The following is a 41,644-nucleotide window of genomic DNA, read 5'->3' as shown; positions in this document are numbered from 1 at the left end:
CCTGCTCGACCTCGGCACCAAGCCGCTCGCCGGCATCGTCGACGGCTTCACGAACGTGGAGAAGCTCGGCCTCGCCGGCACTCCCTACTCCGGTGTCCCCGCCCTCCTGACCGACTGCCTGCGTGCGGTCGTGGTCGACGCGGTCGACGCGGCCGGACCGATCCGCACCCGTCAGGAGTACGACGACCTGCTGGCCCCGTTGCGCACGGCCGCCGCACCCGCAGTGCGCCAGGTGCTGGCCGAGCTGCTGCGCGTCCTGGAGACCTGGCGCGAGGTCGAGCGGCTGCTCAGCGGCCGGGCCGACATGCTGATGCTGCCGGCGCTGACCGACCTCAAGGCCCAGCTCGGCCGACTGGTCCACGACGGCTTCGTCGGTGAGGCGGGTGCCGCGCGCCTGCGTCGCTACCGCCCGTGGCTGGCCGCGATGCGCGAACGCCGGCAGGCCCTGGAGACCGGGGGACCGGCGGCCCTGGGCCGCGACCGCCAGCGACTCGATCTCGTCCAGCCGTTGCAGGAGGCCTGGCTGGCGCGGGTCGCCGCTCTTCCCGAGGGTCGCCCCGCGGGCGCCGGTCTGCGCGCCATCGGCTGGATGCTCGAGGAGTACCGCGTGTCCCTGTGGGCCCAGCACCTCGGCACCGACGGCCCCGTCTCCGACGTGCGGCTGCGCAAGGCATTCGACGCACTCTGACGCCCTTCCGACCGCGACGGGCCTACGCTGTCCGGGTGTCCGAGTCCCGTCCGCACCATCGCCCCGTCCCGCGGGAGGCTGCGTTCTTCGAGGACCACGCCGATGGCGTCGATCCGGCGCTCGTGACCGAAGCGGCCGAGCGCGCCGCCGTACTCCTGGTGCGCGGAGCGCACGACAGCGACGACGCGAATGTCGCCGAACGCCTCGTCCACCTCGCCGACACCGAGGGCATCGAGGCGATCGCCCAGGTCTGGTCGCACGCGTCGGCCGACTCGCTGTCGGGCTGCCTCTGGCGGCTCTACCTCCTCCGTTCGTGGGTGTACGCCGACCCGGCCGGTGTGGCGCGGCAGTTCGAGGCCGGACGGGCGCGTGCGGAGTTCGCCCGGGTGGTCGCCGGGGTCGCCGATCCGCCGGGTCCGGATGAGTTGCGCCACATGATCGACGAGGTGCTGCGCGGGATCGCGGCCGGTGAGTTCGCCGACGTCCTCTTCCGTGCCTCGGCCTTCGCCCGGGTCGTCGCGGCGGGGCGCGCCGCGCTCACCGAGGTGCCCGACGCCGACGTGCGCAGGATGCTGACGATGGCCGAACAGCTCGAGGCCGCTGGCCACGTCGAACTGGCGCGTGGTCTGGGCTAGGGCCGTTACAATGGGGACTCGAGCACGCCGGGTCGCGGCAGCCCCGGGTCCCAAAAACAAGCCGCCAAGAGCGGCCCTGCGCCGTGAGGCGCTCCCGGCCCGGTGTGCTCGACTTCCGCCGGTAGGCTGAACGCGGTTCCGGTCAACGGTTCCGGGGACACAGTGAGGACGGTAATGACGCGCGTGAGTCGCTTCGACTGGCGAACGGGTGCCGTCGTCGGCGTCGTCGCCGTGGCTGTGCTGATCGGCATGCTGGTCCTGGCCAGCGGCAGCAAGGGCGAGAAGCCGGAGCACCCCGTGTCGACCAAGCCCACGATGACGAACCTCGAGTTCGCCGTGTGGGGCAACAAGGCCGAGGTCGCTGCCTACCAGGGCGTCGTCGACGACTACAACGCGAGCAGCAAGGACACGAACGTCGCACTGACCTCGTGGCCCGACTCCGCATCGATGCTGTTGGCCATGCGGACCGGTGTGGCGCGCCCCGACCTGTACCTCCTGCCGCGCGGCGACCTCGCCGAGACGATCGCCGAGAAGCGCAACCTGCCGTTGCTCGACCTGCTGAACGAGCGCGAGATCCCGGTCGGCGAGGACTTCTCGCGCGACGCGATCGAGGCCTTCTCCGTCGACGACGACCTGCAGTGCATGCCCTACACGACCTCGCCGATGGTCATGTACTACAACACCGATCTCGTCGACTTCGAGGCGATGGCGGCCGAGGGGCTGCCGACGCCGAAGGACGACCACTCGGGCTGGAACTTCGCCGAGTTCCGCGCCGCCGCGGAGTTCGCGAGCCGCCCGCGGCTGAAGACCCGCGGCGTCTACATCGAGCCCACCCTGCGCGGGCTGGCGCCGTTCATCTACTCGGGTGGCGGGAAGATCTTCGACGGCGACGAGCCGAAGAGCCTGTCCCTCGGCGAGGACGACTCGACGGACGCCCTGCGCCAGACCCTTGAGCTGTTGCGGGATCCCCGGCTCACGCTGACCACGCGGCAGCTCGAGCAGCGTTCGGCCGTCGACTGGTTCAAGCGCGGCCGCCTGGCGATGATCGCCGGCTTCCGCAGCCTGACGCCCGACCTGCGGGCCGTCGAGGGCCTGAACTTCGACGTGATGCCGATGCCGTCACTGGGCGCGAACCACACGGTCGGCGAGCAGAATGGCATCTGCCTGGCCCCGGGGTCGCCGGCGCGCGCCGAGAGCTCGGCGAACTTCCTCAGCTACCTCGTCAGCGACGAGGCCGTGGCCCGGGTCGCCGAGACCGGCTACATCCAGCCGAGCAAGTTGACCGTCGCGCTGTCCAAGGACTTCCTGCAGCCGGACCTGGCCCCGGCGCACGCCGTCGTGTTCAACAACGTGGTGCGCTCGATCGTGCTGCCGCCGCTGATGACCAATGGCGCCGAGTTGCAGGCGCTGATCACCCCGGACATCAAGGGGCTGCTGACGACGCCGGTCCTCACGGACCTGCAGGAGCTGCTGCGCGCGATCGACGAGAAGTCGCGCACGCTGCTGGACCCGGACTACGAGCCGTCGGAGGAACCGTCGGACGACCCATCGTCCACGGCGTCGTCGAGCGCCTCGGGCACGGCGTCGGACGGCGCCACCGACGACCGCTCGCGCAACTGACGCTTCCACTCGTCAGCGTCGAGGACGGCGCTGGAGAGGGCGGGCGCGGTCAGGCCGATCTGCCAGCTGCGGGCGCCCAGGGCGCGGAGCTGGTCGATGACGGCCTCGAGCAGCTCGACGGGTTCGCGCGAGTGCGGCGGGGTCCACATGACCCGGCGCAGGTGGTCCGGGGTGAGCAGGTTCTCCAGGGGGAGGTTCTGCTCCTCGGCGATAGCGCCGATCGCGGCGCGGGCCAGCTCGAGGCGGCGGGCGGCCACGGGGTCCTTGTCGCCCCAGGCGCGCGGTGCAGGCGGTCCGTCGCCATGGGTGACGCGGGTCGGTAGCTCGTCCTCGGGCAGGGCCGCGGCCTTCTGGAGTGCCGCGAGCCATTCGTTGGCGTAGCGCGAGGCCCCGCGTCCGTGGAAGCCCGACGTCGACATCAGGGCGCCACGGTTGGTCGGCATGGCGGTGGCCGCGGCGACGATGGCGGCGTCCGGGATCAGTCGGCCGGGGGTGACGTCGCGCTCCTGGGCCAGCTTGTCGCGGGCCTCCCACAGGGCGCGCACCGCGCCGAGGGTACGACGACCGCGCACCTTGTGCAGTCCGCTGGTCCGGCGCCACGCATCGACCCGCACGGTCGGCGTGAAGCTGAGCAGGTTGTCGAACTCCTGGCGGGCCCAGTCGGCCTTGCCGGTCTCCTCGAGCTCGGCAGCGAGCAGGTTGCGCAGCTCGACCAGCACCTCGACGTCCAGGGCGGCGTACTCGAGCCAGGACTCCGGCAGGGGGCGGGTCGACCAGTCGACGGCGGAGTGCTCCTTGAGCAGCTGCCGGTCGAGCAGGGTCTCGACCAGGGTCGCGAGACCGACGCGGGGGTAGTTGAGCAGTCGACCGGCGAGCTCGGTGTCGAACAGGGCGCTCGGGCGCAGGCCCACCTCGGCCAGGCAGGCGAGGTCCTGGGTGGCGGCGTGCAGGATCCACTCGGCGTCGCCGATCGCGTCGGCGAGCAGGTCGAGGTTCTCGCACGCGATGGGGTCGATCAGGCCGATGCCGGAGCCTTCGCGCTTGACCTGGATCAGGTACGCACGACTGGAGTAGCGGTAGCCGGAGGCGCGCTCGGCGTCGATTGCGACCGGACCGGTCCCGGCGGCGAGGACCGCGCAGTACTCCTCGAGCGCGGGGACAGTGTCGATGACCGGCGGCAGGCCGCCGGCGAGCCGGAGAAGCTCGACCGGCGGTGCCGTCTCCACTTCCTCCTGCGTGCCGTCAGGTGCGTCGGTTGGCTGCTCAGCCATCAGTCGGTGCCGCCCCGCTGGCCACGACGCGACGGCATCACGGCCACCCCGTCCGGCACCGGTTCCAGGCCCCCAGCGGTGCACATCAGCTCGCCCCACGCCTCGGCGTGGGACGCGAGGTCGGTCGGGTCGATCGGCGTCCACGACGCCCGGATCTCGAGCTGGGCGTTGCCCGGCTCGCCGGCCATCCCGCCGTAGCTCTCGGTGGCGACCCGGGTGACCGTGCCGGACTCGGCGACGTGGTCGGCGCCGTGGGCCTCGAGCGCGTCGGTCAGCCACGTCCAGCCGACGTCGGTCAGCAGGGGATCGGTGGCCAGGTCGTGGTCGATCTCGGCGCGGCAGTACGCGACGCAGCGGAAGGTGCCCTCCCAGGCGTCGTTGCCGGCGGGATCGTGCAGCACCACCAGGCGGCCGGTGGCCACCTCTTCGTCGTCGATGGTGACGTCGGCCGAGAGCGCCGTGGCGTACGGCGCGATCCGCTGCGGCGCGGGCATCTCCTCGCAGAACACCTCAGGACGGAAGTTCGCTGACCGAAGGCTGTCGACGGCAGCGGTGAACTCGCGGGGTGTGCCGGCAGCGCCGGACCCCGGGTTCGACTCCTGGCGAGCGACCATGGGGTCAGACTAGGGCGAAGGGTGCCGATCGATGTGCGTCCCACGCCGTCGACCTGAGACGCTGGCCTCGTGACGTCCCTCCATGACTCGGCCTTCCTGAAGGCCGCCCGCGGCGAATCGGTCCCCCACACGCCTGTGTGGTTCATGCGCCAGGCCGGCCGCTCGCTCCCGGAGTACCTCAAGCTCCGCGAGGGAATCGCGATGCTCGACTCCTGTGCGGACCCCGAGCTGATCGTCGAGATCACGCTCCAGCCCGTCCGCCGGTACGGCGTCGACGCCGCGATCTTCTTCTCCGACATCGTGCTGCCGCTCAAGGCCGTGGGCGTCGACCTCGACATCGTGCCCGGCGTCGGTCCGGTCGTGGCCAACCCCGTGCGCACCCTTGCCGACGTCGAGGCGATCCCCGACCTGACGGCCGACCAGATCCCGTACATCACGGCCGCGGTGCAGGGCCTGGTCGCCGAGCTCGCCGGCATCAACGGCGGTACCCCGCTGATCGGGTTCGCGGGCGCGCCGTTCACCGTGGCGTCGTACCTCGTCGAGGGCGGGCCCTCGAAGGAGCACGCGAAGACGAAGGCACTCATGTTCGGCGCCCCCGACGTCTGGGACGCGCTGATGCGCAAGATCTCCGGCATCTCGGCTGCGTTCCTCGAGACCCAGGTCGCGGCCGGTGCCTCGGCCGTGCAGCTGTTCGACTCGTGGGCCGGTGCCCTCACCCCGGGCGACTACGTCCGCCACGTCCAGCCGCACTCGGCCCGTGTCCTCGAGCAGGTCGGCAAGCTGGGTGTCCCGCGCATCCACTTCGGCGTCGGTACGACGAACCTGCTGGACTTGATGGGCGAGGCCGGTGCCGACGTCGTCGGTGTCGACTGGCGCACCCCGCTCGAGCGGGCGATCCCGATGGTCGGGGACCGGGCGGTGCAGGGAAACCTCGACCCGACGCTGGTGTTCGCGCCGACCGAGGTGATGACGGCGCGCGCCGCCGAGGTCATCGAGGCCGGTCGCGCCGCACGCGGCCACATCTTCAACCTCGGCCACGGCGTCATCCCGAGCACCAACCCCGACCAGCTCGCGCGGCTGACCGAGTTCGTGCAGTCCTACCCGCTGGCCTGAGCCTTCTTCGCGGCGGCCTTCTTGGCGGCGGCCTTCTTGGCGGGCGCCTTGCCCTTGAGGCTGACGAGGACACCACTGCCTGAGCCCTTGGTCGTCAGGAAGGGTTGCGCCTGGACCAGTGAGACGAGCTTCGGAAATCCGTAGAGCCGTGGATCGAACGAGGAGTTGGCGGCCCGCAGGTAGCTGCCAATGGCCGAGAGATGTGCCCATCCGTCGTCGTCCGACTTCTTGTTGACTGCTCGGGTCAGCAAGCTGTGGAGATTCGGCCCCGGGGGTGCGGCGGCCTCCACGTGGTCATCGACCGGACCGCTCTGCGGCTCGTCCGGCTCGTCGTCCGCGGGACTCTCGTTGAGGAGCTCGAGATAGATGAAGGTGTCGCAGGCCGCGACCAGTGATTGTGGAGTCTTGCGAAGGCCCAGGCCGTAGACGGTCTTTCCGGACTCGCGCAGGCGTGTGGCGAGGCGAGTGAAGTCGCTGTCGCTGGAGACCAGGGCGAAGGCGTCCACGCTTCCGCCGTAGAGCAGGTCCATGGCGTCGATGATCAGCGCGGAGTCGGTCGAGTTCTTTCCGGTCGTGTACGCGAACTGCTGCTCCGGCGCGATGGCGTGCTGGTTGAGCTGCGCCTTCCAGCCGCCGAGCTGCGGTGTGGTCCAGTCGCCGTACGCGCGCCGCACCGTGGCGACGCCGTACTGCGCCAGCTCCTGCAGGAGCACGCTGGCGTACTTCGGCGAGGTGTTGTCGGCGTCGATGAGGACGGCAAGCCGCGCGGACACGTTCGGTGTGGTGGTCACGTCCTCATCATGTCCCGAGGACCCGATGGCCTCAGGAAGCCGCGCCTGCCGCCGCCTCGTTGGCGGCGCGGTACTCCTTGGCCCGCGCGATCAGGGCGGTCTGCAGCTCGCGCACGGGCAGCGGCTGCTGGAGGGTCTTGCGCTGGCGCAGCTGCAGGGTGACGAAGGTCTTCTCCCCGACGATGGGGCGGGTCTCGATCAGGCCGACCCGGTGCAAGGGGTCGCCGTGCACGGAGTAGTCCGGGAGCACGGTGACGCCGATGCCCTCGGCCACCAGCGCCTTGCCCATCTCCGCGCCGTCGGTGCTGTGGGCCGCGGGCGGGACCTCCGGGCCGAACGCCCGGTGGACGTAGCGGTGCATCACGTAGCCCGCGCGCATCATCACGAAGCGTTCGAGGCGCAGTTCGTCGATGGTCACCTGGGGGCGGACCGTGAGGCGGTGCCCGGCCGGGAGTACGGCGACCGGCCGGCCGACGAGCAGGTCGATCCCGTCGAGGCCGATGGGTGCGTCGTCGCCGTCGAGCACGTTGACCAGCCCGAGGTCCAGGGTGCCCTCGGCCAGCGCCTCGTCGATCTGGGCCTGCTGCATCGTGAGCACTTCGACCGTCGTACCGGGGTGGCGTTCCTGGAACACGCGGACGGCGGGCACCAGAAGGGTCGAGGTGGCGGCGTGCACCGTGCCGACGCGGATGACCCGGGTGTCGGTGCGCTGGTCGCCGGCCGCAACCTTGAGCCGGTCGACCGCGGCGAGCACCTCGTTCATGTAGGGAAGCAGCTCGCGGCCTTCCCGGCTGATGCGGGCGCCCGAGCGCCGTCGGTCGAGGAGGGTGACGCGTAGCTCGCGTTCCAGCTTGGTGAGGGCCTCGCTGAGCGCGGGCTGCGAGAGGTGGAGCTTCTCGCTCGCGCGGCGCAGTGACCCGTGCTGGGTGACGGCGGCGAGGTACTCCAACTGTTCGATGCGCATCTGGTGCTCCTGGTGAGTTCGGTGAGTGCCGCAGCCGATCACCCCCTCGGCGATGCCGAGAGGCTGGACACTTGTCAGACCCTTAAAGTGCAGTAAGTCTGTAGAGAAACAATATCACGCTTTCTCGACACGAGGAGAGATTCGTCCATGACTGCTGACTTGACCGCCCCTCCCGGCACGGCCGCCGGTGGGTGGACCGACCGCCCGACGACTGCGGACGGCTGGCTCGAACGCGCGCGCCAGGTCGCCACCACGCTGGCTGCCGATGCCGTCGAGCGTGACCGCGCCCTCGCGATCCCGACGGCGGAGGTGCAGCTGCTCAAGGACTCGGGCCTGGTCACCCTGCTGGGGCCGGTCGAGCACGGCGGAGGTGGCCAGGACTGGACGACGGCCCTGCGCGTGATCCGCGCGGTCAGCGCCGGCGACGGCTCCATCGGACAGTTGATCGGCTACCACTACCTGTGGTTCTGGGCCGTCCGCCTGGTCGGCACCCCCGACCAGATCGCTGCCGTCGAGCAGCAGGCCACGCAGGACGCCTGGTTCTTCGGGGGCGCGGTCAACCCGCGTGACGCCGACTTGAGGATCACCCTGGAGCAGGGCGACGACGGCGCCGAGGAACTGGTCTACCGCGGAGAGAAGAGCTTCTCGACCGGCGGCCGGATCTCCGACGTGACGGTCCTCGAAGGCATCCTCGAGGGCACTGACCAGCACGTCTTCGCGATCGTCCCCACCGACCAGCCCGCCATCCGGTTCAAGGGTGACTGGGACAGCCTCGGCCAGCGCCTCACCGAGAGCGGCGGCGTCACCATCGACGGCGTCCGGGTGCCGTGGGCGGCAGCCGCCGGCTACGTCGAGACCGAGCAAGGACACGAGTTCGTGCCGCGGGTCTACAACACGCTCAACGTGCCGTTGATCCAGCTCATCTTCGCCAACATCTACGTCGGCATTGCCGAGGGCGCGCTGGCCACCGCAGCCACCTACACCCGCGAGAAGACCCGTCCGTGGCCCTTCACGCCGGACCTCAAGGACTCCGCGAGCGAGGAGTTCTACATCCTCGAGGCGTACGGCGACCTCCGCTCGAAGCTCTGGGCCGCCGAGGCCCTGGTCGAGCGGGCCGCCACCCTCATCGAGGCGATCAACGCCCACGCCGACACCGTGACCGAGCAGGAGCGCGGCGAGGCGGAGGTGGTGATTGCAGCGGCCAAGCAGGTCGCGATCGACACCGGCCTCGAGGTCGGGACGCGGGTGTACGACGTCACGGGAGCTCGCGCCACGGCGAGCAGCGTGGGCCTCGACATCTTCTGGCGCAACATCCGCACGCACAGCCTCCACGACCCGGTGGCCCACAAGCGTGCCGAGGTCGGGCGCTACGCCCTGCTCGGCGAGCTGCCGGCGCCGTCCTGGTACACGTGAGGACGCGGCGATGACCATCACCGACCGCCCTCTTCCCGACATCGCCGCGGATGTGGTCCGCGGGCTCGACCGCCCGACGCTGCGGACCCCGTTGCTCGACGAGCTCCGGGCGTCGTACGGACCGCTCTTCGAGGAGATCGGCAAAGGCGCGCTCCAGCGTGAGGTCGACGACGTGCTGCCGGACCAGGAGGTGGGCCGCCTCAAGGCGGCCGGCTTCGGTGCGCTCCGCGTCCCGACCGCGTACGGCGGCCGCGGGGCCTCGATCCCGGAGCTCACGCAGCTCTGGATCGACCTCGCGGCCGCGGACTCCAACCTGCCGCAGGCGCTCCGGGGACACGGGGCCCTCGTCGAGGACCGGCTCTGGCAGCACGCCCGGGGTCGTGACCAGCGGGTGTGGTTCGAACGCTTCGCCGGGGGCGAGATCGCCGGCAACGCCTGGTCGGAGGTCGGCGCCACGGCCATCGACACCCAGGCCACGGTGCTCACCGGGCAGCCCGACGGCGACTACCTGTTGACCGGCAGCAAGTTCTACACGACCGGAACGGTCTACGCCGAGTGGGCGGATGTCTACGTGAAGCGCGAGGTCCCGGGTCGGCCGACGGACTTCGCGATCGCCCTGGTGGACACCCGGGAACCGAAGGTCACGGTCACCGACGACTGGGACGGATTCGGGCAGCGTGGGTCGGGCAGTGGCACGACCACCTTCGACGGCGTGCTGGTGCCGGCCGAGAACGTGCTGCCGTTCGGCGAGCGGTTCGCCTACCAGACCGCGCTCTACCAGCTGAACCTGCTCTCCGTCCTCAGCGGGATCGGGAAGGCTGCTCTGCGGGAGTTCATCGCGCAGGTGCAGGGTCGCGAGCGCAACTACTCCCACGCCAATGCCGCGCGGGTGCGTGACGACGCGCAGGTGCTGGCCCGGATCGGGGAGGCTGCCGCCGCAGTCCATGCGGCCGAGGCGGTCACGATCCGGACGGCGACGGCGGTGCAGGAGGTGGCCGACCTGCCGCCCGGAGCCGATGTCGAGATCGCGATCGCCAACGAGGTGGCCGAGCTCGAGTCCTCGGCAGCCCAGGTGGCAGTGACCGATCTGATCCTGACGGCGACGACCAACCTGTTCGACACGCTCGGTGCGTCGGGGACATCGCGTGAGCGGGGCCTGGATCGGCATTGGCGCAATGCGCGGACGGTGGCCTCGCACAACCCGCGGATCCTCAAGTCGCGGGTGGTCGGCGGGTATCTCGTGAATGGCTCCCCGCCGCCGTACGCGTGGGCGATCGGACGCACGGCACGGTGACAGGCCCTGCCTTTCGCGGGGTCGCCGGTTCCACGTGCCGGCGACCCTGCGAAGGCTTGCGCGACGGCAACTTTCCGCTAATGTCTATTGAACTACTCGACTTAACCACGGAGACCTCACATGTCCGACCAGCCCTTTGACCGCGAAGCCTTCGCCGAGCCGCTCAAGTTCGCCTACTGGGTCCCCAACGTCAGCGGGGGACTGGTGGTCAGCAAGATCGAACAGCGCACCGACTGGGGCTACGACTACAACGTCAAGCTCGCGCGCCTGGCCGAGAACAACGGCTTCGAGTACGCGCTCTCGCAGGTGCGCTACATCGCGTCGTACGGCGCCGCGAACCAGCACGAGTCGACCAGCTTCAGCCTCGCGCTGCTGCTCGCCACCGAGCGCCTCAAGGTGATCGCCGCGGTCCACCCGGGCCTCTGGCAGCCGGGCGTGCTGGCGAAGTTCATCGCCACGGCCGACCAGATCTCCGGTGGTCGCGCCGCCATCAACGTCGTCAGCGGCTGGTTCAAGGACGAGTTCACCAAGCTCGGCGAGCCGTGGCTCGAGCACGGCGAGCGCTACCGCCGCTCGGAGGAGTTCATTCGCTACGTCCGCGAGATCTGGACGTCGGAGAACGCCGAGTTCAACGGCGACTTCTACCGCCTCCACGACTTCGACCTGAAGCCCAAGCCGCTGGCCAGCGAGGGCCGCCCGCACCCGGAGATCTTCCAGGGAGGCAACTCCACCGACGCGCGCGGCATGGCCGGCCGGGTCTCGGACTGGTACTTCGCCAACGGCAACACCCCCGACGGGATCTCCGAGCAGATCCGCGACGTCACCGACGTGGCCACCGTCCATGGCCGCACCGTGCGGTTCGGCGTCAACGGCTTCTTCATCGGCCGCGACACCGAGGCCGAGGCGCGCGACGTCCTGCGCGAGATCATCGACAAGGCCGACCGCGAGGCGGTCGAAGGGTTCGGCGGCGCCGTACGCCAGGCCGGCCAGAGCACCGGTGACAAGAAGGGCATGTGGCAGGACTCCGAGTTCGCCGACCTGGTCCAGTACAACGACGGCTTCCGCACTGGCCTGATCGGCACGCCCGAGCAGATCGCGACCCGGATCATCGAGTACAAGCGCCGTGGCGTGAACCTGCTGCTCCTCGGCTTCCTGCACTACCTCGAGGACGTCGAGTACTTCGGCCGTGAGGTGCTCCCGATCGTCCGTGAGCTCGAAGCAGCGGAGCTGGAGCGCGTCTGATGACCGCGAGCCCTCCGGTGGTCGAGGTGCGAGGAGCGCCAGCGACGAGCCTCGAAACCCCCGAGGCCCACACGGCCACCTCCGCGATCGCGGCCGCCACGCAGCTGGCCGCCACGTTCGCCGAGGGCTCGGCCCTCCGCGACCGGGAACGGATACTCCCGGTCGCGGAGGTGGAGGCCCTCTCGGCCTCCGGGCTGCTCGCCCTCACTGTTCCGGTCGAGTACGGCGGCCCGGGGCTGGGCGCCGCGGTGCTGGCCGAGGTCGTGCGACTGATCGCCACCGGTGACCCGAACATCGCGCAGATCCCGCACAGCCACTTCGTCTACGTCAACGCGATCCTGGAGCAGGGCACCGAGGAGCAGAAGGCCTTCCTGCTCGGCGAGGTGCTGGCCGGGAAGCGGTTCGGCAACGCCCAGTCCGAGATCGGTTCGAAGCACGTCCGCGACCACGCGACCACACTGCGCCGCGACGCCCTGGTCAACGGCGACTGGGTGCTCGACGGCGAGAAGGGCTACTGCACCGGGGCGTTGTTCGCGCACTGGATCCCGGTCCTCGCGCACCTCGGGGAGGGTGGGCCGTTGCACGTGGCCTGGGTCGAACGGGACGCCGAGGGAGTCACCGTCATCGACGACTGGAACGGCCTCGGCCAGCGCACCACCGCCAGCGGCACCGTCCGGCTGGCCGGGGTCCGCGTCGCATCCGACCGGATCACGCCGTACCACCTGACGTTCGAACGACCCCAGGCCTACGGGTCGTTCGCGCAGCTCCTGCACGCGGCGATCGACGCGGGCATCGCGCGAGCGGCGCTACGGGACGCGGCGGCCTTCGTGACCACGCGGAGCCGGCCCTACCCCGACGCGATCACGCTTTACGACGTCGCGGGCGCCGCGGAGGACCCCCTGGTCGTGCGCGCCTTCGGGGAGATCGAGCTGCAGGTCCGTGGCGCGGAGGCGCTGCTGGCCGAGGCCGGTCGCGCCGTCGACCGGGCCCGCGCCGACCTGACCGACGAGACCGCTGCCGACGCCAGCCTCGCGGTCGCCGCGGCGCGAGCCGCCACCACCGCCGCCTCCCTGGAGGCAGCGAGCCGGCTCTTCGAGGTTGCGGGCACGCGCTCGGCCCTGGCCACGGACAACCTCGACCGGCACTGGCGCAACGCCCGTACCCACACCCTGCACGACCCGGCGGCCTGGAAGGTCCAGCACCTCGGTCGCTTCGCGATCGACGGAACCCTGCCGCCGCGCAACGGCCAGATCTGAGGATCGCGATGTCTTTGAAGTTCCACTGGTTCCTGCCCACCAACGGTGGCGACGGACGCAACGTCGTCGGCGGCGGCCACGGCGTCAACCCCGGACAGGCCGGGCGTCCGGCCGACGTCGCCTACCTCACCCAGGTCGCCCGGGCGGCGGAGGACAACGGCTTCGAAGCGGCGCTCACGCCGACGGGTGCGTGGTGCGAGGACGCCTGGCTGAGCACGGCGATGCTGAGCCAGACCACGGACCGGCTGAAGTTCCTCGTGGCGTTCCGCCCGGGGGTCGTGGCGCCGTACCTCGCCGCCCAGATGGCCGGCACCTTCCAGAACCTCAGTGGTGGCCGCCTGCTGCTCAACGTCGTCACCGGCGGCGAGAGCCACGAGCAGCGGATGTACGGCGACTTCCTCGACAAGGACGCCCGTTACGAACGGTGCGGCGAGTTCCTCGAGATCGTGCGCCGCCTGTGGACTGGTGAGGTCGTCGACTTCGCGGGCGAACACCTCTCGGTCGAGAACGCGCAGCTCGCGCAGATCCCGAACCCGGTCCCGGACATCTACTTCGGCGGGTCCTCACCCGCCGCGGGCAAGGTGGCCGCCGAGCATGCCGACGTCTACCTGACCTGGGGCGAACCACCGCACGCCGTGGCGGAGAAGATCGCCTGGATCCGCGAGCTCGCCGCCGCGGCCGGACGCGGGCCGGACCATCGTCCGATCCGCTTCGGGATCCGGATGCACGTGATCACCCGCGACACCGCCGAGGAGGCGTGGGCGGAGGCCGACCGGTTGTTGCAGGGGATCGATCCGGCGGCCATCACGCGGGTCCAGGACGGCCTGCGCCGCAGCGAGTCCGAGGGCCAGCGGCGGATGCTCGACCTGCACAGTGGCAGCACCGCCGATCTCGAGATCCACCCGAACGTCTGGGCCGGCGTCGGCCTCGTGCGCGGCGGTGCCGGCACCGCGCTGGTGGGCAGTCACGAGGAGGTCGCCGACCGGATCGCCGAGTACGCCGATCTCGGGCTCGACGAGTTCGTGCTCTCTGCCTACCCGCACCTCGAGGGCGCCTACTGGTTCGGCGAAGGGGTGCTGCCGATCCTCGCTGAGCGTGGCCTGTGGAAGTACGACGGCCCGCAGCGCCTGCACAGCAGCGCCGTGCCGTTCGCGTCGGTGGGGGCGGGCCGATGAGCGCGCCGCGCACGGCCGTCGTGGTCGGCAACCCCCGTCCCGCCAGCCGCACCCTCGATGCTGCCCTGCTCCTGCATCGCGAGCTCGTCGGAGCCGAACCCGACCTGGTGGTCGACCTCGCCACCGTCGGTGCCGCGCTGTTCGACTGGAGTGATCCCGCCGTCGGTGACCTGGTGACCGCGGTCGGTGGGGCGGACCTGGTGGTCGTCGCGTGCCCGACCTACAAGGCGACGTACACGGGATTGCTGAAGCTGTTTCTCGACCGGTTCGCCGTCGGGCAGCTGTCCGGGCTCGCCGTCCCCCTGATGCTCGGCGGTGGTCCCGCGCATGCGCTGGCGCCCGACGTGGGCCTGGCCCCGCTCCTGCTGCACCTCGGGGCCGTCGTACCGGGAGGGCTCTACGTCCTCGACAAGCAGTACGACGACCCCGCGGCCTACGAGCAGTGGCTCGAGCGCTCGCGCCCGTTGATCAGGCGGTTGCTCGACCCCGTCGCCTGAGCAGCACGCGGGCGGGGATGCCGATCAGGAGCAGCAGCGCGAGCCAGGGGAGGGCGAATCCGACCACGGTGAGGACGGCGCCGAAACCGGACACGAAGCTGTCCCAGCCGTCGCGCAGGCCGCCGAGGAAGCCGTCTGCCGTGTCGTCGTCGTTGTCGTCGGACTCCGTGTCGGGCTGCTGGATGTAGACGTTGATCGTGGACTGGCTGGTCTGGTCGGCGAGGTAGGTCTGCCGGGCGAGCAGGGCATCGAGCTCGGCCTGGCGTGAGCTCAGCTGGCTCTCGATGGTCACGATCTGCTCGAGGTTCTCGGCGCGCGCCAGCAGCGCCTCGATCCGGGACACGCTCTTGCGCTGGGCGCGGATCCGCGCCTCCACGTCGACCACCTCGGTGGACACGTCCTGGCCCGACGACGTGGAGCTGGTCAGGGTCGCGATCCCTTCGAGATCCAGGGTCGCGTCTGCGAAGCGGGCAGCCGGCACCCGGAAGACCAGCCGGGCCGAGGTGACCTCGCCCTTGTCGCCGGTCGTCGTCTCCTGTTCGGCGAGGGTGCCCTGGTACTTGTCGATGACCTTGCGCACCTCGACCCGGGCATCACCCACGTCCTTGGACTCCAGCGAGATGGTGCCGGTCGAGATCACGGACTGCCCAGGGACCTCGAGCTGCTTCGCAGGATCCGCTGCGACCTCGGCGTCGGGCGCCGCTGCCGCGTCCTGGGCCCTGCCGTCTGCCAGGCCGGCCTGGGGTGCGCCGGGCTCGAGGTCGGCGCCGCCGGCGTCGTCGCGGCTGGAGGCCACGTCGGCCGTGGAGCGCTCGTCGTCGTCCCCGGACCCCGCGCAACCTGCGGTTGCCGCCACGGCGGCCACCGCCGCGATGGCGAGCAGGAGTCGGGTGCGGGGTGTCCTGCGTGAGGCCCTCGGGGGTGTCGTCGTCATGGCGGTACGACGCGGCGCCGCCCCGGACGGTTCCCGATGGCGTCGTGCCGGGCTCTGGCAGGCTGGGCGCATGAGTCGAGCGGTGGTGGTCGGTGCGGGTGTGGCCGGGTTGACGGCCGCGCGCGACCTGGCGATCGCCGGCCACGACGTGCTCCTCCTCGAAGCGACCGACAGGCCGGGCGGCAAGCTGCGCGCGGGCGAGGTCGCGGGAGTGACGGTCGACGTCGGTGCCGAGGCGATGCTGCATCGCCGGCCCGAGGGCACGGCGCTCGCGACGGACCTCGGCCTCCCGCTCGCCCATCCCACCGCGGCGACGTCCCGGGTCTGGACCCGCGATGCGCTGCGCCCGTTGCCTCGCACGCTGATGGGGGCTCCGCTGGACCTTGACCAGCTCGAGGCCTCGGGCATCCTGTCGCCCGAGGGCATGCGCGACGCGCGCCACCAGCACGTCCAGCACCCCACCTGGGACGTGTCGGTGGGCGAGCTCGTCGGCGGCCGCTTCGGCCAGGAGGTCGTCGACCGCCTCGTCGAGCCCCTCCTGGGAGGTGTGTACGCCGGCCAGGCCCGCCACATCTCGGCGCGCGCCGCCGTCCCGCAGCTGGTCGACCTGATCGCGCGCGACGAGTTCACGCTCCCGACCCCGCCCGCCGATGCGCCGCCCGTCTTCGCTGCTGTCGACGGCGGCATGTGGCGGCTGCCCGCCGCGCTCGCGGCGGACCTCCGCGAACGGCCGGGCGTCGAGATCCGCCACGGCGCCACGGTCACCGCTGTTCGTCGTACTGGCTCCGGCTTCGTGGTGACCACCGCTGCCGGCGACGAGTCCGCGGACCTGCTGGTGGTCGCCACCCCGGCTGCGCCGACGGCCCGGCTGCTCGCCGACCTGGCGCCAGCGGCTGCCGACGAGCTGCGGCAGATCGGGTACGCGTCGGTCGCCCTCGTCACGCTGGCCTTCCGAGCCGACGAGGCCGACGTGGCCGAGAGGCTCGACCTCGGTGCTTCGGGGTTCCTGGTCCCGCCGGTCGATGACCGCGCGATCAAGGCGTCGACCTTCTCGTTCGCGAAGTGGGACTGGGTGCGTACGGCTGGGGAGGGCCTGCTGGTGCTGCGCACCTCCCTGGGCCGCTTCGGCGAGGAAGCCTCGCTGCAGGTCGCCGACGAGGACCTGGTCACGGTGTCCCTCAAGGACCTGGCCAGCGCCACCGGCCTCTCGGCGGCACCCGTCGACGCGGTGGTGCAGCGTTGGGGCGGCGGACTCCCGCAGTACTGGGTCGGCCACCTCGATCGCGTCGCCCGCATCCGCGCCGCCGTCGCCGAGGTCCCGGGCCTCGCCCTCTGCGGCGCCGCCTACGACGGCGTCGGCATCCCGGCCACCATCGGCTCCGCCCACCGCGCCATCGCCGACCTGCTCGCCTGACCCACGAAGTGCGGCAGTTGGGGATGCGAAGTGTGGCAATTGGGGGTGCGAAGTGTGGCAGTCGGCGGCGCGGCACAATGGAGCCATGTCCGACCCGCAGGCCCACATCCAGTCCAACGCCGCGAAGATCAACGAGCTCAACGAGCTGATCCGCTACACGATGTGGTCGGTGTTCCGCCTCGACCGCACGATCGGTGACGACGACGTCGCACGCAAGGGCGAGGCCGCTGAGGTCGAGGCCCTCATCGCCGACCTGGCCGAGGAGGACGTCGTCGTCCGGGGCGTGTACGACGTCGCGGGCCTGCGCGCCGACGCCGACGTGATGGTGTGGTGGCATGCCGAGTCGAGCGACGCGCTCCAGGCGGCCTACCACCGACTGCGCCGCACGGCCTTCGGGTCGCGGCTCGCGCCGGTGTGGTCGCAGATGGCCCTGCACCGGCCGGCGGAGTTCAATCGCAGCCACCTGCCGGCGTTCCTCGCCGACGAGCGGGTCCACGACTACGTCGCGGTGTACCCGTTCGTGCGCTCCTACGAGTGGTACCTCCTCGACGATGCCGAGCGCCGCAGCCTGCTCGCCGAGCACGGCAAGATGGCGCGCGGCTACCCCGACGTCCGCGCCAACACGGTGCCCAGCTTCGCCCTCGGCGACTACGAGTGGATCCTCGCCTTCGAGTGCGACGACCTGTCCCGGATCGTCGACCTGATGCGGCACCTGCGCGGCTCCGAGACCCGTCGGCACGTCCGCGAAGAGGTGCCGTTCTACACCGGTCGGCGTGTCGACGTCGTCGACCTGGTGGCCCGCCTGCCGTAACGGCTTGCAAAGTTCATCGACTTAGTACACAATCGGAACATGTCCGACCGCGCCGCAGCCATGTCCGCCACCTCAGGTGGCGCGCTGCGGCGTTGTCGCTGTTGTTGATCGTCCTCATCCCCGATCCCAGCAGTCCGCGTCCGGCCCCCGAGCAAGGTGGCCGGCGCCGTTCCGAGAGACATCCCGATGACCCAGCTTGCTGTGCTTTCCCTGCTCGAGGTCGTGCGTGAGTACGCCGCCGACCCGGACCTGAACTACCTGCTCGACCCCGATCACCCGGAGCGTTCGTGGTTGCGGATCCACGCCGCCGAGGAGTACGAGGTCTGGCTGATCTCGTGGCCGCCGGGCGCCACGACCGACTGGCACGACCACGGCTCGTCGTCCGGCGCCTTCACGGTGCTCCAGGGCTCGCTCGTCGAGCACACCTTCGACGGTGGCCTGAAGCTCAACGACCTCGACGCCGGCGACGCCAAGGCGTTCGGCGCCGGCTATGCCCACGACGTCCGCAACGAGTCGGACCTTCCGGCGTTGTCGCTGCACGTCTACTCGCCCCGCCTCTCCACCATGACCCGTTTCCGCTTCCGTGGCGACCGGCTCGAGGTGCTCGGTGTCGAGCGGGCAGGGCAGGAGTGGTGACTACGCTGGCCCCCGTGCCCGAAGGCTTCGCCGCGCAGCAGTACGACGGCATCGACGCGATGCTCGACGACGCCCGCTCCCGGCTCGACCGGATCAGCGCCCGTGCCGCCTTCCAGGAACTGGTCACCGGGGACGCGCTCCTCGTCGACATCCGCCCTGCGGCACAGCGCGAGGAGGAGGGCGAGGTGGCGGGCTGGCTGCCGCTGCGCGTCATTGAACGCAACGTGCTCGAGTGGCGCTTCGACCCGCGCAGCGAGGCACGCATCCCCGAGGCGTCGTACGACCGCCGGGTGATCGTGTTGTGCCAGGAGGGCTACACGTCCTCGCTGGCGGCCGACGCGCTCCAGCGGCTGGGCATCCGCCATGCCACCGATGTGGTCGGCGGATTCGCGGCCTGGCGCGACGCCGGGATGCCGACTCGCGTGTGACACGGGCATGCACTGGGTAGCCTCGGTGTCATGGCATATGAGGTGGAGAAGACCGACGAGGAGTGGAAGGCCGAACTCACTCCCGAGGAGTACCAGGTGCTGCGCAAGGCCGGCACCGAACGCGCGTTCACAGGTGAGTACACCGACACCGAGACCAAGGGCGTCTACCGCTGCAAGGCGTGCCAGGCGACCCTCTTCGAGTCGGACACCAAGTTCCACTCCGGCTGTGGCTGGCCGAGCTTCTACCAGCCGATCAGCGACACGATCGAGTACGTCGACGACTCGACGCTCGGGATGAAGCGGACCGAGGTGCGGTGCGCCAACTGCGGCTCGCACCTGGGCCACGTGTTCCCCGACGGCTACGGCACTCCGACCGGCGACCGGTACTGCATCAACTCGGTCAGCCTGACCCTGGAGCCGAAGGACGGCTGACCGCGGGGGCCGCGACACGGCGTCGACTTGACGCGCACTGGACTTGAACATGAGAATCATTCTCATGTTGATCAAGTCCAGTGCTCTCGCACTCCTGTCCACCCTCGCCCTTGCCGGCTGCGGCGCCGAGGAATCCGCTCCCAGGTCCGCTGACGCGCCTTCGTCCGATGCCGCGGCGACGGAGGTGCAGACCCCGCAGCCCCGGCTGGCCATGACGTACGACGGCGGCGTGGCCGTCCTCGACGCCGCCACGGGTGAGGTGCTGCTCGACGAGAAGGTCGACGGCTTCGTCCGGCTCAACCCTGCCGGCGACGACCGCCACCTCCTCGTCTCTGCCGCGGGCGGACTGACCGCCCTCGACCTGGGGTCGTGGACCGACGACCACGGCGACCACGGTCACTCGTGGACGACCGACCCGCGACTGACCGACTTCACCATCAGCGCCGAGGAGCCCGGCCACGTCGTGCCGCACCACGGCCGCACGACTGTCTTCGACGACGGCACCGGGGTCATCACGGCGTTCGACCCCGCGGACCTCGCCGAACTGGACGAGGCCGAGCCCTCCCTCGACACGTGGACGCTGGACCAGGCCCACCACGGGGTCGCCGTACAGGACGGGCACGGCAACCTGATCCACACGGTCGGGACCTCCGAAGCCCGCAGCGGCATCCGGATGATCACGGCTGCCGGCAACGAGCTGGCCGCTTCCGACGAGTGCCCGGGTGTCCACGGTGAGGCCTTCGCGGGCGACGTCGCGCTGTTCGGGTGCGAGGACGGCGTGCTCGTCGTGGACGGGCGCCGGATCACCAAGGTCGACTCGCCCGACGCCTACGGCCGGATCGGCAACCAGGCCGGCCACGAGAGCTCGCCGTACGTCCTCGGCGACTACAAGGTCGACGCCGACGCGGAGCTCGAACGGCCGACCCGGGTGTCAGTGATCGACACCCGCAACGCGTCGCTGCGCCTGGTGGACCTCCCGTCCAGCTACAGCTTCCGCTCGCTGGGGCGCACGCCGGCCGGGGAGGCGCTGGTGCTCGGCACGAACGGCAGCGTGCACGTCATCGATCCCGCGGAGGCCGTGCTCACGACCTCGATCCCTGTGACGAAGGCCTGGCAGGAGCCGACCGACTGGCACGAGCCGCGGCCGACCCTGCAGGTCATCGGTGGGTTCGCCTACGTCACCGAGCCGGCGACGAAGCAGATCCACGTGATCGACCTGGCCGATCGCAAGGTCGTGCGCAGCATCGACGTGGCGCACGCGCCGAACGAGTTGAGCGGTGTGTCGGGCTGACCCTCTAGGGTCCAACCATGGCGAAGACCGCGGCAGCCATGGTGCAGGCCGGCGATCGCGAGGTCCGGGTGTCGAGCCCGGACCGCGTGATCTACGAAGCGACCGAACGGACGGGCGAGGTCACCAAGCTGATGGTGGCCGAGTACGTCGTCGCGGTCGGTGACGGCCTGATGCGTGCGTTGCGCGAGCGCCCGACAGCGCTCGAACGGTGGCCATCCGGTGTCCGTGAGGGCTTCCGGCTGGCCACCGGTCCGCGCGACAACGACGCCGAGGGCTTCTACCAGAAGCGCGTCCCCAAGGGCGCTCCCGACTACCTCGAAGCCGTCGAGATCACCTTCCCCTCCGGCAGGACGGCCGAGGAGATCTGCCCGACCGAGCTGGCGGTGCCGGTCTGGTGCGCCCAGATGGGGGCGCTCACCTTCCACCCGTGGCCCGTTCGGCGGGCCGACACCGACCACCCCGACGAGCTGCGGATCGACCTCGACCCCCAGCCGGGTACGACGTTCGGTGACGCCGTGCGGGTCGCGGACCTTTCTCGCGAGCTGTTCGAGGAGCTCGGGCTGCGGGCGTACCCCAAGACCTCGGGCAACCGCGGGGTCCACGTCTACGTCCGGATCGAGCCGCGCTGGGAGTTCACCGACGTGCGGCACGCCGCGATCGCCTTCGGTCGTGAGCTGTCCCGACGCGACGACCAGGTGACGACAGCGTGGTGGAAGGAGGAGCGGGGCGAACGGATCTTCGTCGACTTCAACCAGAACAACCGCGACCGCACCATCGCGTCGGCGTACTCGCTGCGACCGCTGCCGGGCGCCCCGGTCTCGACGCCGATGACCTGGGCCGAGCTGGCCGGGGTCACGGACCCCAGGGACTTCAACCTGTTCACGGTCCCCGAACGGATGGCCGACGGCGACCCGTGGGCGAGCATCGATGACGAGTCGTTCTCGCTCCAGCCGTTGCTGGACCTCTGGGACCAGCAGGTCGCGGACGGTGCCAGTGAGCTCAACTTCCCGCCGGACTATCCGAAGATGCCGGGGGAGCCACCGCGGGTGCAGCCCAGCAAGAAGGTCGCCGAGCACTGGGACGAGCAGGGCAACCGGGTCGAAGGGACCTGACTGCCGCGCAGGTTCAGTCGAGGCCGCGGACGACCGCGACTTCACACAGCCGCGCGAGGTCGCCCCGGACCCGCACGTCCAGTGACGTGGTGAGGTCGTCGAGGAGCAGATGGACGGCGCTGCGGGTGGTCCGGCCCGGATGGGGCAGGTCCAGTTCGGGGATCAACCCGACGACGTACTCGCACAGGTCGATGACCTGGTCACGCTCGGCGGCCGGCAGGCGTGCACCCGCCAGCACCTCGTAGAGGCGGACGTCGAGGGTGTGCAGGGCCGACATGACTGATCAACGAGCGGACGGCGGGCACTGTTACGCCCCGAGTCAGCGCGGTCTGCGCGCCCTAACCGGCGTCGTGCTCGAGCAGGTGCAGCACGGGGACGCCGAGCTTGCGGCGCGCCCGCGAGGTCCAGTCGACGTGGAAGAACTCGGCGATCACGTGGGAGCGGGTGAGGATGATGGCCTCGCGCCCGTTGACCTCCTTGACCTTGGCGATCAGGGCGTCGACGGCCGAATCGGTCACCACGGTCCCCTCGCCGACGGTCCCACCGGTGGCGGTGAGGGCGGACGTGGTGGTGGCGAGGTCGCGCTCGGCCTGGTTCTTGTACTCCTCGCGGAGGTGCTCGATCTCGTCGGGCGACGGCGTCATCGGTGCGGCCATCAGGTCCGCGCCGCCCATCACGCCGAGGGAGGCCTCGACCGCTGCGGCTGCATCGGCCATCGGCAGCAGGACGTGGTAGATCACGTCGGCGTCGAGCGACTCGTGGAGCGCACGGACCTCGGCCGCATCCACGGCGGTCAGCGCCTGCTCCACGAGGAGGACGACGTCGTACTGCTCAAGGGCGGGTGTGGCGTCGGTGCTCATGGCTCCATCCTGCACCCGCGCCGGTCGCAGCGTCAGCCCCCGAGCACGTCCGCGAGGTCATACTTCACCGGTTGCTCGAGCTGCTCGTAGCCGCACGACTCCGGGTCGCGGTCCTCGCGCCACCGCTTGAAGTGGGCCGTGTGCCGGAAACGACGGCCCTCCATGGCGTCGTACTTGACCTCGATGACGCGCTCGGGGCGCAGGGGAGTGAACGACAGGTCCTTCCCGCTGCTCCACCGGCTCTGCGTGCCCGGCTGGCGGCCGGGGTTGGCGACGAGGAACTCCTGCCAGCGCCCCCAGGGGTGGTCCTCGATGGCGCAGACGAGGGGCTGCAGCTCCTGCCAGAGCTCGGCGCGCCGTGCGGCCGTGAAGCTGGCGCTGACGCCGATGTGCTGCAGCTCGCCGTCCTCGTAGAGGCCGAGCAGGAGGCTCCCGATCAGGGGCTGCTCGGGCGTGCTGGTCTTGTGCTCGCGGTAGCCCGCGAGCACGACGTCGGCGGTCCGCTCGTGCTTGATCTTCAGCATCGTCCGGGCATTCGGTGCGTACGGCGCACTGAGCGGCTTCGCCACGACGCCGTCGAGGCCAGCGCCCTCGAACTGGTGGAACCACTCCTGCGCCACGGCCGGGTCGGTGCTGGTGCGGGTCAGGTGGCACCGGGCATCGGGCTTGTCGGCGAGGCCGCCCAGTGCCTCCTCGAGAGCCTTGCGTCGTTCGACGAAGGGTCGGTCGAGGTACGACGCGTCGCCCAGTGCCAACAGGTCGAATGCCACGAACGCGGCCGGCGTCTTCTCGGCGAGCATGCCGATCCGCGAGGCAGCGGGGTGGATCCGCTCCTGCAACACCTCGAACTGCAGGCGGCCCTTGCCGTCCTCGCTGTCGAGGGCCACGAAGATCTCGCCGTCCAGCACGCACCGCTCGGGCAGCTCGGCCCGCGCCGCCTCGACGAGCTCGGGGAAGTACCGGGTCAGCGGCTTGGTGTTGCGGCTGGCCAGCTCGACCTCGTCGCCGTCCTTGAACAGGATGCAGCGGAAGCCGTCCCACTTGGGCTCGAAGAGCAGGCCGATGGGGTCGTACTTGGCCGGGTCGGGCACGCCCGACACCGCCTTCGCGAGCATCGGCTGGACGGGCGGCATCACGGGGAGGTCCACAGCACCTGAGACTAGTCAGGACTCCGACATTCATCGGAACGTCCGGATCTCGACGTAGGACGTCCGAAAACCGCGTGCCGCTGGACGGCCCCGCACCCTAGGTTCGACGAGTGACGTCGACGCCCGCGCAGGCCGCCCCTGAGATTCCTGTCGTGTCGGGACCTCCCGCCTGGCAGCCGGTCGCAGCGATCGGGGTCACCCTGGTCCTCTGGGCCTCTGCGTTCGTGGCGATCCGTCACCTCGGCCGCGAGGTCACGCCCGGCGCCCTCTCCCTGGGCCGGCTGCTGATCGCGGCGGTCGTGCTGTCCGCGCTGCTGGCGCGGGCGCCGCGGAGCCGCTTCACGCGCAACGAGGTGATGCTGCTGGTCGGCTGCGGAGTCGCGTGGTTCGGGATCTACAACCTCGCCCTCAACGACAGCGAGCGACGGATCGACGCCGCGACGGCCGCCATGGTCGTGCAGGTCGGGCCGATCCTGATCGCCCTGTTCGCCGCGCTCTTCCTCGGCGAGCGGCTCACGGGCTGGTTGCTGGTCGGCATGGCCGTCGCCTTCGGTGGCGTCGTCGTGATCGGCAGCGCGATGCGGGGCGAGGGCGGCTCCGACCTCGACGGTGTCCTGCTCGCACTGCTCGCCGCGGCGACGTACGCGATCGGGGTGGTGTGCCAGAAGGTGCTGCTCCGGCGGCTCTCCGGCCTCGAAGTGACGTGTTACGCCTGCTGGATCGGCGCGGTCGTCTGCCTGCCCTGGATCGGCGACCTGGGTGACGTGATCCGGGACGGCAGCACGGGGACCCTGCTGTGGATCGCCTACCTGGGCGTCTTCCCGACGGCGATCGCCTTCAGCACCTGGGCCTTCGCACTGCGCCACACCGACGCCGGCAAGCAGGCGTTGACCACGTTCCTCGTGCCGGCCATCGCGACCGTGATGGCGTGGGTCCTGCTCGACGAGGTGCCGCCGCCCCTGGCGTTCGCGGGTGGTGCGCTCTGTGTCGTCGGGGTGCTGGTGACGCGCCGGAAGCCGCGGTCGGGCGGAGAGCAACGCACCTGACGAACCTGCTGCGAATTCGCCGCGTGGACGACAGGTTCGTCAGGTACGACGGTGGTTGGTGCAGTGGGGCCGCCTGTCGGAATCGAACCGACGACCCTCCGCTTACAAGGCGGACGCTCTGGCCAACTGAGCTAAGGCGGCACGTGCCCATTGCTGAGCACCGGAGCATCCTAGTCAGCGCAGTCGGCGCACCTCGAACCGCTCCGGGGGAGTGGGGATTCCGTCCCGGCGGAGCCGGAGCGCAACCGGCCCTGCGTACCGTTCGCCCATGACCGAACGGCCACCTCGCAGGGTCCTCGCGACTCTTTGCGTGACCGTCACGGTCAGCTACGGCACCCTGTACTACGCCTTCGCGGTGCTGGCGCCCACGATCTCGTCCGACACCGGGTGGTCCCTGGCTGCGATCACCGCCGCGTTCTCTGCCGGGAGCCTCGCCACCGGGGTGGCCGGCATCCCTGCGGGGCGGGCGATCCAGGCCCGCGGCCCGCGAAGGGTCATGGTCGCCGGTGGATGTGTCGGTTCGACCGGACTGCTGCTCGTCGCGATCGCGCCGACGTACCCGCTCTTCCTGCTGGCCATGGTGGTCTGCGGAACGGGCGCAGCCGGCCTCTTCTACGCGCCCGCGTTCGCTGCCATCACGCACTGGTACGGCGCGCGCCGGGTCGAGGCGCTGACCGCGCTCACGCTCGTGGCGGGCTTCGCCAGCACCATCTTCGCGCCGACGACGACCCTCCTGGCCGAGCGCACCTCGTGGCGCACGACCTACGTCGTGTTCGCGGTGCTGCTCCTCGTCGTCGCGGTACCGCTGCACTTCTTTGCGCTCCGGCTCACCTGGCAGCCGGCGGAAGCAGGACACCATGCGGCGACCGACCGCGAGGTCGTGACCAGCGCGGCCTTCGTGCTCGTGGCGATCGGCTTCACCCTGGCCACGCTGGCGATGTACGCGTCGATCGTGGCGTTCGTGCCGCTCCTGATCGAGCGCGACCTCACTCCCGGCCTCGCGGCCTGGGCGCTCGGTCTCGGGGGAGCCGGCCAGGTCGTCGGGCGCCTCGCCTACCCGGCCCTCAGCAGGGCGCTCGGACTGCGGGCCCGGGTCGGCCTGACGACCTCCGCGCTGGCGGTGACCATCGCCGTGTTCGCAGTGGTGCCTGGTCCCGCGGCGCTGCTCGTGCTCGGTGCCGTCGTGGCCGGCGCTGCCCGCGGGCTCTTCACGCTCGTCGGCGCGCTGCTGGTCACCGACCTGTGGGGCCCCGAGCGCTACGCAGCCCTCAACGGCGTCCTCGGCGCTCCCGTTGCCCTGGCCACGGCCATCGGGCCGTTCGTGGGTGCCGGTCTGGCTGACGTGGCAGGCGGCTATCCGGTCACGTTCGCGGTGCTCGGCGGCATCGCCGCGGTGGGCGCGGTGCTCTCCGTGTCGGCCGTCGCGATGGTCGAGCGCTGACCGCCGCGCTCAGCGCAGCTGCCGCACCTCGAACCGCTCCGGAGGTACGGCGATCGCGTCCTGCGCCGCGACCAGCTGGAGCTCGCGGGTGCCGGCGGCCAGGGTGCGCTCGAGGACGGTGAAGACCGACGAGGTCGTCCGCCCGAGCGCCACCGCCGGGGAGCCGGACTCGCGCAGGTGCGCGAGGTACAGCGCCGCGGTCAGGTCGCCGCCACCGTTGGGTGCGATCGGCAGCAACGGCGTGGTCACGGCCCAGGCGCCGGCGTCGGAGACGGCCACGACGTCGAGGGTCTCGCTGTCGTCGTACCGGATCGAGGTGACGAGCACGTCCCGCGGCCCCCGATCGCGTACGACGTCGATCGCAGCCAGCACGTCCTCGACCGTGCGTGCAACGCGTCCGGCCAGGAACTCGAGCTCGAAGTGGTTGGGCGTGAGGATGTCGGCGTACGGAACGACCTCGTCGCGCAGGTACTCCGGGATGCCGGGACGGACGAAGATGCCGCGACCGACGTCACCGATGACCGGGTCGCAGCAGTAGACGGCGTCGGGGTTGAGCTCCTTGACCCGGGCGACCGCGTCGAGGATGACCGCACCCATGGCGGGGTCGCCCTGGTAACCGGACAGCACCGCGTCGGCGGTGCCGAGGACGCCGCGGTCGTCGATGCCGGCGATGACCTCGCGGACGTCGGCCGGGTCCAGCAGCGGTCCGCGCCACGCGCCGTACCCGGTGTGGTTCGAGAAGTGCACCGTGAACACCGGCCAGACCTCGTGACCGAGGCGCTGCAGCGGGAAGACCGCTGCGGAGTTGCCGACATGCCCATAGGCGACCGAGGACTGGATCGACAGGATCTTCACGGCAACATCCTCCCAAACGAAACCCTTTCGTAACGAAACTAGAACGCGTTACAGTTAGCGGACCACAGTGACGAGGGATGGGACTGGCATGGCCAAGCGCGCGAGCAAGAACAACCAGCGCAGCAGTGAAGCCGACTACGTGGTGGTCGGATCCGGAAGTTCCGGGGCGATCGTCGCGGGACGCCTGGCCCAGTCGGGCGCGAGCGTGATCCTGCTCGAGGCGGGCAAGAGCGACGACAAGGGCATGCATGGCTACATGACGAAGGTGCCCGGCATGATCGGCCCGATGCACTCCGAGCCCAAGCTCGAGAAGCTCTTCGACTGGGGCTACCGCTCGGTGCCCCAGCCGGGCCTCGACGGCCGCCGGATGCCGGCGCCCCGTGGCAAGGTCGGCGGCGGTTCGTCCTCGGTCAACGGCATGGTCTACGTGCGCGGCAACCGCGCCAACTACGACTCGTGGGCCGCCGAGGGCAACACGGGTTGGTCCGCCGACGACGTCAACAAGGCGTTCAAGCGCTACGAGGACTTCGAGGACGGCGAGGACGCCTACCGCGGCGCCGGCGGCCCCATCAAGATCACCCGCAACAAGACCCCGCAGGAGGCGACCCTCCAGTTCATCCAGGCCACCTCCGACACCCTCGGCGTCAAGGTCAACGACGACTACAACGGGGCCGAGCAGGAGGGCATCTCCCGGATGCAGCAGAACGCTGCGGACGGCCTGCGCTACTCCTCGACCCGCGGCTACGTGCACCACCTCAACCCGCGCACCCTCGAGTTCCAGACCGAGGTGCACGTCGAGAAGGTCGTGATCAAGGACGGCCGCGCCACCGGCGTGGAGGTCCTCGACCAGGGCAAGGGCGGCGGCACCCGCCGCTTCATCAAGGCCGGCAAGGAGGTGATCCTCTCCTCGGGGTTCATCAACAGCCCGCAGCTGCTCATGCTGTCCGGCGTCGGTCCCGCGGAGCACCTGGCCTCGCTCGGCATCGAGGTGATCGCGGACCTGCCCGTCGGCGACAACCTCCACGACCACCTGTTCCACCCGCTGTCCTTCCACGTGCCGAGCGTCGTCTACCGCGGCAACCCGTGGACGTTCGCGAAGGGGACCGCGCGCAACATGTCCGGTCGCAAGTCCTTCCTCGACAACTCCGTCTTCGAGTCCGTCGGGTTCATCCGCTCCGGCCTGGCGACCGACGTGCCCGACATCCAGCTGCACGCGCTGCCGTGGACCTACCCGAGCCCCAACCAGGACGAGCCGGTCCGGCACATGCCCGACCCGCGTCCCGGGCTCACCGTGTTCTCGACCCTGATCTACCCCAAGAGCCGTGGCACGATCCGCCTCGCCTCCTCGGACCCGATGACCGCACCGCTCATCGACTACGGCTTCTTCACCCACCCCGACGACGTCGAGGTGCTGGCCCAGGGCACCGAGATGATCCGGGAGATCATGGCGTCCGCTGCGTTCGGTGGCGGGGTGAAGGCCGAGATCCACCCGGGCCCGTCGATCCCCAACGGCAAGGACCTGCGGGTCGCGCTCAAGCAGCGATCGACGTCGGTCTACCACGGTGTCGGCACCTGCCGGATGGGCGTCGACGAGCGCGCGGTCGTCGGCCCGGACCTGAAGGTCCGCGGCATCGAGGGCCTGCGCGTCGCGGACGCTTCGATCATGCCGTCGATCACGGGAGGCAACACCAACGCGCCGTGCTACATGATCGGCGAGATGGCGGCCGAGATCATCCTGGGCGGAGCGAACTGGTGAGCACCCCGGCCGCCGTCCGGCCGGCCTCGGTCACCGACGAGCTCCTCGAGCGCCTCGTCTCCCGGGTCCCGGGCCGCAAGGGCGCGACCTGGAAGCTCACCGAGGTCTACACCGGCGAGGTCCTCATCGAGCTCCCGCAGTCGACTCCCGAAGACATCGAGGCAGCCTTCGAGGAAGCCCGCGCGGCCCAGCGGCTCTGGGCGCAGTGGCCGGTCGCCAAGCGGCTCGAGGTCTTCAAGCGCGCACACACGCTGTTCATCGACAACGCCCACACGACCGCCGACCTGATCCAGGTCGAGAGCGGCAAGAACCGGCGGATGGCGATCGAGGAGACCTGCGATCCGCCGATGGTGATGAGCTACTACCTGAAGCGTGCGGAGAAGCTGCTCAAGCCGACGAAGCACGCCGGCCCGGTGCCGATCGTGTCGAGCTCCACCGAGGTCCGCGTCCCCAAGGGCGTCGTCGGGATCATCGCCCCGTGGAACTTCCCGTTCGCGACGGGACTCTCGGACGCCATCCCGGCGCTGATCGCCGGCAACGCGGTCGTGGTGAAGCCGGACAACAAGACCGCCCTGTCGCCGCTCTACGGCATCTCGCTGCTCGAGGAGGCCGGCCTGCCGAAGGGCCTGTTCCAGGTCGTCTGCGGTGAAGGCCCCGACATCGGTCCGACGCTGATCGACAACGCCAACTACGTCATGTTCACCGGCTCGACGGCCACCGGCCGGGTGATCGGCGAGCGCGCCGGCAAGAACCTGATCGGCTGCTGCCTCGAGCTCGGTGGCAAGAACCCGATGATCGTGCTCGACGACGTGAACGTCGAGGAGTGGGTCGACGGCTCGATGTTCGGCGTCTTCGGCAACACCGGCCAGATCTGCATGCACATCGAGCGCATCTACCTCCCCGAGAAGCGGTACGACGAGCTGAAGTCCGCGTTCGTGGAGCGGGCCCGGAACCTGGTGCTCGGGGCGTCGTACGACTTCGGACCGGAGGTGGGATCGCTGGTCAGCGTGGATCACCGCGACCGCGTCGCCTCGCACGTCGAGGACGCCGTCGCCAAGGGTGCGACCGTGCTCACCGGTGGACGGGCGCGGCCCGACATCGGGCCGGCGTTCTTCGAGCCGACCGTGCTCGAGGGCGTCACCAAGGACATGCTGGCCGGGCACACCGAGACCTTCGGGCCGGTGGTCGGGCTGCACCCGTACCGCACCATCGATGAGGCGATCAAGCTGGCCAACGACACCGACTACGGCCTGAATGCCTCGGTGTGGGGCACGGATCTTGCCCGTGCCGGGGCCGTCGCCGCGCGAATCGACTCGGGCAACGTCAACATCAACGACTCGCTCGCGACGGCGTACGCCTCCAAGGGCTCGCCGTCCGGTGGGGTGAAGAGCTCCGGTGTCGGTGCCCGTCACGGTGACCAGGGCCTGTTGAAGTACACCGACGCCAAGAACGTCGCCGTCCTCAAGAAGCAGGTCATGGGTGCCCGGCCGGGCCAGGACTACAGCGCGTACGTCAAGCAGATGATGCAGTCACTCAAGATCATGCGGCGCCTGGGCCGCTGACGAGTCACCGGCCCGATCACCGGGCGAACGAACGGCCGGCGTGCGTGACGCCGGCCGTTCGTCGTACCGGACTCAGGCGCTGATGGCCTCGTGCTCAGGGGCGGTGGACCCGCCCACCTGGATCTTGCGGGGCTTGGCCTTCTCGGCCACCGGGATGACCAGGCGCAGCACGCCGTTGTCGTAGGCGGCGTCGATCCGCTCGAGGTCCAGGTTGTCGCCGAGGATGAGCTCGCGGGAGAACTGTCCGTGCGTCCGCTCGGAGGCGAGGCGCTGCCAGTCGCCATTGCCGGCGGGTCGCTCGGCGCGGATGGTGACGACGTTGCGTTCGACATCGATGTCGATGCTCTCGCGGCTCGCGCCGGGAAGGTCGAACTCGAGGACGAACTCGTCGCCCTGGCGCCAGGCGTCCATGGGCATCACCGCGGGCCGGTTGGTCGTGCCGCCGGTGCCCAGGAGCTGGCTCGCGAGCCTGTCGAAGTCGCGGAAGGGATCGGTGGTGCGCAGCAACATGACGTTCCTCCTTCGTGGATGTGCCGGCTCTTGCGGCCGACCTCTGGATCTGCACCACCTGTTATAGATAATCTGATCTCGTGAATCAAGGTCCAGGGTCACGAAATTTTCATCGCGGCGTCTTCGCCATCTCGGTGGCCGCCGACATGACGGCATTGCAGATCCAGAACATCCGGGTCTACGAACGGCGCGGCCTGCTTGCTCCCGAACGGAGCGCAGGCGGTACGCGGCTCTACAGCCGCGCCGACATCGAGACGCTGCACCGCATTCGCGACCTGCTGGCCGAGGGTCTCAACCTGGCTGGAATCGCGCAGGTCCTCGCGCTGGAGGCAGAGGTCGCGCGTCTCCGGGCCTGCCTCGCGGCAGTTCAGGCGACCTGAAGGCTCCGCTTCGACAGCCCCATCCAGAACCCGTCGATCACCTGCTCGCCGGCGACAGTGGGGTCGGTGGCTGCGCCGAGGGTGACGAACAACGGGCTGTAGTGCTCGACCGTGGGGTGGGCGTACGGCATGCCCGGCGCCTTGTCGCGGTACGACGCCAGCTCGTCCACGTCGCCGCGGGCGAGTGCCTCGCTGGCCCATGCGTCGAAGTCCGTGGACCAGCCCGGCGCTTGCGCGTCGATCTGGAAGGACTTCAGGAACGGCAGGCCGTGGGTCAGGAAGCCGGAGCCGATGATCAGCACGCCCTCGTCGCGCAGCGACTGCAGGCGACGCCCGATCTCCATCAGTCGGCCCGGGTCGTGCGTGGGCATCGACATCTGGACGACCGGGATGTCCGCCTCGGGGTACATGATCCGCAGCGGCACCCAGGCGCCGTGGTCGAGGCCGCGCGAGGTGTGCTGGTGGACGGGTTCGGTCGTCGGCATCATCGCCGCGATCCGTGTCGTGAGGGCCGAGGCGTCGGGCGTCTCGTAGGTCATCTGGTAGTACTTCGGCGCGAATCCGCCGAAGTCGTAGACCAGGGGTGCGAAGTTCGCGGACAGCGACAGCGGCGCGGACTCCCAGTGGGCGCTGACGATCAGGATCGCCTTCGGGCGTGGCAGGTCCCGGGCCCAGGCGGCCAGCTGGCCCGACCAGATCGGGTCGTCCAGCAGCGGGGGAGCGCCGTGCCCGAGGTAGAGGGCCGGCATCCGTCCTTCGGTGTCTGTGCTCATACCCACCACAATAGTTGAACGCTCAACTATATTCCCGGGGTCAGGAAGGAAGGCTCCAGTTCACGGGGGTGCTGCCCTGCTCGGCGAGCAACTGGTTGGCCCGGGTGAACGGACGCGAGCCCAGGAAGCCCTTGTGGGCCGAGAGCGGCGAGGGATGTGCCGACTCGATCACCGGGACCCGACCCAGGTGCGGCACGAGTGCCCGCGCCGGATCGCCCCACAGGATCGCGACCATCGGGGCGCCGTCCTCGGCCCGACGGGCGAGGGCCTCGATGGCACAGGTGGTGACGTCCTCCCAACCCTTGCGCCGGTGCGCGTGCCGCTGGCCCTGCTCCACGGTGAGCACCCGGTTGAGCAGCAGCACGCCCTGCTCGGCCCAGGGCGTCAGGTCGCCGTGTTCGGGCGGCACTGCCTTGAGGTCGGAGCGCATCTCCTTGTAGATGTTCTTCAGGCTCGGCGGGAGGGGCCGCACGGAGCGCTCGACGGCGAAGCACAACCCGATCGCGTGGCCCGGTGTCGGGTACGGGTCCTGGCCGACGATGAGCACCCGGACCTCGGACAGGGGTCGCTCGAACGCACGGAAGACCAGGTTCGGCTCCGGTGCCCAGAACTTCCCCGCGGCGGCTTCTGCGTCGAGGAATCGCATCACCTCGGCGATCCGGTCCTCGACCGGTGCAAGGGCGTCAGCCCAGTCAGCGGCCATCAGGCCCTGGTCGACGAGTTGAGAAAGAGAAGCACCCACGGCCGAAACGTACGCTGCTGCGCGGCTCCCGACGCGCAGCGGTCCCCCCAGACCCCACCTACGTGTAGCCCGGCCGTGGTGCTGCTCCCTCATGCCGGCTGCTTGCGCGAGTGGGGCGCCCCTCTCCCTCCGAGGGGCGCACCAGACGCGTTGCAGCTAGCTCCGACGCGGACTTCGAGCCCAACTGGTCCTCCGGCAGCGCTTCCTTGCGGTGCGCCAGGCCCGGTGGGGCTCCCTCCAGCGGCTTCGAGGTCCGCGTCGGTAAGGAAGAATCTACGGACCCGGGAGGGGTCCCGGGATCGGGAGTGCGGCCGTCGTCTTCTAGTCCTTTGGGACTACGACGGTTCGGCGATCGGTGGTGCCGACGAGGGTTGGATCAGGGCTACTTCGACAGGGCGCGCGACGAGGCGGAGCGGTGTCGACGCTTGCGGCTGGTGCCGATCGGGGCCTCGGGCTGGTTGTCCGTGGACCACTCGGTGATCCACTCGTCCATCGCCAGCCAGGTCGTGTGCCGGGCCGCGCGACCGGTCAGCATGCCGAGGTGTCCGCCGGGGACGACCTCGAAGCGCACCTCCGGCGACCCCTTCAACAGCGGTACGACGGCCCGCACTGCCGGGACCGGGGCGATGCCGTCCGTGGCACCGCCGAACACCAGCACGGGGACGTCGATCTTGCCGAGGTCGATCGTGCGGTCGTCGAGCTCGAACAGGCCGTGCGCGAGCTGGTTGCCCTTGGCGAACCGGTGGTACAGCTGCCCGAACGTGCGGCCCGGGTAGGCGATCATGTTGGCGGTGAACCGGTCGACCGCCTCGACCTGCGCGAGGAACTCGCGGTCATCGATGTGCTGGGCCAGTGCGATCGGCTTGGTCACCATCTTCTGGAAGGCACTGAGCTGGAACGCCCACTTCACCAACGGCTTCGGGGCGCCGCCGAGCATCTGGTAGCCCTTGGTGATCGGGCCCTTGCCGTTGAACAGGTTCAGCAGTGGACGGAGCGGGGCCAGCAGTGGCACCAGGGACACGTCGATGGGGGAGCCGACCACGGACAGCGAGGCGACCGGCAGCTTGCCGGAGCGTTCGTCGGCGAGGGCCAGCAGGGAGAAGATGCCGCCCAGGCTCCAGCCGATCAGGTGCACCGGTCGGCCACCTGCGTGTGCCGACACCTCGCGGATCGCGGTCGGCAGGACCTCGTCGACCCAGTGCTCCATGCCGAGGTTGCGGTCCCGGAACGACACCTCGCCGTACTCCAGCAGGTACGTCGGCCGGCCCTCGGTGACGAAGTGCTCGACGAGCGAGCACCCGCGGCGGAGGTCGTAGCAGAGCGCGGGCGCCGCGAGCGGCGTCACCAGCAGGACCGGGTCACCCTTCTCGACGACGGTGCCCGACGGCCGGTAGTGGTAGACCTCGCGCAGCGTGCCTTCATCGATCAGGGTGCGCGGCATCGGACGCAGGTCGGCCAGGCCGCCGTACAACACCTTGTGGGCCACGTTGCTGGCGGCAGCAACGACCTGGTCGGGGCCGGGAAGCAGGCCTGCTCCCGGAACCGAACGCAAGGGGAGCAGATCCATGGGTGAACGCTACCGCGCAGACGCCCTCTCGGCGGGCCTCGTCCGCGGCTGGTGCAGCCCGGTCACTTCCACTGCAGCGAGGCCAGGGTCGCCTCGATCCATGCGCGGCTGCTCGGACCCTTCCCGAAGAAGCTGAACAGGACGTGGAAGGACACCCCGTTGTGCCGCGTGCCGAAGACGACGACGAGCTGGCCGTTGTCGATCGTTTCGGCCGTCCACCCCTCGACGCCGTCGAGGGCGCGATTCTCCCCGCGCTTCAACGGCGCGTCCACGCCGAGCGTGCGGACGCTCGCCGCGTAGTCGGAGTCGAGGTCCTTGACGTCGTCGCCCGCCTGCAACGGGACCACGGTGGCCTCGACGTCGTACGGGTTGAGGTCAGCGTCGTAGGCGCTCGCAACGAGCTTGCCGTCGAAGTACCACTCAAGGTCACCGGGGAGGCGGAAGCTGACGTGCTTGTCCTTGACCAGCGGGCCGGGTGGCGCCACGTCCGTGGTGGGGCTGGAGGGCGAGGTTTCCGAGGAGTCGACCGTCGACGGCGAGGTGGCGGGTGGATCGCTGGGACCTGCACCCTGGTCATCGCCGTCCCCGCATGCGGTCAGGCCAGTCGCGAGGCCGATCGCGAGGATGACGGCCGGTGCCCGTCGGCGGCCGCGCATGCGCATCACTTCCACGCGATCGAGGCCAGGATGGCCTCGATCCACCCGAGGGTTCGCGGGTCCTTCTGGGGGAACCGGAACGTGAGGCTGAACGACTTGTCGCTGTGCATGGTGCCGAACTCGTAGATCAGCTGGCCCTCCTCGACGCTCTGGGCGGTCCAGCCCTCGATCCCGTCGATGACGCGGTTCTCGCCGCGCTTCAGGTCGTACGGGTCCTGGTCCGTGCTGAGTTCGTAGTCGTCGTCGAGGGTCTGGGCGGTACCGCCCGACAGGAGGGGGACCACGGAGACGGCGACACGGAACGGGTTGAGGTCTTCGTCGTAGGTGGTCGCGCTGAGCCCGCCGCGGCTAAGCTCCCACTCGGCGTCGGCCGGCAGGTGGAAGCTGAAGACGGCGTCGTCGACCAGGGGGCCGGTCGCTGGCGCGATGGCAGTGGTGTCGCTCGACGGGGAGCCGGAAGCAGTGTCGCCGGAAGACTGCGAGGTGGCGGGTGGATCGCTGGGACCTGCACCCTTGTCATCGCCGTCCCCGCAGCCGGCCAGACCACTGGCGAGGCTGATCAGGAGTACGGCGGTCGCGGTCATCCGGCGCGAGTTCATTCGCGTCACTTCCACTGGATCGAGGCCAGCACGGACTCGATCCATGCGCGCGTCCGCGGGTCCTTCTTCGGGAAGTGGAAGGTGATGTCGAATGAGTGGCGCGCGTGCATGGTTCCGAAGGTGTAGATCAGCTGGCCGTCCTCCACCGTTTCCGCGGTCCAGCCCTCGATTCCGTCCACGACCCGGTTCTTGCCGCGCTTCTGCGGCGGGTCGTACCCGTCGGAGTCGGTGCTGATGTCGAAGTCGACGTCGAGGTCGTCCTCGCTGCGGCCCGCCTGCAGCGGGAGGACGGAGGTGGCGACGTCGAAGGCGTTGAGGTCCTCGTCGTACGTCGTCGCGCTGAGCCCTTCGCGGCCGAGCTCCCACTCCGCGTCGGCGGGCAGGTGGAACCTGAAGACGTCGTCCTCGACGAGCGGGCCGGTCGCCGGTGCGACTCCCGTGCTGCTCGAGGAACCGTCGCTCGGAATCGGCGTCGCGGACGTGGACTGGGGCGCCGGCGTCGATGGATCGGCGTCGGGTCCGTCGCCGTCCTTGCATCCCGAGAGCAGCAGCCCTGAGACGACGAGCAGGGCGACAAGAATCCGATTGGTCACGATGCACCACCTTCCGAGATGTCGGGATCACCCTAGCGAGCCCTAGAATCTGGACGGGCAGGTGTTTGCTCGACGTCAGCGCGGGTAGGTCGCGTTGACACCGCCACCTTCGGCGGTTCTCGGATGGAGGGATGCCCACGTGTTGCCTGAATACTTTGCGGACTTCACCGCTGCCGCGGTCAAGGCGTCCCCCACCGGGTTGACGATCGTCGAGGACGCCATCGAATCGGCCGTCAGCTCCATCGACAAGCAGTTGGGCAAGCTCGACCACCAGAAGTTCGGCGCTGACGGATTCATCGCGGTCTCCGCCTTCGGCGCTGCCGACAGGTCGCCTGAGCTCGCCCTGCACCACACGCGTGCCCATGCCGTCATCGAGAAGACCTTGATCGGCGTGAAGGAGGACCTGGAGCGGTTCCGCGCGGCCTGCATCGAGGCCCGCGCGCTGATCGTCGGCGCTGACGAGAAGGCCGGCGACGACTCGAGGCTGCTGGTCGCGCGCGTGCTTGCCGAGGGAACCACGGGCAACTCCGGCGACGCGGCCTACAACAACGCGGTCCACACCGAGGCCGACGCGGTGCCCACGGAGGAGAACCCGAACGCTGAACCCCCTGCCGGCCACGAGGGTGCCCCGGTCGGCAAGAACGTTCCGAACACGGAGGACTTCCAGTGACCGGCCAGCACATCCAGAAGCTGCTGAAGGCGACCGCTGCTTCGGACCACGAGAAGTTGCGCGATTCCCGCAAGGCCTGGGACGAGGGCTACCACGCGCTCCTCGACCTCAGCGAGACCCTCGCCGACACCGCCCGCGAGGTCGAGCGGGGCTTCGCTGACGGCGTCGCGACTGACGTACAGGGCACGGCTTCCCGGGGCCGCATGGCCTTCGAGACCTTGCGTGACGACGTGGTCATCCCGCGCCGCGACCAGATGCAGGCCGCCGCCAAGGTGCTCCGTGTCGCCGCGGCGCGGCTCAAGGCCGCCGAGCTGGCTCGCGTCGACATGCCCGACTCACCGCCCGGAGACCTGCCGCCACGGCCGTCGTCGTACGGCACCGAGGACGACATCGACGCGGTGCGGGCCCAACGCGCCTACGACAACCAGGTGACCGCCCACAACACTGCCGTCTCCGCCTACGCCGATGCCGACGAGAAGGCGCGCGTGAAGCTCCAGGAACTCGACGACGCGTACGCCGAGGCGTCGGTCGTGCTCGCGAAGATCCATGGTGAGCCGGTGTACCCCGAGGACCTCCCGCCGCCCGGCGACCCGGGTCCGGGCGGACTCCCGGTCGGCCCTTCCGGAGGCCACCGCCCCACACCTGTCGTCCCTGGTCCGCCGGGGGTGTCGACCGGTCACCCGCACCCGGTGCCGATCGTCGATCCCGGGCCGGGCCCCGGACCCGGTCCGGGTCCCGGACCCGAGCACCACTCGCCGGGACCGGTGGGGGGCACGCTGGGCAACCCCGGTTCCGGTCCGAACCCGGGCGGGGGTGGCGGACTCGGCATCAACCCGATCATCGGTGGTGGCATCGCGGCCGGCCTGTTCGGCGGTCCCGGTCTGGCCAACGCCGTTCGCGGCGCCCTCGGCGGACGTGGCGGCTTCGGGTCCACCAACGGCACCATCGGGTCGACGACCCGCACGGGAGGCGCAGGCACGCTCGGCCGTTCCGGCGGTGCCGCTTCCCCGGGCACCCAGGCCGGCCGCAGTGGTGGTCGAGGCGGGGCCACGGGCGGCGCTCGTTCGGGTGCCGGCGGTCGTGGTGGCGCGGGTGCTCCGGGCACGGCCGGTGGCCGCGGTAGGGGTGCCGGTGGCCGCGGAGCGGCAGCCGCAGGTGCCGGTGGTCGTGGGCGCAAGGGCCGTGACGAGGAGGGCCGCGATCGCGACCTCTTCGACGACGGCAGTGACTGGATCGACGACGAGGGCGTCGGACCCGACGTGCTCGGCTGACCGTCAGGAGCGAGTGGCGGGCAGCACCGACTTCGAGTGCTGTCCGTCCTCTGCGAGCTCGATCATGAAGCTGTCGGCCCACGCCTTCACGTCGTGCTGGGCGATCTGCTTGCGCATCGCCTTCATCCGGCGGGTGAGCTCCTTCGGCTCGGCCTGGTAGGCCTCCAGCAGTGCGGCCTTCATGCCGTTCATGTCGTAGGGGTTCACCAGCCAGGCCTGCCGCAACTCGTCGGCTGCCCCCGCGAACTCCGAGAGCACCAGGGCTCCGTCCTCCTCGGTGCGGCAGGCGACGTACTCCTTGGCGACGAGGTTCATGCCGTCGCGGTACGGCGTCACGACCATGATGTCGGCGGCGCGGTAGAGCGCGGCCATCTCCTCGCGGGGGTACGACGTGTGCAGGTAGCTGATCGCCGGCGTACCGATCCGGCCGAGGTCGCCGTTGAGCCGGCCGACCAGGCGGTCGATGTCGTCACGGAGGTTGCGGTAGTGCTCGACCCGCTCGCGCGACGGCACCGCGACCTGCACGAAGACGGCGTCGTCGACGGTCAGGTGGCCGTCGCTGATCAGCTCGCCGAACGCGCGGAGCCGGGCGTAGATGCCCTTCGTGTAGTCGAGGCGGTCGATGCCGAGGAAGATCCGGCTCGGGTTGCCGAGTGCGTCCCGGATCGCGGCAGCGCGTTCGGTGACGGCCTCGGACCGGGCGAGCTCCTCGAAGCCGGCGGCGTCGATCGAGATCGGGAAGGCCGCGGCCCGCACCGTGCGGCCGTCCGGCAGGTAGACGAGGTCGCGGTGCGTCTTGTGGCCGACCCGCTGGCGCACCAGCCGGATGAAGTTCTGCGCTGCGCCCGGCAGCTGGAAGCCGACGAGGTCGGCGCCGAGCAGGCCCTCGAGGATCTGGCGACGCCATGGCAGCTGCTGGAAGAGCTCGGCCGGCGGGAACGGGATGTGCAGGTAGAAGCCGATCCGCAGGTCCGGGCGTAGCTCTCGGAGCATCTGCGGCACCAGCTGCAACTGGTAGTCGTGCACCCACACCGTCGCACCCTTGGCCGCCAGCTCTGCGGTCTTCTCGGCGAAGCGGCGGTTGACCTTGACGTAGGAGTCCCACCACTCACGGTGGAACTCCGGCTTCGCCACGAGGTCGTGGTAGAGCGGCCACAGGGTGCCGTTCGAGAAGCCTTCGTAGTGCTCCTCGATCTCCTCGGCGCTGAGCGCCAGCGGCACCAGCTGCAGGCCGTCGACCTTGAACGGCTTGAGGCGCTGCTCGGAACCACCCGACCAACCGACCCAGACGCCGTCGTGGGCCCGCATCACCGGTTCGATGGCGGAGACCAGGCCGCCGGGTGACGGCCGCCAGGTCGTCTTCCCGTCGCGGTCGGTCACACGGTCCACCGGAAGGCGGTTGGCGACGATCACGAGGTCATGGGCCACGACCCCAACCCTAGTGGTGCGCCCGGCATGGATCTGCTGAAGTGTCGGGCTGGCTGGATGGTGGCGCGCCGCGTACGTTCCTAGCGTGGAGCCCATGAACCTGTTCCGACGGCTCCTCCTCGACTCCGGCTACGCGCTGACGTCCCTCCTGCTCGTGGTCCCCGCCTTCAGCCTGGTGATCGCCGGCCTCGCCGCCGGCGTCGGCACCCTGGTGGTGGCGGCCGTCGGGCTGGCCCTCCTCGTGGCGACGTCGTACGTCGCCCGCGGGTTCGCGACCGTGGAGCGGAGCCGGTTGCGGTCGATGCTGGGGATGTCGGCCCCGCAGCCGTCGTACCTCCGTCCGGTGGCGGGTGACGGACGGATCCGCGCGTTCCTGACGCCGTTGCGCGACGTGCAGACCTGGCTCGACGTGCTGTGGTGCCTGCTGTCGCTGGTGACGGGCCTCTTCGCGTTCGCGGTGACCGTCGGGTGGTGGGCGCTGACGCTCGGCGGACTGACGTACTGGTTCTGGCAGCGCTACATCACCTTCGACGCGGACAGCAAGACGCTCGCGGAGATCCTGGGCTTCGGCGAGGGCCGCACCCCGGAGTCGTTGCTCAACCTGGCGATCGGTGTGGTCGCGCTCCTCACCCTGCCGCTCGTCGTACGCCTGGCGGCCGGCCTGCACGCCTCGGTGGCGCGGGTGATGCTGTGTGGCCGGGCGGAGCTGCTGACCCGGGTGGACCGGGTCGAGGCGAGTCGCGAGTCCGCCCACCGGGCCGAGGCGCACTCGCTGCGCCGCCTCGAGCGCGACATCCATGACGGGCCGCAGCAGCGCCTGATCCGGCTGGGGATGGATCTCGGTCGGGCGAAGCTCCAGCTGGCTGACGACCCGGCGACGGCGGCCGCCACACTCGACTCCGCGGTGGCCCAGACCCGCGAGGCGGTCGAGGAGCTGCGGGCGCTGTCGCGGGGGATCGCGCCGCCGTTGCTGGTCGACCGCGGCCTGGACGCCGCCCTGCGGGACATGGCGTCGGGACAGCAGATCCCCGTCGAGGTCACCGTCGAGGCGCCCGACGACCTCCCGCTGCCCGTGCAGACGGCTGCCTACTTCGTCGTCGCCGAGGCGCTGACCAACATCGCGAAGCACAGCCGGGCCGTGCGCGCCCACGTCGGCGTGCAGGCGTCGGGGGACCGACTGGTCATCACGGTGGACGACGACGGCCGCGGCGGCGCGCACGTCACCGCGGGGCGTGGGCTCGACGGCCTGCGCCAGCGGCTCGACGGGGTCGACGGCTCCCTCAGCGTCGCCTCGCCCGACGGCGGGCCGACCCGGCTGCGTGCCGAGGTCGCCCTGTGAGGACCAGGGCAGTGGGGATGGCGCCATGAGGATCGTGGTCGCCGACGACTCGGTGCTGCTGCGCGAAGGCCTGCAGCTGCTGCTCGTCGAGGCGGGGCACGACGTCGTGGCCTCCGTGGCCGACGGCCCTTCGTACGTCGAGGCGATGCTGCGGGAGCGACCCGACGTCGGCATCGTGGACGTCCGGATGCCGCCGAGCCACACCGACGAGGGCCTCCGGGCCGCGGTCGCCGTACGACGGGCCTGGCCGGAGGCGCGGATGCTGGTCCTGTCGCAGTACGTCGTCGTGTCCTACGCCGACGACCTGCTGGCGACGGGCGAGGCCGGGGTCGGGTACCTCCTCAAGGACCGGGTCAGCGAGGTGGGGGAGTTCCTCGCCGCCGTCGAAGCGGTCGCCGACGGGGGCACCGCGCTGGATCCGCAGGTCGTGCGCCAGCTGGTCAACCGGCGCAGTGACCCGTTGACGGCCCTCACTCCTCGCGAGCGGGAGGTGCTCACGCTGATGGCCGAGGGGCGGTCGAACGCGGCCGTCGCCGAGGCCCTGACGGTGACCCAGGGTGCCGTCGAGAAGCACACCCAGCGGATCTTCGCCAAGCTCGGGCTGTCTCCTGACGACGACCAGTCGCATCGCCGGGTCCTGGCGGTGGTCGGCTTCCTGCGCGCCGATCAGGCCGGGTCGTCGGGGTAGGCGATCCCGCAGCTCGCCCGCAACGCGTCCATCTGGCGCAGCAGCGTGAGCGTCTGGGCGTGGGGAACCAGCGGGCTCTCGCGGAGTCCCTCGCGCAGGCAGCGGCCGACCTCGATGATCTCGTTGCCG

The 41,644-nt window shown here is 70.4% G+C and carries 43 protein-coding genes and 1 tRNA gene; 26 read left to right on the top strand and 18 right to left on the bottom strand.

The annotated features are described in order from the left end of the window. From ACOADB_RS21170 to ACOADB_RS21160, 3 genes are all read left to right on the top strand, one after another. Positions 1 to 688 (top strand): DUF3418 domain-containing protein (locus ACOADB_RS21170; protein WP_378603145.1); only part of this gene is annotated, 688 nt, incomplete at its 5' end. 35 nt (positions 689 to 723) lie between these two features. Continuing rightward, the gene (locus ACOADB_RS21165; RefSeq protein ID WP_378603142.1) at positions 724 to 1,323 is read left to right on the top strand and encodes a hypothetical protein; all 600 of its coding nucleotides are present in this window, start codon (positions 724 to 726) and stop codon (positions 1,321 to 1,323) included. Positions 1,324 to 1,497: 174 nt separating this feature from the next. Beyond that, positions 1,498 to 2,943: an extracellular solute-binding protein gene (locus ACOADB_RS21160; RefSeq protein WP_378603139.1), complete on the top strand. Its 1,446-nt coding sequence runs from the start codon at positions 1,498 to 1,500 to the stop codon at positions 2,941 to 2,943. Here the strand turns inward: ACOADB_RS21160 and ACOADB_RS21155 are convergent. After that, positions 2,838 to 4,214, bottom strand: coding sequence for an HRDC domain-containing protein (locus ACOADB_RS21155; RefSeq protein WP_378603136.1), 1,377 nt, complete (start codon positions 4,212 to 4,214; stop codon positions 2,838 to 2,840). The two genes, ACOADB_RS21160 and ACOADB_RS21155, sit on opposite strands and share 106 nt — an antisense overlap. After that, positions 4,214 to 4,828 (bottom strand): DUF3000 domain-containing protein, encoded by a 615-nt coding sequence (locus ACOADB_RS21150; protein ID WP_378603133.1) that lies wholly within the window; start codon positions 4,826 to 4,828, stop codon positions 4,214 to 4,216. Before ACOADB_RS21150 ends, ACOADB_RS21155 begins: the two co-directional genes overlap by 1 nt. 69 nt (positions 4,829 to 4,897) lie before the next feature. Here ACOADB_RS21150 and hemE point away from each other — a divergent pair, with 69 nt between their 5' ends. After that, a complete protein-coding gene (hemE, locus tag ACOADB_RS21145) occupies positions 4,898 to 5,941 on the top strand; it encodes a uroporphyrinogen decarboxylase (protein WP_378603130.1) in 1,044 nt (347 codons plus the stop codon). On the opposite strand, the gene ACOADB_RS21140 is transcribed toward hemE, so the two are convergent. Next, positions 5,926 to 6,732 carry an NYN domain-containing protein gene (locus ACOADB_RS21140; RefSeq protein ID WP_378603127.1) on the bottom strand — a complete coding sequence of 269 codons (807 nt, stop codon included), beginning with the start codon at positions 6,730 to 6,732 and terminating at the stop codon, positions 5,926 to 5,928. The two genes, hemE and ACOADB_RS21140, sit on opposite strands and share 16 nt — an antisense overlap. A gap of 31 nt (positions 6,733 to 6,763) precedes the next feature. Further along, positions 6,764 to 7,696, bottom strand: coding sequence for a LysR family transcriptional regulator (locus ACOADB_RS21135; protein ID WP_378603124.1), 933 nt, complete (start codon positions 7,694 to 7,696; stop codon positions 6,764 to 6,766). 147 nt (positions 7,697 to 7,843) lie between these two features. Between ACOADB_RS21135 and ACOADB_RS21130 the strand changes: the two genes are divergently transcribed. From ACOADB_RS21130 to ACOADB_RS21105, 6 genes are all read left to right on the top strand, one after another. After that, the gene (locus ACOADB_RS21130; protein ID WP_378603121.1) at positions 7,844 to 9,109 is read left to right on the top strand and encodes an acyl-CoA dehydrogenase family protein; all 1,266 of its coding nucleotides are present in this window, start codon (positions 7,844 to 7,846) and stop codon (positions 9,107 to 9,109) included. Between the two features lie 10 nt (positions 9,110 to 9,119). Beyond that, positions 9,120 to 10,403: an acyl-CoA dehydrogenase family protein gene (locus ACOADB_RS21125; protein WP_378603118.1), complete on the top strand. Its 1,284-nt coding sequence runs from the start codon at positions 9,120 to 9,122 to the stop codon at positions 10,401 to 10,403. 120 nt (positions 10,404 to 10,523) lie between these two features. Then, complete coding sequence (sfnG, locus tag ACOADB_RS21120) at positions 10,524 to 11,645, top strand: dimethylsulfone monooxygenase SfnG (RefSeq protein ID WP_378603115.1); 1,122 nt, start codon at positions 10,524 to 10,526, stop codon at positions 11,643 to 11,645. Continuing rightward, positions 11,645 to 12,901 carry an SfnB family sulfur acquisition oxidoreductase gene (locus ACOADB_RS21115; protein WP_378603112.1) on the top strand — a complete coding sequence of 419 codons (1,257 nt, stop codon included), beginning with the start codon at positions 11,645 to 11,647 and terminating at the stop codon, positions 12,899 to 12,901. The genes sfnG and ACOADB_RS21115 overlap by 1 nt, the downstream gene beginning before the upstream one ends. An 8-nt stretch (positions 12,902 to 12,909) precedes the next feature. Then, a complete protein-coding gene (locus tag ACOADB_RS21110; protein WP_378603109.1) occupies positions 12,910 to 14,076 on the top strand; it encodes an LLM class flavin-dependent oxidoreductase in 1,167 nt (388 codons plus the stop codon). Further along, a complete protein-coding gene (locus tag ACOADB_RS21105) occupies positions 14,073 to 14,573 on the top strand; it encodes an NADPH-dependent FMN reductase (RefSeq protein ID WP_378603106.1) in 501 nt (166 codons plus the stop codon). Before ACOADB_RS21110 ends, ACOADB_RS21105 begins: the two co-directional genes overlap by 4 nt. On the opposite strand, the gene ACOADB_RS21100 is transcribed toward ACOADB_RS21105, so the two are convergent. Beyond that, on the bottom strand, positions 14,545 to 15,507 hold the full coding sequence (locus tag ACOADB_RS21100) for a DUF4349 domain-containing protein (RefSeq protein ID WP_378603103.1): 963 nt from the start codon (positions 15,505 to 15,507) through the stop codon (positions 14,545 to 14,547). The genes ACOADB_RS21105 and ACOADB_RS21100 overlap by 29 nt on opposite strands. A gap of 70 nt (positions 15,508 to 15,577) precedes the next feature. Here ACOADB_RS21100 and ACOADB_RS21095 point away from each other — a divergent pair, with 70 nt between their 5' ends. The 7 genes from ACOADB_RS21095 to ACOADB_RS21065 all read left to right on the top strand — a co-directional run bounded on the left by ACOADB_RS21095 (position 15,578) and on the right by ACOADB_RS21065 (position 21,631). Then, complete coding sequence (locus ACOADB_RS21095) at positions 15,578 to 16,921, top strand: protoporphyrinogen/coproporphyrinogen oxidase (protein ID WP_378603101.1); 1,344 nt, start codon at positions 15,578 to 15,580, stop codon at positions 16,919 to 16,921. A gap of 85 nt (positions 16,922 to 17,006) precedes the next feature. Continuing rightward, a complete protein-coding gene (gene hemQ / locus ACOADB_RS21090; protein ID WP_378603098.1) occupies positions 17,007 to 17,732 on the top strand; it encodes a hydrogen peroxide-dependent heme synthase in 726 nt (241 codons plus the stop codon). A gap of 186 nt (positions 17,733 to 17,918) precedes the next feature. Beyond that, positions 17,919 to 18,368, top strand: coding sequence for a cysteine dioxygenase (locus ACOADB_RS21085; protein WP_378603095.1), 450 nt, complete (start codon positions 17,919 to 17,921; stop codon positions 18,366 to 18,368). Positions 18,369 to 18,382: 14 nt separating this feature from the next. After that, the gene (locus tag ACOADB_RS21080; protein ID WP_378603092.1) at positions 18,383 to 18,796 is read left to right on the top strand and encodes a rhodanese-like domain-containing protein; all 414 of its coding nucleotides are present in this window, start codon (positions 18,383 to 18,385) and stop codon (positions 18,794 to 18,796) included. 30 nt (positions 18,797 to 18,826) lie between these two features. Further along, complete coding sequence (msrB, locus tag ACOADB_RS21075) at positions 18,827 to 19,228, top strand: peptide-methionine (R)-S-oxide reductase MsrB (protein ID WP_378603089.1); 402 nt, start codon at positions 18,827 to 18,829, stop codon at positions 19,226 to 19,228. Positions 19,229 to 19,277: 49 nt separating this feature from the next. Next, a complete protein-coding gene (gene aztD, locus ACOADB_RS21070) occupies positions 19,278 to 20,519 on the top strand; it encodes a zinc metallochaperone AztD (protein WP_378603086.1) in 1,242 nt (413 codons plus the stop codon). Between the two features lie 17 nt (positions 20,520 to 20,536). After that, the gene (locus ACOADB_RS21065) at positions 20,537 to 21,631 is read left to right on the top strand and encodes a DNA polymerase domain-containing protein (RefSeq protein WP_378603083.1); all 1,095 of its coding nucleotides are present in this window, start codon (positions 20,537 to 20,539) and stop codon (positions 21,629 to 21,631) included. A 13-nt stretch (positions 21,632 to 21,644) separates the two neighbouring features. On the opposite strand, the gene ACOADB_RS21060 is transcribed toward ACOADB_RS21065, so the two are convergent. The 3 genes from ACOADB_RS21060 to ACOADB_RS21050 form a co-directional block, all read right to left on the bottom strand. Next, positions 21,645 to 21,908, bottom strand: coding sequence for a hypothetical protein (locus ACOADB_RS21060; RefSeq protein ID WP_182379688.1), 264 nt, complete (start codon positions 21,906 to 21,908; stop codon positions 21,645 to 21,647). A 61-nt stretch (positions 21,909 to 21,969) separates the two neighbouring features. Beyond that, entirely contained in the window at positions 21,970 to 22,491 is a 522-nt protein-coding gene (locus ACOADB_RS21055) for a hypothetical protein (RefSeq protein ID WP_378603079.1), read from the bottom strand. Positions 22,492 to 22,523: 32 nt separating this feature from the next. Next, a complete protein-coding gene (locus ACOADB_RS21050; protein ID WP_378603076.1) occupies positions 22,524 to 23,639 on the bottom strand; it encodes an ATP-dependent DNA ligase in 1,116 nt (371 codons plus the stop codon). Between the two features lie 152 nt (positions 23,640 to 23,791). Between ACOADB_RS21050 and ACOADB_RS21045 the strand changes: the two genes are divergently transcribed. Continuing rightward, positions 23,792 to 24,685, top strand: coding sequence for a DMT family transporter (locus ACOADB_RS21045; RefSeq protein ID WP_378603073.1), 894 nt, complete (start codon positions 23,792 to 23,794; stop codon positions 24,683 to 24,685). Between the two features lie 64 nt (positions 24,686 to 24,749). On the opposite strand, the gene ACOADB_RS21040 is transcribed toward ACOADB_RS21045, so the two are convergent. Beyond that, positions 24,750 to 24,826, bottom strand: a tRNA-Thr gene (locus ACOADB_RS21040). A 127-nt stretch (positions 24,827 to 24,953) separates the two neighbouring features. Between ACOADB_RS21040 and ACOADB_RS21035 the strand changes: the two genes are divergently transcribed. Further along, a complete protein-coding gene (locus tag ACOADB_RS21035) occupies positions 24,954 to 26,126 on the top strand; it encodes an MFS transporter (protein ID WP_378603070.1) in 1,173 nt (390 codons plus the stop codon). Positions 26,127 to 26,135: 9 nt separating this feature from the next. Here ACOADB_RS21035 and pdxY read toward each other — a convergent pair whose 3' ends face one another. Continuing rightward, positions 26,136 to 26,981: a pyridoxal kinase PdxY gene (pdxY, locus tag ACOADB_RS21030; RefSeq protein WP_378603067.1), complete on the bottom strand. Its 846-nt coding sequence runs from the start codon at positions 26,979 to 26,981 to the stop codon at positions 26,136 to 26,138. 88 nt (positions 26,982 to 27,069) lie between these two features. On the opposite strand from pdxY, the gene ACOADB_RS21025 reads away from it, so the two are divergent. Together ACOADB_RS21025 and ACOADB_RS21020 are read left to right on the top strand one after the other, a co-directional pair. Next, the gene (locus ACOADB_RS21025; protein ID WP_378603064.1) at positions 27,070 to 28,737 is read left to right on the top strand and encodes a GMC family oxidoreductase; all 1,668 of its coding nucleotides are present in this window, start codon (positions 27,070 to 27,072) and stop codon (positions 28,735 to 28,737) included. Then, on the top strand, positions 28,734 to 30,299 hold the full coding sequence (locus ACOADB_RS21020; RefSeq protein ID WP_378603061.1) for a succinic semialdehyde dehydrogenase: 1,566 nt from the start codon (positions 28,734 to 28,736) through the stop codon (positions 30,297 to 30,299). Before ACOADB_RS21025 ends, ACOADB_RS21020 begins: the two co-directional genes overlap by 4 nt. Before the next feature lie 72 nt (positions 30,300 to 30,371). Here the strand turns inward: ACOADB_RS21020 and ACOADB_RS21015 are convergent, their stop codons facing one another. Beyond that, positions 30,372 to 30,809 (bottom strand): Hsp20/alpha crystallin family protein, encoded by a 438-nt coding sequence (locus ACOADB_RS21015; RefSeq protein WP_378603058.1) that lies wholly within the window; start codon positions 30,807 to 30,809, stop codon positions 30,372 to 30,374. A gap of 134 nt (positions 30,810 to 30,943) precedes the next feature. Between ACOADB_RS21015 and ACOADB_RS21010 the strand changes: the two genes are divergently transcribed. After that, positions 30,944 to 31,189 carry a MerR family transcriptional regulator gene (locus ACOADB_RS21010; RefSeq protein WP_378603055.1) on the top strand — a complete coding sequence of 82 codons (246 nt, stop codon included), beginning with the start codon at positions 30,944 to 30,946 and terminating at the stop codon, positions 31,187 to 31,189. Here the strand turns inward: ACOADB_RS21010 and ACOADB_RS21005 are convergent. The 6 genes from ACOADB_RS21005 to ACOADB_RS20980 form a co-directional block, all read right to left on the bottom strand. Beyond that, complete coding sequence (locus tag ACOADB_RS21005; RefSeq protein ID WP_378603052.1) at positions 31,177 to 31,962, bottom strand: dioxygenase; 786 nt, start codon at positions 31,960 to 31,962, stop codon at positions 31,177 to 31,179. The two genes, ACOADB_RS21010 and ACOADB_RS21005, sit on opposite strands and share 13 nt — an antisense overlap. Positions 31,963 to 32,002: 40 nt before the next feature. Continuing rightward, positions 32,003 to 32,665: a uracil-DNA glycosylase gene (locus tag ACOADB_RS21000; RefSeq protein ID WP_378603436.1), complete on the bottom strand. Its 663-nt coding sequence runs from the start codon at positions 32,663 to 32,665 to the stop codon at positions 32,003 to 32,005. Positions 32,666 to 33,086: 421 nt separating this feature from the next. Further along, on the bottom strand, positions 33,087 to 34,271 hold the full coding sequence (locus ACOADB_RS20995; protein ID WP_378603049.1) for an alpha/beta fold hydrolase: 1,185 nt from the start codon (positions 34,269 to 34,271) through the stop codon (positions 33,087 to 33,089). A 62-nt stretch (positions 34,272 to 34,333) separates the two neighbouring features. Then, the gene (locus ACOADB_RS20990) at positions 34,334 to 34,942 is read right to left on the bottom strand and encodes a hypothetical protein (protein WP_378603046.1); all 609 of its coding nucleotides are present in this window, start codon (positions 34,940 to 34,942) and stop codon (positions 34,334 to 34,336) included. Further along, positions 34,933 to 35,535: a hypothetical protein gene (locus ACOADB_RS20985; RefSeq protein WP_378603043.1), complete on the bottom strand. Its 603-nt coding sequence runs from the start codon at positions 35,533 to 35,535 to the stop codon at positions 34,933 to 34,935. Before ACOADB_RS20985 ends, ACOADB_RS20990 begins: the two co-directional genes overlap by 10 nt. Continuing rightward, positions 35,532 to 36,119 (bottom strand): hypothetical protein, encoded by a 588-nt coding sequence (locus ACOADB_RS20980; protein WP_378603040.1) that lies wholly within the window; start codon positions 36,117 to 36,119, stop codon positions 35,532 to 35,534. Before ACOADB_RS20980 ends, ACOADB_RS20985 begins: the two co-directional genes overlap by 4 nt. Before the next feature lie 139 nt (positions 36,120 to 36,258). Between ACOADB_RS20980 and ACOADB_RS20975 the strand changes: the two genes are divergently transcribed. Further along, a complete protein-coding gene (locus ACOADB_RS20975) occupies positions 36,259 to 36,789 on the top strand; it encodes a hypothetical protein (protein WP_378603037.1) in 531 nt (176 codons plus the stop codon). After that, positions 36,786 to 38,060 carry a hypothetical protein gene (locus ACOADB_RS20970; RefSeq protein WP_378603034.1) on the top strand — a complete coding sequence of 425 codons (1,275 nt, stop codon included), beginning with the start codon at positions 36,786 to 36,788 and terminating at the stop codon, positions 38,058 to 38,060. Before ACOADB_RS20975 ends, ACOADB_RS20970 begins: the two co-directional genes overlap by 4 nt. A 3-nt stretch (positions 38,061 to 38,063) precedes the next feature. Here the strand turns inward: ACOADB_RS20970 and ACOADB_RS20965 are convergent, their stop codons facing one another. Further along, positions 38,064 to 39,488 (bottom strand): alpha,alpha-trehalose-phosphate synthase (UDP-forming), encoded by a 1,425-nt coding sequence (locus ACOADB_RS20965; RefSeq protein WP_378603031.1) that lies wholly within the window; start codon positions 39,486 to 39,488, stop codon positions 38,064 to 38,066. A gap of 94 nt (positions 39,489 to 39,582) precedes the next feature. On the opposite strand from ACOADB_RS20965, the gene ACOADB_RS20960 reads away from it, so the two are divergent. Both ACOADB_RS20960 and ACOADB_RS20955 read left to right on the top strand, forming a co-directional pair. After that, entirely contained in the window at positions 39,583 to 40,827 is a 1,245-nt protein-coding gene (locus tag ACOADB_RS20960) for a sensor histidine kinase (protein ID WP_378603028.1), read from the top strand. 25 nt (positions 40,828 to 40,852) lie between these two features. Next, positions 40,853 to 41,515 (top strand): LuxR C-terminal-related transcriptional regulator, encoded by a 663-nt coding sequence (locus ACOADB_RS20955; RefSeq protein WP_378603025.1) that lies wholly within the window; start codon positions 40,853 to 40,855, stop codon positions 41,513 to 41,515. Positions 41,516 to 41,644: the final 129 nt, after the last annotated feature.

It is taken from the genome of Nocardioides sp. CPCC 206348, from assembly GCF_048654705.1.
Classification (GTDB): Bacteria; Actinomycetota; Actinomycetes; order Propionibacteriales; family Nocardioidaceae; genus Nocardioides.
This window is presented reverse-complemented; position numbering and strand designations above follow the sequence as displayed.

What these genes read in the sequence shown, in the direction of transcription:
- hemQ (WP_378603098.1), top strand. Translation starts at nt 17,007, where the DNA reads ATGTCCGACCCGCAGGCCCACATCCAGTCCAACGCCGCGAAGATCAAC.
- ACOADB_RS21085 (WP_378603095.1), top strand. Translation starts at nt 17,919, where the DNA reads ATGACCCAGCTTGCTGTGCTTTCCCTGCTCGAGGTCGTGCGTGAGTAC.
- ACOADB_RS20960 (WP_378603028.1), top strand. Translation starts at nt 39,583, where the DNA reads ATGAACCTGTTCCGACGGCTCCTCCTCGACTCCGGCTACGCGCTGACG.
- aztD (WP_378603086.1), top strand. Translation starts at nt 19,278, where the DNA reads ATGAGAATCATTCTCATGTTGATCAAGTCCAGTGCTCTCGCACTCCTG.
- ACOADB_RS20995 (WP_378603049.1), bottom strand. Translation starts at nt 34,271, where the DNA reads ATGGATCTGCTCCCCTTGCGTTCGGTTCCGGGAGCAGGCCTGCTTCCC.
- ACOADB_RS21005 (WP_378603052.1), bottom strand. Translation starts at nt 31,962, where the DNA reads ATGAGCACAGACACCGAAGGACGGATGCCGGCCCTCTACCTCGGGCAC.
- ACOADB_RS21060 (WP_182379688.1), bottom strand. Translation starts at nt 21,908, where the DNA reads ATGTCGGCCCTGCACACCCTCGACGTCCGCCTCTACGAGGTGCTGGCG.
- ACOADB_RS21130 (WP_378603121.1), top strand. Translation starts at nt 7,844, where the DNA reads ATGACTGCTGACTTGACCGCCCCTCCCGGCACGGCCGCCGGTGGGTGG.
- msrB (WP_378603089.1), top strand. Translation starts at nt 18,827, where the DNA reads ATGGCATATGAGGTGGAGAAGACCGACGAGGAGTGGAAGGCCGAACTC.
- ACOADB_RS21105 (WP_378603106.1), top strand. Translation starts at nt 14,073, where the DNA reads ATGAGCGCGCCGCGCACGGCCGTCGTGGTCGGCAACCCCCGTCCCGCC.
- ACOADB_RS21055 (WP_378603079.1), bottom strand. Translation starts at nt 22,491, where the DNA reads ATGAGCACCGACGCCACACCCGCCCTTGAGCAGTACGACGTCGTCCTC.
- ACOADB_RS21160 (WP_378603139.1), top strand. Translation starts at nt 1,498, where the DNA reads ATGACGCGCGTGAGTCGCTTCGACTGGCGAACGGGTGCCGTCGTCGGC.
- ACOADB_RS21015 (WP_378603058.1), bottom strand. Translation starts at nt 30,809, where the DNA reads ATGTTGCTGCGCACCACCGATCCCTTCCGCGACTTCGACAGGCTCGCG.
- ACOADB_RS21000 (WP_378603436.1), bottom strand. Translation starts at nt 32,665, where the DNA reads ATGGCCGCTGACTGGGCTGACGCCCTTGCACCGGTCGAGGACCGGATC.
- ACOADB_RS21150 (WP_378603133.1), bottom strand. Translation starts at nt 4,828, where the DNA reads ATGGTCGCTCGCCAGGAGTCGAACCCGGGGTCCGGCGCTGCCGGCACA.
- sfnG (WP_378603115.1), top strand. Translation starts at nt 10,524, where the DNA reads ATGTCCGACCAGCCCTTTGACCGCGAAGCCTTCGCCGAGCCGCTCAAG.
- ACOADB_RS21135 (WP_378603124.1), bottom strand. Translation starts at nt 7,696, where the DNA reads ATGCGCATCGAACAGTTGGAGTACCTCGCCGCCGTCACCCAGCACGGG.
- ACOADB_RS21035 (WP_378603070.1), top strand. Translation starts at nt 24,954, where the DNA reads ATGACCGAACGGCCACCTCGCAGGGTCCTCGCGACTCTTTGCGTGACC.
- ACOADB_RS21125 (WP_378603118.1), top strand. Translation starts at nt 9,120, where the DNA reads ATGACCATCACCGACCGCCCTCTTCCCGACATCGCCGCGGATGTGGTC.
- ACOADB_RS21110 (WP_378603109.1), top strand. Translation starts at nt 12,910, where the DNA reads ATGTCTTTGAAGTTCCACTGGTTCCTGCCCACCAACGGTGGCGACGGA.
- ACOADB_RS21065 (WP_378603083.1), top strand. Translation starts at nt 20,537, where the DNA reads ATGGCGAAGACCGCGGCAGCCATGGTGCAGGCCGGCGATCGCGAGGTC.
- ACOADB_RS21155 (WP_378603136.1), bottom strand. Translation starts at nt 4,214, where the DNA reads ATGGCTGAGCAGCCAACCGACGCACCTGACGGCACGCAGGAGGAAGTG.
- ACOADB_RS21100 (WP_378603103.1), bottom strand. Translation starts at nt 15,507, where the DNA reads ATGACGACGACACCCCCGAGGGCCTCACGCAGGACACCCCGCACCCGA.
- ACOADB_RS21115 (WP_378603112.1), top strand. Translation starts at nt 11,645, where the DNA reads ATGACCGCGAGCCCTCCGGTGGTCGAGGTGCGAGGAGCGCCAGCGACG.
- ACOADB_RS21025 (WP_378603064.1), top strand. Translation starts at nt 27,070, where the DNA reads ATGGCCAAGCGCGCGAGCAAGAACAACCAGCGCAGCAGTGAAGCCGAC.
- ACOADB_RS20955 (WP_378603025.1), top strand. Translation starts at nt 40,853, where the DNA reads ATGAGGATCGTGGTCGCCGACGACTCGGTGCTGCTGCGCGAAGGCCTG.
- ACOADB_RS21095 (WP_378603101.1), top strand. Translation starts at nt 15,578, where the DNA reads ATGAGTCGAGCGGTGGTGGTCGGTGCGGGTGTGGCCGGGTTGACGGCC.